A 57,671-nucleotide genomic window follows, 5' to 3' on the forward strand; every position below is an offset into this window, starting at 1 on the left:
AACATTAGATTAGCAACCTACTTAAGAACCAAAACTGCCTTCTTTACGGGATTCTAGAAGAATTTCGATTAAAGACCACACAATAACCAGCGTAAACAACCCGAACGCCAATAAAAAAGTCGAAAAATACATCATTCTTTTCAATCCTTATTAAACAGAAGCGAAGTTCAACCCTCTGTTCAGAAACTTATATCTTCGACAAAAGTCTAATAGTTATTTTTTGATCTGAATAGTCATTTTAACTCATTATTAAGACTTAATTTATATTAAGTAATATTTTTAAAATATTTATTAAGGTCTGTTTATATATAAAAACAATTAATACATGCATTTTTAAAACTATATTCATCTGTATTTATTTGTTCATTTTCAACACATATCCTCTTGACTATAAATACGAACAAGCAGAAATTAGCTGACTTTCGAATTGTCTAATTTCCTCCTATGTTAAAAAAATTACTTGGTGAATCCGCATTTAAACTTGCGGGATGGACCTATCATGTTGAACCCGATGTACTTGAGAATAAACAGGTCATTGTAGGCTTTGAACATACTTCGATGATGGATGCAGTTCTTTCCCTTGCCCTCTTTCAGATTTATGATATGAAAATTCATACCTTGATTAAAAGAGAATTATTTAAGGGTCCGATGAAACCGTTATTAGAAGCCATTGGCGGTATTGCAGTCGATCGTAAATCCAATAAGGATATCGTGTCTGTTATGGTTGAACATTTTCAGCAAAATGAAAAATTCAATCTGGTGATTGCACCTGAAGCCACGCGTGCCAAAACTGGTGAAACAAGAAGACCGATACGTACAGGTTTCTGGCATATTGCCAAAGCAGCTGGTGTTCCTATCGTTTTAATGTATGCCAATTCAAATACCAAGCAAGGTGGCATTTTAGGAAAAATATACCCGACTGAAATCAACCATGACTTAGCTTTACTTAAACAACTCTATAAAGATAAGGTAGGTCTGGATATTGTTATTCCAGAACCTAAAAAAATTACTGAAGATAAGATCTAAGTGACATTTGTTTAAAAAACTCAAAACCTAGCCCTTTCTAAGAAAAAAGGGCTTATGGTAGAATTTGACACATTCGATTAGGCATAAAGCCAATCTACAAGGAGCATATTTCGCATGGCGGGTCATTCCAAGTGGGCCAATATCAAGCATCGCAAAGCAAAACAAGATGCGAGCCGTGGTAAAGTTTTTACCAAATACATTCGTGAATTAACCACAGCTGCAAAACTCGGCGGTCCCGATGTGGGAAGTAACCCTCGTCTACGTGCTGTTGTCGAAAAGGCATTGTCTGTAAATATGACACGTGATGTGATCAACCGTGCTGTTCAACGTGGTGCGGGTGGCGAAGATAACGATGACTTAAAAGAAGTCACTTACGAAGGGTATGGTGTGGGTGGTGTAGCTGTTCTAGTCGAGACAATGACAGACAATTTAAACCGTACTGTACCTGACGTTCGTCATTGCTTCTCTAAAACCAATGGTAACTTAGGTACAGCAGGTTCAGTGGCTTATCTATTTACCAAACGTGGTGAAATTACTTTTGAAGACGTTTCTTTAGAAGATAAAATCATGGACGTGGCTTTAGAAGCTGGTGCTGAAGATATTGAAGTTGATGAAGATCAAATCTTAGTTATTACGACCCCTGAAAGCTTTGGTGACGTACAGGATGCTTTATCTGAGGCAGGTTTAAAATCTGACAACGCTGAAGTTGTGATGAGTCCATCAACTAAAGCTGAAATTACAGACGTCGATCAAGCCAAAATGATTTTGAAAATGATTGATATGTTTGAAGATCTTGATGATGTTCAAAACGTTTATACTAACGTAGAATTTTCAGATGAAGTATTAGAGCAACTTGAAGGCTAATATCTTTTCTAATCTAAAACGCACCGCATGGTGCGTTTTTTATAAGCTTAAAAAAAACAAATAATCATTGTTCCAATATAAAAATAAATTTTCGCCTCATACCCGATTGAGTAAGCCGCTACAGTTCAACACATTATATTCTTTAATCACAAAGCTCGAATGCAATGCCACCACATGCTCAATTTTACCAATACGTTTTAAAAGAATTTCACTGTAATTTTCCATATCTTTTGCGACCACTTCGACAATAAAATCGGCAGATTGACCTGTGACTAAAAAGGCATTAATTACTTCAGGAATATTTTCCAGTTCCTCTAAAAACTTAGCGAAAGTATCGGTGTCATGTTTATTTAAAGATACCTGTAGTAAAACATGCAGGCTAAAACCCAACTTGGCATAGTTAATATCACGCTTTAAATGCGTCATGATATTGGCTTCAATCAAATGCTTAATCCTTCGATGCACAGAGCTTACAGAAAGATTAATCCGTTCTGAAAGTTCATTTAAATTCGCATCTTCCTGATTCAAAATTTCCAGAATTTGTTTATCAAAACGATCCAGTTCCATTTTTATACTCTTTCTCAATATCCAATAAATACGTAAAATACTACCCTATACTTACTATACAATAATCACTTATTTTTCATAAATTTTTAATATTATGAAAATATTTTCCAAAGACCAAATTCATTCATAAAGAAAATTTTGATTCATGCTGAGTTAGATGACTATGGGTCATTTAATTATAAAAAAATGCCCCATGGTAATGTCTATTAAATCTTTATTTTTAAATGCTTTGAATTCAGGACTAACTTTAAGATAAAACTGATCAATTCGAGTATCGAAAACACGACCACCAGCTATCTTCTACAGCTGTATAAAAATAGATTGAAAGAGAAGCGTCCTAGTAAAAATAAAAATAGCGCATTTTTAAAAACATATATTACACAAGCAAGGGGTACAGCTTCTAAATTTCTAAGCCTCATAAAAACCAACCTGGGTCCTGTGTAACTGCGGAAACGCAAACAAAAACTTCACTAAGCGGCTTAATTAGTAACCATATCGACATTTCTGCCCTCACGAACTGACCTTGGCAGTCTAAGTGAATGCGACTTCAATGCTATAGACTTAAGCTGAGTATTAAGTAATTTCAATAATGACAACAAGCTAAATTTTGGCGGTATAGAAGATATTTCATCTGCTTTAAAACAGTTTTGATTTCGGCAGCATCGTCGAAGGGATTCAAAGTATTACAAATTCAATTCGCAAAATTTTGGGTAGCAGCACACGACCGAGTTAGGATGCATCATCTTTACCAACATTAACACCCAATTTAGAACTCGGTCAGCCGATTGCATTTGGTTAAGTGGGATTTGGTAAGTCACTGAGTAAGCATAAAAATACACACTATAGAGTGTATATTCCTCTGAATTACGTTTTAAATACCACGCCAGTCTACGCGAGCATTGCGTTCGGTTTGATAAATCCGCAGTACATATTGCCCGATCGGCAATTCAGTTAAAGTCTCTTTATATTTTTTAAATTCTTCAGACAAATCTTCACCATGCTCTTTTTCCCAAGGCGTACCCGGGATTTCCAAAAGTGGTGCAAGCATTGAACAGACAGCAATATCAGCCAAACCTAAACGCTCACCGACAAAATAACGTCCATGATTTTCAATTAAGCGCTGATTCAGAAGTTCAACCAAATCATCCATGCGCTGTTTAGACTCTGCCACTTTATCTGAATTAAGCTGATAACCTTTAGACAACAATGCTTTGATAATTGGTTTTGAATATTTTTCAAATTGGCGTAAATAGCCTTTTTCACCAATCAGAATATCGAGAGATTCCTCGCTTTCAGTCAAAGTATGCGCCAAGCCCCAGCGACGCACATGCATCCCCAACTCTGTGGCTTGATGATTAATTTCTAAAGCTAGCTCACGCTGTTGCAAATCAGCACGTAGCAAAGAATGTTCTGGATAGACTTCATCTAAATACAGTGCAATTTCAGTCGAATCCGCAATCCAGCGGTCTTGGTCACGTAAAATGGGTAAACGGTTTTGCCCTGTTTTTAATTGTGCAAATGCACGATGCACACCTGGGATCAGATTATGGGCAATATAATCTAATTCTTTATGATCGAGCAACCAGCGAGCTTTCTCACAAAAATGAGATAAAGGAAACTGGTATAAAATTCGCATAAAATCTCCACAGTTGTTTTTTTAGCTCTGGCTATAAAAAACCAGCGCCCTTGGTCGGATACTTTAGACATCCTATCTTAGAAATACAATGTACTTTTTATTCAAAAATAGCCGTTTAATCTTTAACGCTAGCCCCTTTATTTTTATACATTTTTTTGTCTTGATTATCTTTAAAGCAGATAAACCACTAAAAAAACTTTAAATAAAAAACTTAATAAATTTAATTTATGAAGATTTTTAAATACTTAACATATTCGAATTCATTCAAAAACTATCATTTTTTATCCTAAAGATCATTTTTCATAAGCTTTGCTAAAGCAATTACTTAATTTTAAAGCTACTTACTTGTAGCGTTTTGATATCGATTTAAGGTGTCATTATGTCTCGTTTAATTTCAGAAAATATTCATGTAATTGAAAACGATCTTGAAGCCATTCATGCTGCTTATCATGTCGCAGATTTTGCATTGGAAGGTCGCAATGACCGTGATCAACAACGCTTCTTGCCTTTTGCTGAAATTGATTTATTCAGTCAGAAAGGCTTAGGTGGCATTCGAATACCAAAACAATTTGGTGGTGCATTCGTTTCCAATAAAACCTTGGCACATGTATTTCGTATTCTCAATAAAGCGGATTCCAGTGTGGGACAAATTCCGCAAAACCAGATTGCCTTATTGAATATGATCCAGATTATGGGGACAGAGCAGCAAAAACAGTTTATTTATCAAGAAATTTTACAAGGCAAACGCTTGGCCAATGGCGGCCCGGAACGTCATACCAAAGACAGTAAAACCTTAAATACGCTGTTAACCCTTGAAGATGGTCATTACTTTGTAGACGGTGAAAAGTTTTATTCGACCGGTAGTAGTTTTGCCCACTGGTTGGCGATTAAAGCCATTCATCCAGAAGGTCATGTGGTTTTAACCATTGTGAATCGTGATGCTGCCGGTGTTGAAGTTGTTGATAACTGGAATGGCTTTGGTCAGCGTACCACTTCAAGTGGCACGGTCAAACTCGACCATGTTGAAGTCGATCCCTTACTGATTTTTGATGAACGTAAATTATCAGCGCAACCATCTTATCGGGGTGCTTATTCTCAGCTGATGCAAGTTGCAATTGATGTCGGTATTGCAGAAGCTGCGTTTGCGGACACCTTAACGGCAGTACAAAAAGCACGTCCGATTGTCGATGCACAAGTTGAAAAAGCCAGTTTTGAACATTACACCTTGCAAGAAGTCGGTAAATCGAACGTATTACTGGATGCTGCCATCTTGTTACTGGATGAAGCGGCTGAGTATTTAGATGAACTGGATCAACTCGATTCCGTAACGGATGAACAAGCAGCAAAAGCCTCTATTTTAGTCGCTGAAGCAAAAATCTATGCCAATGATGCTGCACTGCACATTTCTGAAAAATTACTGGAACTTGGTGGCAGCCGTTCTAGTCTGAGTCAGCACAACCTCGATCAACATTGGCGCAATGCCCGTGTGCATACCTTACATGATCCCGTGCGATGGAAATTGCATGCGCTTGGGAATTATTACCTCAATCATCAACTCCCTGCCCGTCACGCCTGGATTTAAGGAATAATAAACATGACTTCATATCAAGAACTTAACCAGTCTCAATCACAACAGTTGGCGCATGCACATATTATTCAGTCTGATGCTGAAGCACTGGAAATTGCACGTGCTTTAGCAGAACAGTTTAAACAGAATGCTGTACAACGTGATGCTGAGCGAATTCTGCCTTTTGAACAAATTGAGGCGTACAGCCAATCCGGCTTATGGGCGATTACCGTACCCAAGCAATATGGTGGTGCAGAGGTTTCAAGCTATACCGTGGCTCAAGTCATCGCCTTAATGAGTGGTGTCGATGGTTCAATTGGTCAGATTCCGCAAAATCATTTTTATGGACTGGAAATTTTACGCAATACCGGCACAGAACAACAAAAACAAAAACTCTATGCCGAAGTGTTAAAAGGTGCCCGTTTTGGCAATGCCTTGGCCGAATTTAAAACCAAAACTGCTGCACAAAAGCAAACTGCCATTAGCCGTACTGAACACGGTTTTTTGGTCAATGGTGAAAAGTTTTATTGCACTGGCAGTTTATTTGCTCATCGCATTCCCACATTGGTGAAAGACGAACAGGGCCGTGAATTTCTGGCTTTTATTCCGCGTCAAAGTCAAGACCTAGAATTAGTAGATGATTGGTCGGGTTTTGGACAACGTACCACCGGCAGCGGCACCGTTAAATTTAGTAATGTTTTTGTAGAAGCGGAAGATGTTATTCCATTTGATACTGCCTATTTAAAGCCGACCATTTCCGGCCCGTTTGCCCAATTGATGCATGCTTCTATTGAAACCGGAATTGCCCGTGCAGCATTTGAAGAAACCCTGATTCGTGTGCGTCAAGCGCGCCCATGGATTGATTCAGGTGTAGACAAAGCCACTGATGATCCGCTCACCCTGTTTGAACTGGGTCGTATTGTTGCCGATGTGCGTGCCTCTGAAGTGTTACTGAAACAGGCAGCACGTTCTATTGACGCTGCCAAGCCACAACCGACCGTTGAAAATATTGCTAAAGCTTCAATCGATGTCGCAAAGGTGCGTGCACACAGTACTGAAACTGCATTGAAAGCATCGTCAAAATTGATTGAACTGGCAGGCAGTCGTGGCAGCCAGCGTGAAGATGGGCTGGACCGTTTTTGGCGCAATGCCCGTGTACATACCCTGCATGATGCCTCTCGATGGAAATACTATTTCATAGCCAATCATGTGTTAAACGGTGTATTACCGCCACGTCGGGGGACATTGTAATGACAACAACCTCAACGCCAAATACAGCAAAAAAAATTCTGCTCAATGCCTTTGACATGAACTGTGTCGGGCATATCAACCACGGTTTATGGACCCATCCACGTGATGAGTCACATCGTTTTAATGAACTCAGTTACTGGACGGATTTGGCTCAAACCCTAGAACAGGGTCTGTTTGATGGCTTATTCATTGCTGACATTACCGGGGTTTATGATGTCTATCAAAATGACATTGATTTGACTTTAAAAGAATCAATTCAGCTGCCGAGCCATGATCCCTCTACCCTGGTCTCAGCTATGGCTGCCGTGACACAAAATCTAGGTTTTGGTATTACGGTGAATTTAAGCTATGAATCACCCTATCAATTTGCCCGCCGTTTTGCGAGTTTAGATCACCTGACCCATGGCCGTATCGGCTGGAATATTGTCACCGGTTACTTAGACAGCGCACAACGCCTGATTGGTGAAAAAGGCTTGAAAGACCATGATCTGCGCTATGCGCAAGCCGAAGAGTTTTTACAGCTTTGCTATAAATTCTGGGAAGGTTCCTGGGAAAACGATGCCATCTTAAAAGATAAACAGAATCGTATTTTTACCGATCCCGCTAAAGTTCATCCAGTTCAGCATCAAGGTCAGTTTTACCAAAGTCAGGGTGTGTTTCAGGTTTCACCATCGATTCAACGTACCCCTGTTTTATTTCAGGCGGGCGCGTCTCCTCATGGTTTAGCTTTTGCGACTCAGCATGCAGAAGGCATGTTCATTGGGGGCGATCAACCGGAAAAAATCAAAAAACAGGTCGATCAAATTCGTCAGCAAGCCACCGATCAAGGACGTGATCCTGAAGCAATTAAAATTTTTGTCGGCATTACCGTGGTGACTGCTGAAACTGATCAATTGGCTCAGCAAAAACTGGATGAATATATTGCTTATGCCAGTCCTGAAGCGGGTCTTGCCCATTTTTCTAGTTCAGTCGGTATTGATTTATCTAAATTTGCCGATGACGAAGCCATTCCCTATCAAAAGACCAACAGCATTGCTTCAGTGAACAATAAGTTTAAAGAACAGAAAATCACTAAAAATGATTTAAAAGCGCAGCATGTACTTGGTGGACGTTATCCCTTAATTGTCGGCAGCGGTACGACTGTCGCTGAAAAGTTGATTCAACTGCTGGATGCAACAGGAATCGATGGTTTTAACCTGACCCGTACCGTTGCCCCTGAATCGCACTATGATTTTGTCCGACTGGTGATTCCTGAATTACAACAGCGTGACCGTTATAAAACCGCATATGAACACGGCAGTTTAAGACACAAACTCTTTAATCAAGGCGACCGACTGTCTGCCTCACATCCTGTTCAGCAATTTCGATGTCAAAGCTCCGCCTCAACTTCGAACTCTAACTTAAAGCAAAAACAATCCGCATAAATTTTGAGGTGCAACATGGCACAAACAGCGAAAACCAAATTCACCATTATTGGGGTGATTATTGCCGCCGTAATTATTGGACTGGCAGTCTGGAATCAACAAAAAAAATCTGTTCCTGATGAACTAGTGATTGGGATCAGTCCCTCCTTTGCCAAACCGTTACAGGTCGCAGCTGATGAGGCCAAACAACAAGGCGTAAATGTGAAACTGGTAGAATTCTCTGACTGGAACACACCGAATATCACCCTGAATCATGGCGATATTGATGCCAATTTCTTTCAGCATCAGCCTTTTCTGGATAACGCGAAAAAGAAAACCGACTTTAAGATCAAGGCATTCGCTAAAGGAGCTGCAACGCATGTGGGTTTGTATTCAAAGAAAATCAAAAGCTTTGATGAATTAAAAGACAATGCCAAAGTGGTCGTTCCCAATGATCCAGTGAATCAGGGCCGTGCATTATTACTTTTACAACAGGCAAGACTGATTACCCTTAAAGATCCTGAAAACTATTTATCTAGCCTGAAAGACATTGCGGCCAACCCTAAAAAATTACAGTTTGTAGAAGTGGAAGGCCCACAAACCGCACGTGCCATTGATGATGTCGATCTGGCTTTTGGCTACCCGCATTACTTACGTCTGGCGAAAACGGCTGATCCGGAACAAGCCTTGTTATTTGACTCTAACACTGACACACGCTATGCCATCCTGTTTGCCGTGCGTGATGACTATGAAGATAAAAATGACAAGCTGAAAAAGTTTGTTGATATCTATCAGAACTCTGCAAAAGTGAAACAAGCTTTAGATACCGATTTTGGTGCCAAACTCTGGTTCCCGGGCTGGAAATAAGATCATGTCAAATACAGTTAAAAACAATACCAAACTTTGGGTCATCGCAGCAGTAGTGATTGCACTTGTGGTCGGGTTGACAGGCTATCGCTGGATCAATAGCGATAAAAACAGCAGCACCCTTAAAATAGGTATTAGCCCACCCTATGCTGAACTTTTAAGAAGTGTGGCTGACGATGTTAAAGCCCAAGGTATTAATGTCGAACTGATCGAGTTTTCAGACTGGCAAGCACCCAATGTTGCGGTTCAGAACGGCGATATTGATGCCAACTTCTTTCAGCAGAGTGTGTTTCTGGCCAATGCCGTACGTGAAACGGGTTATAACCTGTATGCCTTTGGCAAAGGTTCTGGCAGTCATGTCGGTTTATATTCCAAAAAATATCGTTCGCTTAATCAAATTCCAGATCAAGCCAAAGTAGTGGTGCCGAATGATCCTGTGAACTTATCCCGTGGCTTGACGCTATTGGCTCGTGCAGGTTTGCTTACTGTAAAAGATATCAACAATGAATTGACTACATTGCAGGACATCACCAGCAACCCGAAACAGCTCAAGTTAATTGAAGTTGAAGGTCCACAAACAGCGCATGCGTATAACGAAGCTGACCTGATTATGGGCTTCCCGCATTATTTAAAAATGGCCAAAGTCGCTGACCCAAATTCAGCCCTAATTGTCGACCCAGTGGATAAAAAATACGCCATTTTATTTGTGACGCGTAAAGACTACCCGGATCAAGACCAAAAACTGGCGACTTTTGTCCAAGCCTTTCAAAACTCTGCCAAAGTTCGCGAAATTTTGAATGAAGATTTTGGCCAAGGCATGTGGTTTGAAGGCTGGAAATAAGGAGAATAACCATGGTGAGTTTCGGTTCACAAATCGATTTTTCCGTGCCGCATATTCAAATCCGGCACTTGAATAAATTTTATGATGTACAGGACAAACAGGTACATGCCTTAAAGAATATTAATCTAGATATTCCACAAGGCAAGATTCTGGGCATTATTGGTAAAAGTGGTGCAGGCAAATCCTCGCTGCTTCGTACCCTAAATGGATTGGAACAGGCCAATGAAGGCAATATTCATATTCATCAACAGGAAATAGCCACCTTAAGTCATCAGGATTTAATTCAGTTGCGCCAAAAAATTGGCATGATTTTCCAGCATTTCAATTTAATGTCGGCAAAAACCGTTTGGGAAAATGTCGCCCTGCCTTTGAAAATTTCCAACTTTAATAAGGCGGACATTCAACAGCGCGTCAATGAAGTGCTGGAACTGGTCGGGCTGAGCGATAAGGCGCAACATTATCCGTCACAGCTTTCGGGTGGGCAAAAACAGCGTGTCGGGATTGCCCGTGCTTTGGTTAGTCATCCTGAAATTTTACTCTGCGATGAAGCGACTTCTGCACTCGATCCTGAAAGTACCTCGGTTGTGCTTTCCCTGCTCAAAGAAATCAATCAGAAACTGGGAATTACCATTGTGTTGATTACCCATGAAATGCAGGTGATCCGTGAAATCTGCGATCAGGTGGTGGTAATTGAGAAAGGCGAAATTGTAGAGTCTGGGCAAGTCTGGTCTGTGTTTTCTAATCCAGAACAGCCGATTACCCAAGAGCTACTCAATCTGGAACAACTGAATTTGCCATTTACCGTTTATCCAGAAAAGGACAATGCGGCTTCACATACCATTTTAAAACTGAAATATGCCAGTGAAGCTAGACATTCTCCTGATCTTGCACAAATTTTAAATCGCTTTGGGCATTCGGTACATCTCTATCAAAGTCATATTGATACCATACAAAATCATTTAGTCGGTACGTTAATCGTTGGTATAGCTGATCTAGATATTGATCTCCAGCAACTCACGCAACAATTAAAAAACCAGATTGCGCATCTAGAGGTATTGGGCTATGCACGACCAACTCATTGATCTGTTGATTACTGGCACCATCGATACTTTAGTGATGGTCGGGGTTTCAGCATTTTTTGCCTTGCTGATTGGTCTGCCGATGGCCGTGATTTTGGTCAATACTTCGGAATACGGTATTTATCCTTCGAAAAGCATTAATCAGTCTTTGGGATGGATCGTAAATATTACCCGCTCCATTCCCTTCCTGATTTTAATGGTCGCACTGATTCCATTGACTCGACTTATCGTTGGCACCAGTTATGGGGTATGGGCAGCCGTTGTTCCCTTGACCTTAGCTGCAACACCTTTCTTTGCACGTATTGCGGAAGTCAGTTTGCGTGAAGTCGATCAGGGCTTGATCGAGGCTGCACAAGCCATGGGCTGTAACCGCAAACAGATTGTCTGGCATGTACTGCTTCCAGAAGCGCTACCCGGTATTGTGGCAGGATTTACCGTCACTTTAGTTACCATGATCAACTCATCCGCAATTGCTGGTGCTATTGGCGCAGGCGGTTTGGGAGATATTGCTTACCGTTATGGTTATCAGCGTTTTGATATGCAAATCATGCTTGCCGTTATTGTTGTACTGATTGTTTTAGTCATGCTCATTCAAACAACGGGCGACACCCTTGCCAACCAACTGGACAAACGTAAAATTTAAAGGATATACATTTCAGTTGTTTTCAATAAACATGAAAGCCATGACCTGACTTTGTGGTGGCTTTCATGTAAAATCAGCCACAATTTTTAAAGTATACTTTGTGAGTCATTACATGGGTTTTAATTGCGGTATTGTCGGCTTGCCGAACGTTGGTAAATCTACACTTTTCAATGCATTGACTAAAGCTGCGATTGCTGCAGAAAACTTCCCGTTCTGTACCATTGAACCAAACACCGGTATTGTTCCTGTACCTGATCCACGTTTAGACAAATTGACCGCCATTGTAAAACCACAACGCGTGATTCCAACTTCTATGGAATTCGTTGATATTGCAGGTTTGGTTGCAGGTGCCTCTAAAGGTGAAGGCTTGGGTAACCAGTTCCTTGCCAACATCCGTGAAACCGATGCAATTGCACACGTGGTTCGTTGTTTTGAAGATGAAAACGTGATTCATGTAAATGGTAAAATTGATCCGCTAGATGACATCGCAACCATCAACACAGAACTTGCACTGGCTGACCTTGAAGCCGTTGCCAAAGCCATCACCCGTTTAACAAAATCTGCAAAAAGTGGCGACAAAGAAGCGATTGCTGTTAAAGCAATTTTGGAGAAAATCCAACCATTACTGGATGAAGGCAAACCGGCTCGTGCAGCTGATCTTGATGATGATGAACGTAAATTGGTGCGTGGTTTTGGTTTAATGACTTTAAAACCAACCATGTACATTGCCAACGTGGCTGAAGATGGTTTTGAAAACAATCCACATCTGGATGCAGTTAAAAAATTAGCGGCTGAAGAAAATGCGATTGTGGTTCCACTTTGCAACCAGATTGAAGCAGAAATTTCTTTGCTTGAAGATGAAGACCGTGCTGAATTCCTTGAAGCAATGGGTATGGAAGAACCAGGTCTTAACGTGGTAATCCGTGCAGGCTATTCACTGCTTGGCTTACAAACATACTTCACTGCAGGTGTACAAGAAGTTCGTGCATGGACAGTTAAGGTTGGCGCGACTGCACCTCAAGCGGCCGGTGTGATTCACACTGACTTTGAAAAAGGCTTTATTCGCGCTGAATGTGTTGCTTATGATGATTTCATTCAATACAACGGCGAAGCTGGCGCAAAAGAAGCTGGTAAATGGCGTCTAGAAGGTAAAACTTACATCGTTCAAGACGGTGATGTTTTACACTTCCGTTTTAACGTCTAATCCGACAGCAAAAAAGCCAGCGCTACGCTGGCTTTTTTATTTTCTTAGATTGTTAAAATTGACTTAAGATAAACCTTTAAGTCCCTACAACATGCAGCTTTAATCCGAGCATTGAAATATCCCTTCTTTTTCCGGCTAAATAGGGAGATTGTTTAAAGTTCAGGAAGCCTCGAAACATTGTTTATAAAAGAAGTGCTAACCCGCCCGTACTTTTCCATTTTGACTAATTCAACTTTGAGAGTTAATTAGATACCTTATAATTTTGCATTAGATCCAGTTTTTAATATGAATGGTTTTAATGCCTAATAACTTAGGCTATTTAATATAAGCGCAATCCACTATTTTATTCTGATTTAATCAGATCCCGCATAAGCTTAATGCTAGCTTAAAACTAAAAATATGCCGACAATTTCATCCTAAAATCTTGCTGTTTAGCAACCATGTTACAACTCAATCCCTAATCAAATTTGCCTAATTTATCTACAGGCACTAATGCCTTTATTTCAGAATAATGAAAATGAAAAAACTCAGCACAATCTTTACAGCAGCTATCCTCACTATGCTTAGTGCAACTGCATTTGCTTGCCCTAAAGGCACCACCATGACGGGAGGTACAGGTCCAAATCATAAAGGCGGTAAATGTGTTTCAACTGCCCATGCTCCAAAACATACAGCAAATCATGAGAAAAAAGCAGAGCATCAAATGATGAACTCAGATCACAACATGATGAAAACGGATAAAAAAGCTGCAACTTCCGCCTCTAAAACTACTGCACCTCAAGCCCCTATGCATGAAAATATGCACGAAAACAAAACCCCTGAAAAACAGGCATCCAAATATTAAAACGGCCTGCCTCATAACGGTACATAAAAAAGCCGGTTCAATAAACCGGCTTTTTTATGTTTAAGCTATGCATGTTAAGTGATATTCACAGTCTTGACATCCATTTCAGCGCGTAATAGACGTGCATGATCAAGCATACGCTGCTCCAATTCCTTACGAAAACCGAGCATAAATACCAGTTCTGCCAAAACAAATAAGGGCCCAATCGCTAAACCAATAATATCATCGGTAAAAGCAGGCTTTTTCTTCTCATAAAAATGTCCCACAAACTGAAATACCCAACCTACCACAAAAATACCAATACTTAAGCTTAACCAAACTACGAGTTCTAGATGGGCAATTTTCAAAGCCAAGGGATAGGCAGCGATCAGAATGATCAACATAATTAAAGCAAAAATTCGGTCGAGGCTAAAATAGTAAATACTGGTGACTACTATCAGCACTAATGCCAAGGTGATTTCCATTCCTGACAGCATCCCCCCTGCTCTTGCAGTTAAGCAGAGAATCGCAAACACAATTAAAGGAATACCCACAAAATGCGTCAAAATATTTTTGTGATCTAGGTGATACGCTGCATACTGGCTTAACAGCTGTTCTAATTTGGTCATGTTATTCTTCCTTGCTACACTCATCCTTTCACTATATAAAAAAACCCAAGACAAAGTTGTCGGCTAAATGACAACTGACTTCAAAAAAGGAATTGAAGTGCTAGAACCCATTTATATTGATCATTTAGAACATAATGCATGGTTTTCACAATTACCTTCAATGTTCAAGGAATTTATTGTCAGTCATGCTGTTCAACAGCATTTTGCTAAGGAACAGGCCATCTTTCGTTCAGGAAATTCATTCAATGGCATCTATGCTGTTTTAGAAGGCGCGGTTCGCTTAGGCTATATCGATATTGAAGGTAAAGAATCTGTAGCGGCGATTGTGGAACCAATTATGTGGTTTGGCGAAATATCACTGGTCGATGCCCAGCCCCGCTCCCACAATGCCATTACGACTCAAAAGAGCCTGATCTTACACATTCCCAGTGCAGCGATAAAAAATTTACTGCAACAATATCCTCTGTTCTGGTATCACATTGCACAGTTGACCAGTCAAAAGTTACGCTTTGCTTTTTTAGAGCTGATTGCAATTCAGACGCAAAGCCTCACGCAACGTTTAGCGCAGCGCTTACTCTTTATATTAAATGGCTATGGCAATCATTTGATGATTGAAACAAATACCATTCATTTATCTCAAGAACAATTGGCGCAAATGCTGACCTGTTCCCGACAAACCGTAAACCAGGAACTGCAAGACTTAGAGAAGCAGAGTATTTTGCGGCTTTCTTTTCGGAAAATCGAAATTTTTGATCTGGGTAAATTGCATCGAATCGCACATGCATCTTCAGACTTTTAAATAACAGAATATATATAAATAAGATCTGAATGATTGAGAGGCAGTACCGTTACAATATTTATCTTATTCAGGCATCATTAGGCCTAGATTAATATCGCACTTATTATTCTTATAGCAATCCATTACGAACGTAATTGGCAAACATTAACGTTATCAAAATCATTGCTACAAGGCGCAACTTCATTTTCACTTTCTGATGTAGATTGGATTGACTGTAATTGTTCTGCTGCAATTACCCCATTACTCACAGCACTCAAAACAACAGCCATACTTATTGATAAAAACACTTTATGAAACAATTTTTTTTACTCCTGATAATTTTAGAGTTAAATAAAATTAGAATTTAATCCAAACAAATATAAAATAACACCAATTATTATAAATAAATTATCACTTGGAGATAATTTTATATACTTATTGTATTTTCATTTTATTCTTTTATTCATTCTTTAAAACTATAAGTAGAAATAAAATTCAAAAAATGAACGAAAAAAAACGAGGCCTTTGCCTCGTTTTAACTATATTAAACCCCTTTCTTTTTCGGGTCAGTATTTCCAAGTTCAGGATTATCAATTGCATCCTTACACTGTTGCTTATCTCGTTCGTAATCTGTCTGCTTTTGTGCAACCGAACTGGATTGATCTATTGTTTCACGCGCCCATATTTCCAGACTGGTCAATGCTTTACGACATAGGGCATATTTGCCTTCAGTCACAGAATCGGTCATTTTGACATTAATACGCCAATCGGTGCTTAACTTGCGGGCCGGCTTACGAACCTGTTCTTCAAGTACGTCCAGTTGTTTTGCATATACCAAACCGTCAACCTGATTCATGAATTTCCAGGCTTCATTGGCATAGCTGGTCGCATCATTAGTGAGCTTGGGTGCAGCCTTAATTTCAACTTTCTGTTTCGGTTCTTCAGATGAGTTACCACAAGCCTGCAATGCAAAAATACTGCACAGTACAGAAATCATCACGATTGCACGTGATTTGAACGCAAACATATCCGCTGCCTATACAAACATTTCGGCACTATGCTAGTGAATTCGGGTAGAATACTCAATCAACATTTTCCCCTCATTGTCTAATTCTCCTTAGGTGTGTCGTGTCTGAGCACAAAATCCTTCCAGTACAAGCTGCTGGCTTTTGGCAAGGCGCTAAAGATAGTCAAGCCATTATTTTTACCTATCTTCCTGTTTCTTTTGCTTTCGGTGTTTCTGCAACACAATTTGGCTTTACTCCTTGGGAGGCCCTGTTTTTATCCTGCTCTATGTATGCTGGTGCCAGTCAGTTTTTAGTGGTGGCTTTACTGGGTAGTGGTACATCCATCTGGATGACAGCCCTCACCGTGATTGCTTTAGACATTCGTCATCTACTCTATGGTCCAGCCCTTCAAAACCTGATTCAAGATAAATTAAACCTAAAAAAGACAGCCTTTTGGGCGTGGGGTCTAACCGATGAAGTGTTTGCTTCCGGGATGATTAAACTATCGCAACGTCGTCAGGAATGGTCTGAGTCCTGGATGTTGGGGGTAAGCCTGTTCAGCTGGATATCATGGGCTTTGGGTTCGTTCTTAGGGGGCTTATTCGCGGACCAAGTCAGTCACTTACCGCAATTTTTGCAAGCCGCGCTGGATTTCCTGCTTCCTGCCCTGTTCTTGAGCTTCCTGCTGGCGGCATTTGAAAAGAAACATACTTTTATCGTCGCTGTTTGTTTAATTGTGTCCGCTATCGCCTGTTATTTCATTAATTTATCGGCTGCGATTTTCATTGGAATTTTATCCGGTATTTTAGCCGGTTTATTTAAGCACTATATTTTAAAACAGCATGATGATGAATTTGGAGAGCCTCATGAATCTTGAAATTATTCTGGTGGGGATCATTGTCGGAATTGCCAATTTTGCTTCACGTTTCGGTCCTTTTTATGTGCTTCAAAAACATCAGCAAAAATCACAAAAACGTGGCTCGGTCTGGATCAAAATTGCTTTAGGCAGTATTGGTATTGCCGCGATTAGTTCCATGTTAGTGGTCGCCACTCTTCCGCCGCTGATGGAAACACCAAATAAAAGCTTTGCCATGTTGATGGGTTTTTTAACCTTAGCCGGGCTGTATTTTAAGTTTAAGCAAATTGTTCCTGCGACTTTAACCGCAGCCGTGACCTATGGTTTGATTTATACCTACCTGCCTTTTTATTTCTAAAGCCTAGATATCTAAACTCCCTATCAAGATCCTTCTTTTATAAAGAGGAATTTAGGGAGATTTTTTAAATAACTTTATAAATAAAATTGTTAGACAATATCATTATTTTATATGAATCCAGGCTTATCACCCCCATCAGTTCTGCTATGCTAAAAGCCCATAAAATCAAGCATGGATGATTTACATGAGCGTGACTATTGGTACTCCCCTTCAAGCTTCTGCGTTTAAAGTTTTGCTATTAGGTTCAGGAGAGTTGGGTAAAGAAGTGGTGATTTCTCTGCAACGTCTCGGCGTGGAGGTTCACGCTGCTGACCGTTATGATCACGCACCTGCCATGCAAGTTGCACATTATGCTTATACTTTAAATATGGCAAATGCCGAACAACTCAAACAACTGATACAACAAGTTAAACCCAACCTCATTATTCCTGAAATTGAAGCCATTGCGACTGAAGTTTTAGTTGATATTGAACAACAAAATATTGCGACTGTTATTCCATCAGCAAAAGCCGTCAACCTCACCATGAACCGTGAAGGTATCCGCCGTTTGGCCGCCGAAGAACTGGGTTTACCAACTTCTGCCTATCGTTTTGCCGACTCGATTGAATCTTTCCGCGCGGCTTGTGATGATATTGGCTATCCGAATTTCGTCAAACCAGTGATGTCTTCTTCAGGTAAAGGACAATCGCGGGTTAAAAATTTTGATGAGGTTGATGCAGCTTGGGAATATGCCCAAACTGGCGGTCGTGTGAATCAAGGCAAAGTCATTGTGGAATCACAAATTGATTTCGACTTTGAAATTACCTTACTGACAGTTCGGGCTAAAAATGCAGAAACGGGTGAAATCGAAACTCAATACTGCGACCCGATCGGACATCGTCAAGATGCTGGCGATTATGTCGAAAGCTGGCAGCCTCAAGCTATGACTCCAGCAGCTTTAGAGGAATCTAAACGGATTGCACATAAAGTAACAGCAGCCTTGGGCGGTTGCGGTATTTTCGGAGTCGAACTGTTTGTCAAAGGCGATAAAGTATGGTTTAGTGAAGTATCACCACGTCCGCATGATACGGGGCTTGTGACACTTGCATCGCAATTCCAGAGCGAATTTGAACTGCACGCACGTGCCATTTTAGGCCTGCCTGTGAATACAACACGCCATAGCGTTGCAGCAAGTGCAGTTATTTATGCGGGTGTTGATGATCACAATCTGTCTTTTTCTGGCTTAAATCTTGCTTTATCTAATCCGGACACAGATTTACGGCTTTTTGGTAAACCCGAAGGTTTTAAACGTCGTCGCATGGGTGTGGCAACGGCACGTGCCGAAACAACCGATCAAGCACGTGAACTTGCATTGCATACGGCGACTCAAGTCATTGTTCAGCAAAACTAAACGTATCACCTTATTTATGGATCTCTGTTCATGATCAATACCTCTCCGCTGTTGAATTACGTTAAAAGTAACCATGACATTCAGGCGATCAATCAATGGCGCACCGATGTTGAAAATCAGCTTCAGGAAGGTTTTGAAAATGGACAGTCAATCCGAGAAATCATTTTGGCCCGATCAAATCTGATTGATGAGGCATTGGAATTCCTCTGGAGGCATGCTGAACTGGATCAGACTGATCTGGGACTATTTGCCGTTGGCGGTTATGGCCGTCGGGAAATGTTACCCTATTCCGATATCGACATCATGATTTTATCAGAAGATGAAATCACTCCAGATCAGGAAAAGTTGATTTCAACCTTTATCTCCTCCCTTTGGGATGTCGGTAATTTTAAACCGGGCATTAGTGTACGTACCATTTCCCACTGTGTGGAACAGGCTACCAGCGATTTAACTGTAGCCACTGCCCTGATTGAGTCACGCTTGATTATTGGCAATCAACATTTAGCCAAATGGCCGCGTCGTATTGTTTCGCAAACCTGGACAGATAAAACCTTTTTTGATGCCAAAATGGATGAGCAGGCACGACGTCATGCCCAGCACAACAATACTGAAAGTAATTTAGAACCAGATATTAAAAATGCACCGGGCGGTATTCGTGATATTAACCAAATTGGCTGGATTGCAAAACGCCATTTTCGGGTCAATCGCATTTATGATCTGGTACATTTAGGTTTTATTTCCGATTTTGAACTAGGGGTATTAGAAGAAGCGGAAAGTTTTTTGTGGGAAATCCGCCATCATTTACACCGCTTAACCAAGCGTGATGAAAACCGTCTGTTGTTCGATTACCAACGCGACATTGCAGCCCTGTTTGGCTACACCCGTGAAGAACATCAGCCACCCAACTATCCAATCGAACAATTCATGAAGCGTTATTATCGTAGCGCGCAGCAAGTCTCAACACTCAATGAAATGCTGCTGGCTTACTTTAATGAATCGGTGATTACGCCACGTTTGCCCAACTATGAACGCAAAATTGAAGAAATTAATGAAAACTTCAAACTGGTGGATGGCAAACTCGCGGTACAGCATCATAAAATTTTCTCAGAACGTCCAAGCGCAATTCTAGAAATTTTCTATTTATTGGCCAATCGCCCTGAAATTGAAGGCATTCGCGCACGTACCTTGCGTCTTCTGATCCTTGCTGCAAAACGTATTGATCAAAACTACAGAGATAATCCTCAACATCAAGCCTTGTTTATGGCGATTATTCGTTCACCGCATCGTCTTTATGACACTTTGGTTGCGATGAAGCGATATAGCGTTTTAGGCAATTATATTCCTGCATTTGGCCAAATTATGGGCCTGATGCAATATGACCTGTTTCATATTTATACCGTAGATGCGCACACCCTATTATTGCTGCGCAATTTAAACCGCTTTAAAGAGCCTGAATTTGCAAAAAATTTCCCTGTGGTCAGTTCAGTGTTCCAGCGTCTGGCACGTCGCGATATTGTTTATTTGGCTGCTCTATTCCATGACATTGCCAAAGGTCGTGGCGGTGATCACAGTGAATTGGGTGCAGAAGATGCAATCAAGTTCTGTCGCAAACATGGCTTTACTGAACGTGAATGCAATCTGGTGGCATGGCTGATTCAAAGCCATTTGCTCATGTCGATGACGGCGCAGAAAAAAGATATTTCCGATCCTGACGTGGTTCAAGCTTTCGCTGAAAAACTTGGTGATATGGAACATCTGGATTATCTGTATACCTTGACGGTGGCAGATATTAACGCGACCAATCCAAAACTTTGGAATACCTGGCGTGCTTCCTTAATGCGTCAGCTTTACACCCATGCCCGTGATGTAATTCGTACCGGTCTGGGGCGTCCTGTCGATTATCAAATGCTGATTGAGGACACCAAATTTGCAGCAAGTGAACTGCTGGTCAATGATTTCTCGCTATACGATGTAGAAACGGTTTGGCAGGAACTTGGCGATGAGTATTTCATTAAAGAATCAGCCGATGAAATTGCCTGGCATACCCGTGCCATCTTGCAACATGGCAACAATACTGAACCTTTGGTGTTAATGCGTGCCCATCGTCAATATGCCCAAGATGCGGTTCAGATCTTTATTTACACGCAAGATCAGCCCAATTTATTTGCCACTACAGTGGCTGTATTTGACCGGATGAATCTTGACGTTCAAGATGCACGAATTATTACGGCATCCACTGCATTTAGCCTGGACACCTATGTAGTGCTTGACCGTTTTGGTACCTTGCTGACCGATCCTGAACGTGAAGAAACCGTGATTGAGGCTTTAGTCAAAGCACTCAGTCAATCGGATAAATATCCAGGTTTAATGCAACGTCGCATTCCACGCCAGTTACGTCATTTTGATATTGAAAATACTGTTGATATCACCATGAATGCTGCGCTACAGCAAAACATGGTGGAAATAGCAACACTTGACCATCCGGGCTTGCTTGCCAAAATAGGCGGTTTATTTATGATGCAAGGTTTGGATATTCACTCTGCTAGAATTGCGACCTTGGGTGAACGCGCAGAAGATATTTTCTTTGTCACTAAAAAAGATGGCATTCCCATGTCCGATTCAGAAGCTCAAACTTTTGCTGCTCAATTAAAATTGGCACTGGATGAAGCCTCGAATCAAGTCTCTGGCCAACATTAACTTAAATTAAGCGGTATCGATTTCATGAACTCAAGTTTGTCACTGTTGCACCCCTATCCTTTTGAAAAGTTAAATAAACTTTTTCAGGATATAAAACCTGCAGATTTACCACTGATTCCATTATCGATTGGTGAACCGAAACATCCTGCGCCAGAGTTTGTAAAACAGGCAATTATTGACAACTTTAAGCATTTATCGACTTATCCAAACAGTAAAGGCCTACCAGAGCTGCGTCAAAGCATTGCCCACTGGCTTACTCGTCGTTTTAAGCTGAATAGCATGAGTGCTGAAAGTAATGTTCTTCCTGTATCTGGTACACGTGAAGCGATCTTCTCTTTTGTTCAAGCTTTGGTGAACCGTGAAGATGCACCTTATGTGGTTATGCCAAATCCTTTTTATCAAATTTATGAAGGTGCAACTTTACTTGCAGGGGCAAAACCGTACTTCATTAACTGTACTGAAGAAAACAATTACCTCGGTGATTTTGATGCCGTTCCTGCAGAAGTCTGGGAAAAAACAGTATTACTGTTTGTCTGCACACCGGGTAACCCAACCGGTGCGGTATTGTCTAAAGAACAGTTCAAGAAATTGATTGAACTTTCAGACAAATACGACTTTGTCATTGCGTCGGATGAATGTTATTCAGAACTCTGGTTTGATCAAGCACCAGTCGGCTTACTTGAAGTCTGTGCTGAAATTGGACGTGACGACTATAAAAACTGTGTCGTGTTTCACTCACTTTCTAAACGCTCAAACTTACCGGGTATGCGTTCAGGTTTTGTAGCGGGTGATGCAGCATTACTTAAACCGTATTTGCAATATCGTACTTATCACGGTGCAGCAATGCCGGTGCAACATCAACTGGCGTCTATTGCCGCTTGGGATGATGAAGCACATGTGGAAGAAAACCGTAAACTGTATCGTGCCAAATTTGAACTATTTCAAAATGAACTCGGTCAGTTATTGCCACTGAAAAAACCGGATGCAGGCTTTTATTACTGGTTAAAAGTCGACAATGATGAAGCTTTTGCAAAAATGTTAATGGAAAAAGCGCATATTAAAGTGCTTCCTGGACGTTATCTGTCTCGTGATACCGAACAAGGCAATCCGGGTGAAAACCATGTACGTCTAGCTTTGGTTGCAGATATTTCGCAGTGTGAACAAGCCATTCAGCGTTTAAAAGCGATTTTATAAACACTCTACTCATTTAAAAAATCTAAACAGCATTTTTTTAGATAAATTTAGGGCGATCAATTGATCGCCCTATTTTACTTTAGTCAGTAATTGCTTTTGACTACTTTGCCAAAGCAGCTTCAACTTCATTTTCTAATTCTTCAGGTTTCGTGGTCGGTGCAAAACGGTTTAACACCTTGCCATCTTTACCAATCAAGAACTTGGTAAAATTCCATTTAATCCCATTGCCTAGAATTCCTTTGCTGTTATTAGTCAAATAACGGAATAAAATGTGCGCTTCTGGGCCTTTCACATCCACCTTTGAAAACATGGGAAATGTTACCCCATAGTTTTTTTGGCAGTAAGCCCCGATTTGTTCATTAGAGCCAGGATCTTGACCGCCAAACTGGTTACAGGGGAATCCCAAAACCTCGAGACCTTGATCTTTGTATTTCTCATACAACTTTTCAAGACCTGCAAACTGGGGGGTAAAACCGCATTTACTTGCAGTATTTACAATCAATAAAACCTTACCTTCATAATCGGCAAATGATTTATTTTTTCCATCTAACAACTCAGCCTCAAACTGATAAATGTTGGTCATGGATATGTTTCCTCGTCATTTTTTTCTTGTGTTTTTAATTCTAATGAAGCTGAATTTACGCAATAGCGTAACCCTGTTGGCTGTGGACCATCTTCAAAAACATGCCCTAAATGTGCGTCACAATGATGACAAACAATTTCAGTTCTCACCATACCATGGGTCGTATCCTGATGTTCTTCAATTGCAGAATTATTTAAGGCTTTATAGAAGCTTGGCCAACCACAACCACTATCATATTTTGTCTCTGAGCTAAATAACGGCTCGCCACAACAACGACAGACATAAGTACCATCTTGTTTTGTGTTCCAGTATTTACCTGTAAATGCAGGCTCTGTTCCCTTTTGACGTGTAATACGGAACTCTTCAGGTGATAACTCTCTTTGCCATTCTCGGTCTGATTTATTGAGTTTTCCCATGGCTACGCACCTTCTTTCTTGCTATTTAAAATAAAATAATCCTATATTTACGTCATTCATATTTAAATTTCTAGTCTTTCGTTAACATTTTACAAAAGACCTATAATTTCTCTAAAAAAGCAAAAAGTAAGCAAATTTTAAAAATAGAGTGAGCAATTCATTTAAGAAATGCTTTTTTGTGAGCAAATTTAGTGTTACTCTTTATCATAAGCTTGCTCAGGATTAAAAAATGTCGCAAAAAAAGAGCGTTATTTTTAAAAATTTGCTTCCTTTGATTAGACAGTATCAACAGGCAGGATTTACGCACGAAAAAATTGTTGCTTTACTTCGAGATGAACACAATCTTGATTTAGTAACAACTGAGACATTTAAAAGTTATTTATATCGTTATGCAAAAGTGACCTCCACTCCTTCCGAGAACATTAAAATGCCGAACACTTTCCAAACCCCTCGCGAAATTAAGAAATCGTCTAAGCTCGAGCATGTATGCTACGACATTCGCGGACCTGTGTTACGAGCGGCCAACGAAATGGAAGAAGCCGGGCATAAGATTATTAAGCTCAATATCGGTAATCCTGCCCCTTTTGGCTTTGAAGCACCACAAGAAATTATTAACGATGTCGCTTTAAACCTTACGAATGCCGTAGGTTATACAGACTCGAAAGGGATTTTTCCTGCGCGTAAAGCAATTTGTCAGTATTACCAGCAAAAAGGCATTTTGAATATGAATGTCAATGATGTGTATCTCGGTAATGGGGTATCCGAACTGATTGTCATGGCAATGCAAGGATTACTGGATGATGGCGATGAAATGCTGGTTCCCATGCCGGATTATCCTTTGTGGACTGCTGCGGTAAACCTGTCAGGTGGTACGGCGATTCATTACAAATGCGATGAAGAGAACTACTGGTATCCTGACATTGCGGATATGGAAAGTAAAATCACCCCCAATACCCGTGGTATTGTGATTATCAATCCGAATAATCCAACAGGCGCAGTTTACCCACGTCATGTACTGGAACAAATTGTTGCACTTGCAAAAAAATATGACCTGATTTTATTTGCAGATGAAATTTACGACAAAATCGTTTATGACGGCATTGAACATGTGGCAGTGGCTGCACTTGCTGGTGATCAACTGTGTGTCTCGTTTAACGGTTTGTCTAAAGCCTATCGTATTGCAGGTTTCCGCTCAGGCTGGATGGCCATTACCGGTGATAAATCACGTGCAATGGACTACATTGAAGGTTTAGACATGTTGGCTTCAATGCGCCTATGTGCCAACCATCAAGCGCAATATGCCATTCAAACAGCACTTGGTGGCTATCAATCCATCAATGACTTGATTCGTCCAGGTGGTCGTTTATATGAACAACGCAATATCGCCTGGGAAATGCTGAATGCAATTCCCGGCGTATCTTGTGTCAAACCAGAAGGTGCAATGTACTGTTTCCCTAAACTGGATCCGGAGATTTATCCAATTCAGGATGATGAAAAATTCATGCTCGACTTTTTGCGTGCTGAAAAAGTGTTACTGGTTCAAGGGACCGGTTTCAACTGGCCGACTCCAGATCATTTCCGTGTAGTGTTCTTGCCGGCTGAAAATGAATTACGTGAAGCGATTACCCGTTTAGGTCGCTTCCTGGCAAAAATGCGTTAATTAAAAATGCTAAAAAACCGCGCTATATAGCGCGGTTTTTTATGTCTGCAATTCATTTTTGATCTTTCAGCGGATTACCATATCGTTTTAAATATTCAATCCCTAATTGCCGAGAACCCTGATTATTAATGTGGTTGGTGTCTTTATTTCGGTATAAAGGCACATTGTTGAGCATAATTTTACAGGTCTGCTGATTACACATCACCTTCGTCGGATCAATAATTTTCAAGTCAGGGTATTTCAGTTTTGCTTCTGCAACAATCCGATTAAATTTCATGAGCTGTGTTTCATAATTGCTTTTAGAAACAGTACATTGGGCCTCTGTGTTTAAAATTTCATTGCGTAGATTACAATCTGCCGGCACTCCATCTTGATCTAACCAAGGGACATCATTGAGCAATATGACCTGATCACTGGACTGATAGGCAATTTCCAGCGCTTTCATGAAACCGTTTTTGAATATTTCTTCATTTGAATGATGAATATCATCTTCAAGTTTTATCTCATGACCAAAATACGGTACATATGAACCCGCTAAAACAATGCTTGGATAATGTGTTTTTGCAAGATGAGCGGTAATGGCCTCATTTCTTAATTTAAATTCACTCAGCTCTTCCCATCGATTAAAATTAGAGTCAAAACGCTGCACACCAGGCAAATAGAAAGTTGAACTTTGAGTAACGTCATAACCGCGTAAATTGGCATCTTTAGCCCATACGTCCAGCATTGCGGTATAAGCATTGGCATGAGAATCACCGATCAATAAAAAATCGATACTAGCTTTCGCTTTGCCCAAAACACAATCATCCTGCTCAGGTAATATTTTCGGATCTTCAATATCCATACATTTATTTCGGATCACATGGGCAAATGAATTGAGTGCTTGTTGCTTGATATAAATAGATTCAGGGAATCGTTCTGGAAAACCTTTATTGATATTGATGGTCTTTGCAACAGCAATAAAACTGAGGGCGGGTACCAGAAAACCGATGATTATCACTTTGTAATTGGCCATCATCACAAAACGTTTGCTTGGTTTTTCAATCAGTTGATAAGTTAAAAATGCCAACAGGATAGACAATAGTACAATCACAGCCTGATTTTCTGTATTTAATGGCCGCATATAAATGCCAAACAATACAATAATAGGCCAGTGCCATAAATACAGAGGATAGGAAATCCTTCCAATCCAAGTACTCAGAGGATTGTTGAGTAACAGGTTAGTTGAAGGTGAACATTGCCCCAAATAGATAATGAAAGCTGTTGCCAAACATGGGATAAGCGCCATTGCTCCCGGAAATGGAGTCTTTTCATTAAAATACGCTGCTGCCGCAAACAATACGATTAAACTGCCCCAAACCAGACTTTGCACTATTTTTTTTGGCAGCTTAAGCTGTGGCAAAAAGCCAATCAATGCACCAATGAGCAACTCAAAGGCACGTACTGGCATACTGAAATAGGCCTTCTCTGCATTTTGCGTCAATTTATGCTGGGCATAAAACAATAAGGCCACGATTAATGTCGTGACTATAGCCCAGCTATATTTACGTGATACCTTTCCAACAAACAGCAATAATAATAAAGGCCAGAAAATATAGAACTGCTCTTCTACCCCAAGCGACCACAAATGCAATAAAGGAATACTTTCAGCACTCTGGCTAAAGTAATCTCCTACTTCATTGCGCATATAGATATTCGCCATCAGCAAAGTTGCGTACATGACACTATCAAAATATTGAGTCAGATCACCTGGTAACATCACCAGCCAAGCAATGATGCTAACCACGCTGAGCACCGTAAAATAAGCAGGTGCTAGACGTACCACGCGCTTCTTGTAAAAGCGTGCGATAGAAAACCGTTTGGACTGAATTTCATGGGTTAAAATGAGGGTAATTAAATAACCTGAAATCACAAAAAAGACATCGACACCAATATATCCTCCAGAAAAGAAAGATAATCCGATATGGTTAAAAATCACCAATAAAACGGCGATAGCCCTTAAGCCATCTATATCAGCGCGATATGAGAAATTCATAATTCTAAAAAGTATAATAAAGTAGCGGCATTGTATGCCTTTATTGAAAAAATTCAATTTTCAAAATAAAGGGCTATCTGCCGCCCAACTCTATAAGAGTTGTCTTAAATATTGCTTAATGGGTCAAACATCGATATTTGTGCAGCGTTTGTAAGGTCTGATCCTATTCATTGTTTAGTACTCATGTTATTTATTATATTGAATTAATACCCAAGAGCTACGAGCACACGGATGTCCCCAAACAATATCAGGCTTAGTCTTTTTTTATGCCTCAGCATGTGTTTAGGAATTGGTATTTTACGTTTTTCCTATACCGCACTTTTACCCAGCACACGTGAAGCATTTGACTGGTCAAGCAGTTTTGCCAGTCTTTTAGGGAGTGCCAATTTACTCGGCTATCTGATGGGCGCTTTTGTAGCCATGCGACTGCCTCAAAACAAAAGCATGACCCTTTACATTCAAATTGCCGCACTTGCGGGAATGTTCAGTTTAATGTGCTGTGCTTTTGCAAATTTCCCTCAAGCTTGGTATATCTTCTGGCGTGTGGTTTCGGGGATCAGCGGTGGCTTGTTAATGATCTTATCCCCTAGTGTGGTTGCACAATGCTGCGACATTCAGGATCGTTTTAAAATTAATTTTATTGGCTTTAGTGGAATTGGTCTCGGGGTTTTAATAGCTACGCTTTTCTTGCCTTATCTGGATCAAATTTCGATACAGACAGCCTGGCTTATTTTATGTGGGTTTGCACTGATTATTTGTGGTTGCTTAAGTCTGCTGCTGCAACAATTTAAGCATTATTTGTCTGCACAAACCGTTCAGAGTGTACCTAAGACTCCACTCAATGCACTCTTTTATAGCTTGATGATTGTGTATGCTTGCAGTGCATTTGCCTATATTCCGCATTCATTATTCTGGATTGACTATCTCAGCCATGAACTGGGGCTGACTCTGTTCTGGATTAATTTTAACTGGATTCTGTATGGCGTAGGCAGTGCTTTGGGGGCTTTTGCCGCTTACTCACTGGCAAGAAAATTTGGCAATTTTACCAGCCTGAAAATTCTGTATAGTCTATATATCCTGGCGATTTTTATTACCACATTAAACACCAGTCAGCTGCTGACTTTTGCTTCCTCCTTCTTTACAGGAATGCTCAATCCGGCCGTGGTGTTTTTGACCTCTTATACGATTTTACAACTCTATGGTCTGGCTTATAAAAAACTATGGAGTATAGCCACGCTGTGTTTTGCATCTGTGCAGCTGATTGGCGGATTAAGTTTTAGTGCCCTGCAACATTTCGGTGTAACTTATCATCAACAGTTTATATTGGCTACTGTGGTTCTATTATTGGGAACTTTACAATTGGCTTGGTATACCCGCTCGGATCAAGGTCAGAAGATGAAAGAAATCTGATTTATTCTGATACTTTTAAGAATCTGGAACCAGATAAGGATAAGGATTGATCACACCTTGCCCATTGAAATAAATACCATAATGTAAATGGGGCGGTGTATTTTTAGCATTACCGGTATTTCCTACATAACCAATCACTTGACCGGCTTCTACCCAGTCTCCTTCTTGAATCTGATCCGCATAATCGTCTAAATGCGCATAATAATGTCGACTTAAATTCGGCCCAGTAATCCAGACCACCTTACCCCCCAAATTATTAGTTCCGACTCGAGTGACAATCCCTTGTGTTGCACTCAGTACAAAAGTGCCTCGCTTGGCAAAAATATCAATGCCTTCATGCTTGCGTCCTTCGCTACGTGCTGCACCCCAAGTATCATTAATCTGACGAGCTTTAATATTTTCAACCGGCATTGCAAGTTGTTCAGGCAAGTCCATTTGTTGTAATTGCATATATAAAACTGGATAACGAATGCCCACTGCTTCGCCAGACGATGGTGGCTGACAACCTGAAAGCAGCATGAATGTCATCATTAAACATATGTAGGAACTCTTTTTGAATATTTTTCGATGCTGATGCATTAATTTCAAGAATTAAAGTGATTTAATCAATTTCATCTTAAGTTTTTAATTCTATTGAATGAAATATGATTTCTGTAAATATAAAAAACCCGCAACAAATGCAGGTTTTTCCCATACAAAGTTCAAGTCTGTGACTTATTCCATGTTGTTGATGACGGCTTGACCAAATTCAGAGCAACGTAATAAAGTCGCGTCAGGCATTAAACGCTCAAAGTCATAAGTCACAGTTTTAGCGGCAATGGCACCAGAAATCCCTTTAATGATCAAGTCAGCAGCTTCAGTCCACCCCATGTCACGCAGCATCATTTCCGCAGAAAGAATGATTGAACCCGGGTTTACTTTGTCCTGGCCAGCATATTTAGGTGCAGTACCGTGAGTCGCCTCATACATTTGAATTGCACCCCCGATGTTTGCACCAGGAGCAATCCCAATACCACCCACTTCCGCTGCAAGTGCATCAGAAATATAGTCACCGTTTAAGTTCAACGTGGCAATAACGGAGTAATCCGAGGGACGCATCAGGATTTGTTGCAAGAACGCATCGGCAATGACGTCTTTAATGATGATGTCTTTACCATTTTTAGGATTCTTGATTTTGACCCATGGACCACCGTCAAGAAGTTCACCACCAAAACGCTCAAGCGCGACTTCGTAACCCCATTCTTTAAATGCACCTTCGGTATACTTCATGATGTTGCCTTTGTGAACTAAAGTCACGCTAGGCTTGTCATTGTCGATTGCAAATTGAATGGCTTTACGAACCAGACGTTGAGTCCCTTCTTTAGAGACTGGCTTAATACCAATACCACAGTTATCTTCGAAACGGATTTTAGTCACGCCCATTTCTTCTTTCAGAAATTTAATGACTTTTTTGGCTTCTGGTGAATCCGCTTTCCATTCAATTCCCGCATAGATATCTTCAGAGTTTTCACGGAAGATCACCATGTCAGTCAGTTCAGGATGATGCACTGGAGAAGGAACACCTTCGAACCAGCGAACTGGACGTACACATACGTAAAGGTCTAATTCTTGACGTAAAGCGACATTGAGAGAACGAATACCACCACCCACAGGAGTGGTTAATGGGCCTTTAATCGAAATAACGAACTCGCGAAGCGCTTCAAACGTTTCTTCCGGCATGTAAGTCCCATAGATTTTATCTGCTTTTTCGCCGCAGTAAACTTCCATCCACTCGATCGAACGTTTGCCAGCGTAGGCTTTTTGAACTGCGGCATCTACTACAGCTTTCATCGCTGGTGTAATATCTACCCCAATTCCATCACCTTCAATGAAAGGAATGATCGGATTATTTGGAACATTCAGTGATAAATCTGCCTTTACGGTAATTTTGCTACCATCCACAGGAACTATGATTTTCTGATAACCCATTGTACAAGTTCTCCCTTTGTAGCAAATGACTTTAAAAATAATTGTCAGACAGCAATACTTTCAACTTTTCTTATCATATCGCATAAATACTTTAATCGAATTTTAGTGTTTTGGAGATTTAGACGGGAAATAACCCCATTTTTCGCTGAAATAAAACTCAACGCTCCGGTCTTGATGATTATCAAATTGGTCATTTTTTATGAAAGTCGTCATTCTTAATATTTCTGCATTCCTTATTCTTTAATGAATTATATTTATCTACTCTATATAAGTTAAAAACACCTAATCATAACTTTAATCTTTTTTAATCAATTTTTATTGAATATAAAAACCGGTATCTTTAAAGTAAAGTAAATTTTACTGATCCTGATATCGCCAGGTTCAGTTAAAATGACTAAATCATTTTTCTATTGAACCCCAGTCAGCATCATACTTATGCGATCTAAAATCCTTTAATATATTATCTATAGATACAAAAAGTTCATTGTTACCACCTGTACATGGTAAGCATATTATTTAATTTAGAGGTTAATAAAAAGTGTACCTAACTCTCTCAACTTAAATAGGCTTTTTAATTCACAATTTTATATTTTTTGTTTTTAAGTTATTGAAGTGAAAACAAGATATTACTGTTACCCTGTTGAATAAGTAGGTTTTATAAAACTGGTCTATTTCCAAATATCCTAGTTAAGTTATATTTTTTAGAAATTTATCTAAATTTCCAAAATTTAATAGGGTTAATAAAATTTTTATAACTGAGTTTTTACTCGTATCATTTCATTTCCACTGATATCATTTCAATAATCTCTTTATTTTATCAAATCTATCAAAATTAATATTTTCCTGCGTTAGACCAGGAAATCTTTAAGTAGCGATTGTTTAATAATTTCATCAAAATTAGGTTTTGACGAATTTTGCTTATTCGTCTTCACGGTTTTATAGCAATAGCTCGCTGCTATACCTGCACTTAATAGGGCCAGCATTTTCATTCTTCACCTCAAATTATTAAAATAAATATATGAATATTAAACTATCATTCAAATTTGTAGCTTTCCAAATCACTTTTGATTATTTTTTGTACTATATGTAAGTCATCATATACGAAATTAAAAAATCAGCTCTTGGATGCCTGAATGTCATTTATCGCAGAATGATTGATTTCAGAAGCCACCATAAACAGTTTGACCGAGGAATGAGGTTATCGCTTAAGGTTACAAACTTTAAAGGAGGTTTCATAAGTCGACATTGTTTACAACATTCGGACTAAATAGTTCATGCCTTGCTGAACTCTACAAAATTAAACATCCTATTCAACTTTTAGAAAAAAATAGGTCTTAGTATTCATAATAGGTCAAGAATAAAGTTGAAGAACACAAAACAGAATCTGATATGATAGCCCCCACATAGTGGGCTTTTCTTTACCGCCTTTTACCCCCACCTCCCAAAACGGGTAACTAAACGGGTAACTCGAAAACCACAACAAAATATATTTAATCTTTTTAGTAGGTTACTGTGAAAATAGTTATTCTTAATAAACCTTATGACGTTCTCTCCCAATTCCGTGCCGACGAGAAACATCAAACCATGGCTGATTTTACTCAAGATCCTGACCTGCGTATTGCTGGTCGTCTTGATTTAGATTCAGAAGGTTTAATGTTCTTGACGGATCATGGGGGTTTGAACCAGTTCATTACCAACCCTGCCAACAAAAAGTTTAAAACTTATGTAGTACAGGTCGATGGTGACATCACTGAAGAAGCCTTAGAGCAACTTCGTAAAGGCGTTGAGCTTAAAGATGGCATCACCCTGCCGGCTCAGGCAAAAAAAATTGACGAGCCTGATTGGTTATGGGAACGGACACCACCTGTACGTTTCCGTGCCAGTGTTCCAACTTCATGGGTAGAAATTCAAATTTGTGAAGGGCGCAATCGTCAAGTTCGTCGTATGACCTCTGCAGTTGGTTTTCCTACTTTACGTTTAATTCGCACTCAAATTGGTAGCATTAGCATTGTAAAACTTGGCTTGCAACCAGGTGAGCAAGTTGAGATCGAGCCTTTACTTTACCCAGACTTTAAAGATGTTCCTGCGGATAAACCGTATGAAGGTCGTTCTTTTGCGAAAAAGACCCCGACCAAAAAACAGCATTTTTCGGTTGCTAAAGATAAAGCTCGTGAAGAAAGAGGCGAAGCGCCATTTAAAGGCAAGAAAAAAGCTGGCGGTGGTACAACGCGTATTTGGCAAATGGACGATGCAGATAAACCTCGTCGTAAAACCAATGGTACGACACGCCCAAATACCAAAACCCCTCGTGGTCGTGGACGTAATGGTCGTTAAGATTTAGTTTAAACAAGTTCCTTTTTTGGGAAAGTTTGTATCGTAAGCTTACGAACAAAAAAAGCCGGTGCATATGCACCGGCTTTTTTTGTATCGCCGACAAAGTCGGCTTTGCATTACATTCATTAAGCTGTAACAGCTGCAAGCACTGTATTCAACGTCACACTTGGACGCATCACAGCATTTACTTTCGCTTGATCAACAGCGTAGTAACCGCCGATGTCTGCTGGTTTGCCTTGAACTTCAGCAAGTTCAGCAATAATCTTGTCTTCGTTTTCAGCCAATGCTTTTGCAAGCGGAGCAAACTTCGCTTTCAATTCAGCATTTTCGTCTTGCGCAGCAAGTTCTTCAGCCCAGTATTTCGCCAGGTAGAAGTGACTGCCACGGTTGTCGAGCTCGCCAGTACGACGTGAAGGTGATTTATCATTGTCGAGCAATTTGCCAGTCGCTTGGTCTAAAGTTTTAGCCAGTAACTTCGCAGCAGCATTGTCTTCTTTGATGCCCATCTCTTCTAGAGAAACAGCAAGTGCCATGAACTCACCGAGTGAATCCCAACGTAAATGGTTTTCTTCAACCAACTGTTGTACGTGTTTAGGAGCAGAACCGCCTGCACCCGTTTCGTACATACCACCACCCGCCATTAACGGCACGATAGAAAGCATTTTCGCAGACGTACCCAATTCCATGATCGGGAATAAGTCAGTCAGGTAGTCACGTAAGATGTTACCCGTTACAGAGATTGTATCTAGGCCACGAGCAACACGTTCAAGCGTATAACGCATTGCACGTACTTGTGACATGATTTGGATATCAAGACCAGTCGTGTCGTGATCTTTCAAGTATTTCTCAACTTTCTTGATCAATTCATTTTCGTGTGGACGGTACGGGTCAAGCCAGAAGATCGCAGGCATGCCAGAGTTACGCGCACGATTTACCGCAAGTTTCACCCAGTCACGAATCGGTGCGTCTTTCACCTGACACATACGCCAGATATCGCCTTCCTCAACGTTTTGAGTCATCAACACTTCACCAGTTTCAAGATCGGTGATGTTGGCAATACCCGCTTCAGGAATTTCGAAAGTTTTGTCGTGTGAACCGTATTCTTCCGCTTTTTGCGCCATCAAACCAACGTTAGGTACAGTACCCATTGTTTTTGGATCGAAGTTGCCATTCCACTTACAGAAATTGATCATTTCTTGGTAGATACGTGCGAAAGTCGATTCAGGCATTACAGCTTTACAGTCATAAGGTTTGCCGTCAGCGCCCCACATTTTACCGCCACCACGGATCATTGCAGGCATAGAAGCATCTACAATTACGTCGTTTGGTGAATGGAAGTTAGTGATGCCTTTTGCTGAATCAACCATTGCAAGTGCTGGACGGTGTTCTTGACACGCATGCAAGTCACGGATGATTTCTTCACGCTGAGATGCAGGTAAAGTTTCAAGTTTCTCGTAGAGACCCGCCATACCGTTATTGATGTTAATGCCTAGCTCGTCAAATAACTTGCCATGCTTCTCAAACGCTTCTTTATAGTAAATTTTCACACAGTGACCAAATACGATCGGGTGCGAAACTTTCATCATGGTTGCTTTAACGTGTAAAGAGAACAAAATGCCTGCTTCACGACAATCTTCAAGTTCTTTCTCGTAGAAGTCACAAAGTGCTTTTTTGCTCATAAACATTGAGTCAATAATTTCGCCATCTTTCAACGCAACTTTTGGCTTAAGAACGATGGTTTCACCGCTCTTGGTGATAAGTTCCATTTTTACGTTACGAGCGCGGTCAAGGGTCATTGACTTTTCGCCGTGATAGAAGTCGCCTTCGCTCATGTGTGAAACGTGGGTTTGTGACCACTGTTTCCACTCGCTCATTGAATGCGGGTGTTTTTTCACATAATTTTTTACAGCAGCAGGCGCACGACGGTCAGAGTTACCTTCACGTAATACAGGGTTTACAGCAGAGCCTAAGCATTTGCCATAACGAACCTTGATTGACTTTTCTTCTTCAGTCGTTGGATTTTCCGGATAATCAGGGATCGCGTAGCCTTTAGATTGAAGCTCTTTGATGCACGCTGTTAGCTGGCCAACAGAGGCACTGATATTCGGTAATTTAATAATGTTAGTGTCTGGATCTTGAGTAAGACGACCTAGCTCCGCGAGGGTATCGGGAACTTTCTGCTCTTCATTTAGGCAGTCTGCAAATTCTGCGAGCACACGAACCGCTACAGAGATGTCACTTTTGACAATCTCGACACCGGCCGGCTTAGTAAAGGTCTCAATGATCGGCAGTAGCGAATAAGTCGCCAACAATGGCGCCTCGTCAGTCAGTGTGTAAATGATTGTTGACTTTCCACCAGCCATATATAGCCCCTTGCGTTGGATTGAGTTTTTGAGGATCGAGCTTTTGACCCGACCCTGCGAACCGATTTGCTTAAATAAAACATCGAAAGTATCGGTGCTCATTGCACCTCAGCTAAACAACAATATCTTTTCATCTTGCTGTCTGGCTGAAAATTCGTATACATCGGTGTTGTTCACCAATCCTTATATTCTACTTGAAATTTCGTCTCTTTTCGAATATAGGTACTTGTAGTCGTTATCTACAGCTACATCTGCACACCTAACTGCATGAGTAATGAATCAAGGCTTGGATAATATATAATATATATTTATCAATAATTTAAATCAAAAAAACTCACAATATTGATTAAAATCCAAACTAATTGATTTACTGTTTTACAACCCAATTTATTAAAACATGTTGGGTATCATGCAAATAAATTATCTATTAAGGAATACGTTGCAGTTTTCTCCTGATCAGCCGAAAAAAATTGTCGCAATGAGGTATGCACTCCTCACTTAAGTTTTACTAAACTTTAAAGGCTTTCGAGCGGTAATTTTCAACAGGATATTGTGGGAGAGTCCAAGATATAAAGGTTGTACTTGAAGCTCAGCAAGGTGATAAATGGTTAAGTAAATGAAAGTGTGAACAATGATAAATAAAGTATTTTCCTAAAGTACCTGTAGTTTTTTGATTGATGCTAATTTAGAGCAATACCATATTCCGCTACTTTTAAGTCCTTATGGATATTCAATTTACTAGAGATAATTGATACATAAAAATATTAATCATTGATCTAAATAAACTTTTAATGCATTTTGTAGAAATCTAAAAAATAATTAGTCCCAAATGCTATCAAAATTATTTCAAAGTTTTTTGAGATTACTACTCTCGACTCATATTACTATTTTGTTAATCAGTGCTTTCTTAGGCATCAATATTTTATATTTTTGGTACGGTGGATGGTTACTTACCAGAACTGACAATTATGATCATCTTAATTTTTTAATCTCTATATTGAGTTCTGCAGCAACAATTTTTGCAGCAGTAACTGCAGCAATATTAGTTTTAAATTGGAAACATCAACATAACCTTTCTTTAACTTCCAAGTTGGTTACAGAAATTTGGGATCTTCACAGCCAATTTACCTCAGAAATATATAAACTGACATATCAATTTTCGATTTATACAAAGGAGTTTGAATATAAATCGGTATATTCTGAACTTATTCAGATTGCTGTTCCTTTACGCTCAAAGTCTCAACAACTACAAGTTTTATTAGAAAGGCAAATTGATAGTAAAAGCTGGGAACTACTTCAAAATCATATAAACTATCTTGAAGGGTTTTATCCCTGGTCGGCTATAGATTTTTTTGAATACAGAGATAATCGAGCAGAATTTATGGAAGAATTTAAATATACTAATTCATCTATATTAAATATTTGTAGAAAATATATTTCTATTGAATAAGCAAAACCGATGCCTAAGTATCGGTTTTACATGACTTTAATAAAACTAGCAAATTAAGCTTTAAGCCACTTCTCTGCTTTCGCCTGATCTTCAACTTTCAAGTCAACTGTGGTCAAATCAATTGCACCACCTTCGACTTCAAACTGAATAAATTCATCACGGCGGAATGCATACACAGCGAAAGTGCCTTCTTGTTTCGAATATTTCTCAACAAGTTTTTCAGACGCTTTTAAACCATCAATCGCAACAATCACATCATTAGCAGAAAGACCGGCTTTAGCCGCTGCACTATCACGGCGAATCTGTTGAATCACCACACCTTCAGGTTTGTCTGCAACTTTGAGTCCGAATGGCAAAGCTTTTTCATTTTTCAATTCAAAGCTTAGACCAAATTCGGGCAGCAACTGATCCAGTGGCAATTCGTCTGTGGTATTGATCAAATGATTAATTTGCTCAAGCCAGCTATGACCCGTCAACTCATGACACAAATCAAAGATGGTACGCTCATTTACTTGAAGGCCCTTCTGCGCATTTTCATACAGCTTACGCATGAGTGCATCAAGGCTTGAACCTTTCAGTCGAAGGCCTAAATCCAGACACAGTGCAACCAGACAACCTTTGTTGTAATAGCTGGTGCCTGCATTATTCGAGTTTTCATCCTGACGGTAGAATTTTACCCATGCATCAAAACTAGATTCTGCCACGGTTTGAATCGCATGACCTGGATTTTGCAAGTAACGATCTATCTGTGCTTTTAATAAAGCAATATACGATTCCTGATTGATGACACCACTGCGCAGCAAAATCAGATCATCATAATAAGAAGTAAAGCCTTCAAAGATCCAAAGCAGTGAGGTATAGCCCTCTCTATTCAAATCGTAATTAACAAAATTTTCTGGGCGAATAAATTTCACCAGCCAAGAATGGAAATATTCATGACTACATAAACCCAAGAAACGTTGATAATCTTTTGAAGGCTCAACAGGCTCATCCATTTTTGGCAGGTCATCACGTGGTGTAATCAGGCTAGTGCTATTCGGGTGTTCTAAACCGCCATAGCTATTGCCTGTTGCCATCGTCATAAAGGTATAATTTTCAAATGGCGCCGAACCAAACATTGAAATTTCCGTGCTACAGATTTTTTCAATATCTTGCTGCATACGTTCGGCATTCATGCTGTGTTTGCCTGAAACCACGAACTCATGCGGAATACCATTGGCTTCAAAGCTGAAACGGGTTTGCTCTGCCAGTTCAAATGGCGAGTCAATCAGCTGCGCATAGTTTTTGGCTTTTAAGGTATGACGGCCTTTAACCAAGCTCTTATTTTCCAATCCTGTAGCCAATTGGAAGTGTTTCAGTTCTTCCGGAAGGAATACTTCAACTTCAATGGCTTTATCTTCCTGACCTTCCAGTCCCAAGCATGCACAAGCCGGATTCACATATAAACGTGTTTGATCGACATATGCACCACGTACAGACAGATCATAGGCATATACATCATATTCAACTGTAATCAGTTCATGATCGGTATTAAATAAACGCCATTTATTCTTTTCGAATTTCTGGATTTGCAGAATTCGGCCATCTTCATCGTAGGCTTTAACTGACTCAAGATGCTTGGAAAACTCGCGAATCAGATAACTTCCCGGAATCCAGGTTGGGAGTGATAATACTTGAGTAGGATCTGCTAAAAAACGAAGAGTCACGTGAATTAAATGCTGACGATAATCGTCAAATTCGATTTGATAATGCAACATAATGGGCAATACAAAATAAAAAACTGAACTTAGGGCTAGCTTAGCATTTTTTTGTAAAACAATGCTGAACTGTCGCAATTGTCTACAATTCTGACTAGCCATTATTAAGAAAAAAGCATAGCATGCCCAAGGTTTTTTGCATTTTTAAAGTCAATGGATTGGCAACTAAAGGAACATCATTGAAAGCTGTTATCTACCTTCTCGCATCACTCAGTTTGTTGTGCTCCACAATAGTCAATGCCGCATTACTGAACCTCGTTCCGGAAAGCGTCGAAGCACCCGCGTGGACCATTCTTGATACCCAATCTGGACAAGTGATTGCTGAGCACAATAGCCATGAGCAACGTGCGCCAGCCTCCATGACCAAAATGATGGTTGCTTATATTGCGCTCAAAGAAATTGAAGCAGGTCATTTAAAAAAGGATGAAATCATCACTGCAACACCAGTAGTCAAAATGGTGCAGTGGGATGAATCACAAATGTACCTGAAAGAAGGTGAACAGATTTCCGTTGATCAATTGCTGGCAGGTTTGATCGTAATGTCAGCCAATGATGCGGCCGTAACTTTAGCTGAACGCATTTCAGGCACAGTACCTGCTTTCATTGAGCGTATGAATCTTGAAGCCAAAGCCTTGGGAATGAACGATACGCATTTTGCTAATGCGCCCGGTATAACCATGCCGGATCATTTTTCCTCAGCATACGATATGGCACTATTGGGTCAGGCACTTACAGCAGAGACACCTGAATACTTGCATTATTCAGTGATGCCGAGTTTCAGTTATAACCAGCGTTTTCATCGTGCAACCAACTTGGCACTCAAATTTGACCCAAGTGTTGATGGTTTAAAAACAGGTTTTACCAAAGCCGCAGGTTATAACCTGGCACTTACTGCACACCGTCCTACTGGTAATCCTGAATTGCCTGAACGTCGTCTGGTTGTGGTGGTTATGGGTACAAAAAATGCTTTAAAACGTGCTGAAATTGCCCATACCCTGCTGAACATGGCTTATACCTATACGCGTAATGAAGTGGCGATTAAAGACAAGCAGCTGATTGCTGAATTACCGGTGATTAAGTCCACTTTAAAAATGTTTAAACTGGAAACCAGCAAACCGCAAATTATTACCACGTCTTTATATGACCAGCCTTATGCGATTGATCTGCAAACCTATGACACCGTGAATCAGCGCATTATGTTGAATACAGGTAATGGAACAATTCAGGCAATCGACCCATTACAAGAAACCAAAACTCACTTAAATGTCGAAATTAAAGAAAAACTCCTGACCGCTCCAATAGCTAAAGTGATGGAATTGGCAACCGTACAGGTTTACCAAAACAACCAGTTGATTCGCACCATTGCCATTGAAAATGATGTACAAATTGAAGAAGCCAATTTCTTCCAGAAAATTGCCATTTGGTTTAAACAGCTTTTCACTTTCTTCTCTAGTGATGAAGTGGAAGTTAAAACGTATCCTCTAGGCTAATTGCGTGACATTTCTTTAAATTATGTAAGCTGTATAACAATCTAAACAAAAGCAATGAATTGAAGATGGCATATTGATGCCGTCTTCTTTTTTTTGTCTTGAAAATAATAAATAGGTTAAATATGAGCAATCTACATAAAATTATCATTGTGGGTGGTGGTGCCGGCGGTTTAGAACTGGCCACCCAACTGGGCAATACTTTAGGTAAAAGTAATAAAGCCAAAATCACCTTGGTAGATCAGAAACTGACCCATATCTGGAAACCGCTATTACATGAAATTGCGGCAGGCACTCTCAATCCACACGCTGAAGAAACCAATTATTTCGCCCATTCTGCCAAACATTATTATGAGTTTGTCTTAGGGAGCTTTATCGAGATCGATCAGAAAAGCAAACAAATCGTTCTTGAAACATCGCAGCGATCCAAACTTGATCGAACTCAAAAAAATATTCGTCTGGATTACGATACCCTCATTATTGCCGTGGGTTCGACTTCGAATGACTTTAATACCGAAGGTGTGAAACAGCACTGTCATTTTCTGGATAGCCGCAAACAGGCAGATGTATTTCAGCAAGATTTATTGCATTTATATTTAGAAGCACAGAACCATGAAATCAGCCGTACCTTAAATATTGCCATTATTGGTGCAGGCGCAACCGGTATCGAACTTGCAGCCGAACTGTATCAAGCCAAGCAGACTTTCTTTAAATATGGGCTAAATAAAATTCATCCGAAAAATGTCAATATTACTGTCATAGAAGCGGCCGACCGGATATTACCTGCGCTTTCTGAAACCATCGCACAGCATACCAGTCATCAATTAGAGCAATTCGGTATTACGGTTTTAACCCAGCATCGGGTATCCAAAGTAGATAACGAGAAAGTCTACTTTGCCGATGGAAACTCTATAGACGCGGACCTGAAAGTCTGGGCGGCAGGGATTAAAGCCCCTGCTGTTCTGGAAAAATTAGAAGACTTTGAAAAAGACAATATTCACCGGCTAAAAGTGTATGCAACGCTGCAAACTTTATCTGACCCGAATGTTTTTGCTTTTGGTGACTGCGCTCATTGCCAACCGGCTGCAGATGAACCTGTACTTGGCCCACGTGCTCAAGTAGCCAGTCAACAGGCTAGTTTCTTGGTCAGAGCCATGAAAGCTCGTATTCAAGGCAAACCACAGCCGATGTTTAAATTTTCCGACAAAGGCTCACTGGTGTCATTAAGTCATAATAAAGCAGTAGGAGAATTACTCGGGCAAGTCAATGTGCAAGGTTTTCTGGCGAAATCAATGTATGTTTCTTTATATCGACTGCATCAAGCCGCGATTCATGGTTATACCCATGCGGGAATTTTGACTGCCAAAGATTTTGTCACAAGAAAAACAGGTCCAAAGATAAAATTGCATTGAAATTTAAAAAACCGCCCCTATTATTAACAAAATGCCATTAAAAATGTAGAAAATGCAGATTTTTGATAATTATGGATCTACAAAATCTGCTTTTCACTTTATGATGTCCCCTTTAAAAATTGAATGGATCAATAACATGACTGCTATTGCAAATGACCTCGTGGTTTCTTTCCACTACACGTTGACTAACGCAGAAGGCGAAACTCTCGACCAATCACAAGGTGAACCACTTGCATATTTGCACGGTGCAGGTAACATCATCCCAGGTTTAGAAAATGCTTTAGAAGGCAAAACTGTTGGTGATAAATTTACTGTAAACGTTCCTGCTGCTGAAGGTTATGGCGAATATAACCCAGAAATGGTTCAAGAAGTTCCTGCTCAAATGTTCCAAGGCGTGGACAACATCCAGCCAGGTATGCAATTCCAAGCTCAAACCGATGATGGCGTGCAAATCGTGACTGTTAAAGCAGTTGAAGGCGACACAATCGTTGTGGATGCTAACTTCCCGCTTGCTGGTCAAGACTTAACTTTCGAAGTTGAAATTGTTGAAATTCGTGAAGCTTCTGCTGAAGAATTAGAACACGGTCATGTACACGGCGCGGGTGGTCACCACCACTAAGATCGGTACAGATCAAAAAAGGCAAAGTTTTACTTTGCCTTTTTTTATTGGCTTAATTTTTTTATAACCCGTTCAATTATTTTAGAAAATTTCAGTGTGTTGAGTAAGTTTAGTAATATTTCTATAACTAGCTCATTTGTTTTAAACGCTGCATATCAATAATACGAGTTTGGCTATAACTCCACTCTACAATGCGTTGTTGGATAAAATATTGCAGTTGCTTATTTAAGGTTGGTCGGAACACCTGCCATCACGGCAACTTTGACTTTTTATAGACCGCATAAAAATCACAAATTAGCGTTTTTTGCTGTAAAAATAGTACCCAATTAAACACCGCATACCTTTTCACCTAATCACTGACTTTAAACTTACCGTCACTAAGCAGCTAACCGATCTGCATATACCCACACAATAACATCTACCTATCACCCAATTTTTGTTGAGAAAATAAAATCTATTGTTGCGTTAAATGGAAGCTTTTGGATAATCCTCAATAATGCTGATGTCGGTATGCCAAGTGTCTGCTTTGCCACCACGTGAATCCAGCTCAAGCTTATGGACTGTTCCATTTTTTACCGGCACTGTTGAATGGTTCAAAGGCGCCTACTAATGCAGTAAAGCCTTCTTCCTGTTCATCATCGGTTAAATGCTGATGATTTTTAAAGAAATAGCTTAGCACTTGAAAGATAATTTGATTCCTTCAATTTCTGTACCAATGCGACAGGTAATCGGTTTCACTTGAATAGGTTGATATTAGTAATTTGGACATAGGAATTTATTTGAGTTTGACTCATGGCTATTCCTTATATTTCAATTATTATTGCCAGCTTTTGTTGAAATATAGTCTGCCCTTAATATGCCCTAAACACTGCCAAAGCTTTGACAGTGATCAACACAATACGTGCTGAAGTGTTGAAGTTTTCTGATTTAGACAGTGATCTTTTAGCAGCCACTTCAGTAAAATAAGCAAAAAAATTTGAGCTTAAAGTTACCCATTAAAAAAGCCCCTAAATATGGGGCTATTTATTCAAAACGATTATAGATAATCGCCTTCACGTTCTGGCTGATACAACACTTTTTCAATCTTCACTTTCATTAAATGACCATCTGGCTGTGGCCATTCAATTTCCTGTCCTTCTGCCAGTCCCAAAATTGCTGCGCCTACCGGTGCAAGTATATTGACTTGGCCTTTTTCACCGCGAAAATCATGTGGATAAACCAGGGTAATATCCGTAGATTCACTAGCGGGTGCAATGATAATACGCACACGCGCATTCATAGTGACTACATTTTGAGGGACATCTTGGGGAGCCACTACATCAGCACGGGCAATTTCGTCTTCAAGATGCTGCATCGTTGGACTCAGTTTAGATTGATGCTCAAGCATGGTTTCTAAACGCTGAAGATCCTGTTGTGAAATAATAATTGTTGGTCTAGCCATTTACCTGTTCCTTTGAAAGAAAGATGTCATTACAGCAATAGCAAAATGAGTTATATCTTTTATGGAGTATTATTCTGTTATAGCAGAAATATAATATTTGAAGAATATGACCTTTAATCATATATAAAAAAAGCCCCCTTGAGGGGGGCTTTCTCAAGTCTTTAACTTATTTTGCGTAAACAGGGAATTTAGCACATACAGCAGCAACTTTTTCTTTAACCGCAGCAATTACCGCTTCGTCGCCTTTGGCATCTAGAATGTCAGCAATCCAACCTGCTAGGTCACGTACTTCAGCTTCACCGAAACCACGTGTTGTTACAGCTGGAGTACCAATACGGATACCAGAAGTTACGAACGGAGAACGTGGGTCATTTGGTACAGCATTTTTGTTCACAGTAATGTGAGCAGCACCTAACCAAGCATCCGCTTCTTTACCAGTCACGTCTTGTTTGATCAATGACAGTAAGAATAAGTGGTTTTCAGTACCGCCAGATACTACATCATAACCACGTGCGATCAATACTTCAGCCATTGCTTTAGCATTTACCACAACTTGTTTTTGATATTCTTTGTATTCAGGAGTCATTGCTTCTTTAAAGCAGATTGCTTTAGCTGCAATAGCATGAACCAATGGACCACCTTGGTTACCTGGGAATACTGCAGATTGAAGTTTTTTCTCAATTTCTTCATTTGCTTTCGCAAGGATTAAACCTGAACGTGGGCCACGAAGTGTTTTATGTGTTGTAGTCGTAGTAACGTCAGCAATTTGTACTGGGCTTGGGTAGACACCCGCAGCAACCAGACCAGCAACGTGAGCCATGTCTACAAACAGGTAAGCACCCACTTTATCCGCGATTTCACGGAAACGTTGCCAGTCAACAATTTGGCTATATGCAGAGAAACCAGCTACGATCATGCGTGGCTTGTGCTCTACAGCTAAACGTTCAACTTCTTCGTAATCGATCTCGCCAGTTTCAACATTTAAGCCGTACTGAATCGCGTTATATGTTTTACCAGAGAAGCTAACTTTTGCACCGTGAGTCAAGTGACCACCGTGAGCCAAGCTCATACCCAAAACTGTGTCGCCTGGATTAAGAAGCGCTAGGTAAACAGCAGAGTTTGCTTGTGAGCCGGCATGTGGCTGAACGTTAGCATAGTCAGCACCAAAGAGTTCTTTAGCACGGTCAATCGCCAATTGTTCGATGATGTCTACATATTCGCAACCGCCATAATAGCGTTTACCAGGGTAGCCTTCCGCATATTTGTTAGTGAGTTTTGAGCCTTGAGCTTCCATAACTGCTGGAGAGCAATAGTTTTCAGAAGCGATTAGCTCGATGTGCGCTTCTTGGCGCTCACCTTCAGCATCAATTGCTTTAGCTAATTCTGGGTCGAATTCAGAAATCGAGATATTGGCAAACATTAGCGAGGTCCTATAAATTAGGGCTTTTAAGCCGTGCTAAGATTGGCGCGTATTGTAGCATGAAGTTTATAAATATCGAGAATGAACTTTGTTCAGTTTTAAATAAAAATAGCTCATGTTTAATTAAAAACATGAGCTATTTATGTCAATGCAAGTTATTGAATTGGCATTAGAGATTTTACATCTGCAATAATATTAGGAATATTTAAAACATAGACTGTTCCATGATCCCACTTCGTTGCACCTGATTCATCTGTCAAATAACGAATACTGGTGTTTTGTTTTATAGCTGAAGAATAAAGAATATCGGTCACTTGTTTAGGAACAGTAGTATCCAGCGATCCCTGATAAATAATGACTGGTGTTGAAACTTTAACCTGAAGTGGCTGCGAGCCTTTTTCTAAGAAAGTTTTAACCACTGGAATACTCATAAAATCCGTTTGAGTGCGTGGGTAATTATCTACTGAACCATTTATAGTTGCGTAATCCTTCATTCCTTTACCAAATTTCTGTCCCAACACATCATAGCAATCAACTTCAGCATTCTTCGCAATATTATCTGTTGGAGATTTAAAAATCTGACTGTATTGCAAACTAGGATTTGGATTACGCAGCCCTGCTGTAATTAATGCAGTAAATGTATCTAAAGATGCCAAAGCTGTAATTTTTTTATTCAGGTCAGTTTCTTTTCCCGCTGCACTTTCCCCACCTGCCAAAACAAGAGGAAGATTGGAAGCTGGAGCGAGAGCCACAGTTCCTTTATATACCAAATTAGAGGCGCGTGAAGCATATTGAGCTGCCCCTAATGCTGCATGTCCGCCTTGTGAGTGTCCTACCGCCATCCATTGATTAGATACTTTTACCCCCAAATAATTACGTGCAGCAACCACTGCGTCAGTAATAGAATAAGCCTCGCTTTTTAAATTCAAGAAAGGATGAAGCTCATTACCACTTGGCTCGCCCAAGCCTTCATAATCAGGGGCCACCACCACATAACCTGCACTTAAAAGTTGAGCAATCATTACTTCAATATTTGAATTCAGTTTACTTCGACTCGGTGCACATTGATCTGCCACGCCAGTTGTACCATGTGCCCAAACCACAATTGGCCAACCTTTTGCAGGTGCAGGTGTTTTCGGTGTAATTACCAATGAAGTCGCTTGAACTTCCTTGCCGTTAACCCCCAACATTTTATAAGTCATCACCACACTTTCACCAGCAGCAATACTACTCGCTGTATATGGGACAGGTGTGCTCACAACTGGATTTTGAATATTATTGACCGGAATTCCATTATCCGGACCATTGAAGACTGAATCCCCATCTCCACTTCCACATGCAGTTAAAAATATGACCGAACTACTCATTAACACTGTTAGCAATGTTTTTTTCATGTGCATTTCCTTATACATTTTTTGTTGTGATGATTTAAGTATCATGAAGATAAGAATTATTACCTTTATTCTTAATTTTAAACAATGTAATTTCAGATTAAATAAACACAATAAAATTGAATAATTTTTTATCCAATCTAAGTCATTGATTTTTACTACCTTCCATCCACCAAATTTACAAATATACAACAATTTAGGTTTGGTAAAATACAAACTTATTCATCTTATTTTTATTAAATTCTATTTATTTAAATTGAACAACTATTAAAAAAATAAAATTTATTAAATAAGTTAGTATCGTTATTTCTCTCGATTCATTACGAACAAATTTTTCTTAAGCTTTATTTAAAACCATGATCAAAATAAGAGCATTTGAACCCCTAAAACCAATAAATCAAGCTAACATCAAAGTGAATTTTTACAGTTACTCAAACAACTCTTTATCAATCCTGACATCGCTATCAAGCAACAAGGTTTTACTCTTTTAGATCGTGCCTCTATGCCATGTGCATATTTGAATACCGTGATGACACTCAAGCTATTAAATTGATGAATCATGAAGTGGAGTGCCTTTGTATCTATATAAAGGTCTAATTTCGGTTGAAGAATTAAAACAAGACTATTTAAACATCATCTCTAGAAAGAAATAAGAAAGAATAACTCAAAGTCGCTGTTTTCGGTTTGTGTCTGCACATTTGAAAGTGTTAAATTTATTTAAACTTTCGCTACAGTTATGGATCAGGTCATGCAAGCAATTATTCTCGATACAGAAACCCATACACTAAATGGACAGCCGATTGAGATTGCCTATGCACCTGTTCAAATCGATGAAGGCAAACTGACTCTCGATAAAACACAAATTTTTGATCAACTGTATAGCGTAGATGAACCCATTTCTTATGCAGCAATGGCAGTACATCATATTTTGGAATCGGAATTAGTCGATCAACCTCACTATAAGACTTTCAAGCTTCCTAGCGATACCATTTATATTATTGGCCATAACATTGATTACGATATTCGCGCTCTGGAAAAATGTGGCGTAGATTCCAAACATATTAAAGCCATTTGTACGCTTGCACTTGCACGCTTAGTTTGGCCAGATGCAGAAGCACATAATATTTCTGCGCTCATTTATATGATTACCAAAGGCAGCGCAAAAGCCCGCGAAATGATTAAAAAAGCACATCGTGCCGATATGGATATTATTTTGACCGCAAATATTTTGATGCATGAAATTCATCATCTAAAAATTCAAAGTCTTGAAGAACTTTATAAAGTATCTGAAGATGCCCGTATTCCACGTAGTATTAATTTTGGCAAACATCGTGGAACTGCTATCACCGATTTACCTGCGGATTATATGCAGTGGCTGCTTCGTCAAGAAGACCTAGACCCTTACTTACGTAAGGCAATCGAAAACGCAAAAATCGTTACCTTATAATCTTTTGATTTGTAATATTTTTTACATATTATTGTCATTATTGCCGACTACAATCTGCCTTAATTTATTTTGGAGAGTAAATTAAGGTATGTCTCAATATCACAAAACCGACTTAGGCATTGCAAGTTTAAAACAGCGTTCAATGGATTTGAATGCTCGCCAACGTAGACTATTACTTTTAATTGGCACCGAAGATTTTAATCTCCTTAACGAGCAATTTAAAAATCGGATTGCGCCATTAGAATTGCTCGAACAATTGCTAGATATGGGATTAATTACTTGTTCTCTCCCAGAGCAAGCTCAAACGCCGCCTTCTTCAGCTACACTTGTGAGTGAAATTGAAACCCATCTCATCACTCAAACCTCAACACTTGCAGAGAAGTTTGCCGAACCTATTACTACGTCTAACACTTCTTCTATTTCATCCAGTAATGACAATTCTCAAGCAATAGAAACGCCGAATGAAATCATAGAAGTTATTATGGATGCTCTGGATTTTGAAGAAGTTAAACAATTAATGGCTCATCTACTCCAGCAAAACTGCGGCTTAATGGCAAAACAACTAATTAATCGCATCTTACAAACCCAAGATTTACGCAGTTTAAAACTGTGTCAAATGCAATGGTTTACAGCGTTACAAGAAAGCCGTATTGCTCCAGCAGAATTGAAGCAAAATTTACAGCAAATCAACTACTCTCTACAAAAGCTGAATGCTGTATAAAAATTAAGAGTATTTTCCTGTTTCATAATTCATTTCACGTCTTAGCTAGACCTGTGTTATGAAATTTTATTCTTATAAAACAATTAGATTTACTCTCCCATAAGTATGGGCATGTCTTCACAAGCAGAAAAGTTTCTTTTTATTACGACTTTTGCTCAATAGTCTCGATTCTCTAAAAACGCCATATAGTAGGTATTTTAAGGGAATTGATTATGTCGTCTCTAGGTTATTTGGAATTTGATGCAGCTGACAATCCCAGGTATTTAAAAAAAGTAGGCAATTGGGTGCTGACATTTTTAAATTCCAGAGATGAATTGATCAATATCCAACTTGCAATGACCAGTGTTCTTCCCCGCCAAGTGGGTGAAAACCTTCAGCCCCTTCGAATTATTATTGAGCAAACAGAAATTGAGAGTCGCTGGTTGATCCAGCAGATTGAATGTTATGACAGTACACAAGCTAAGGATGAAAAGTTTAGCTGTAATGATGAAATTGGAATTAAAGTCATTCAAAGCATTATTCAAGAATTTAAAAAATATGATGTAGATATTGATTTGTTATAAGTTTTAGCCCTTGGCTCACTTCGGTGAGCTTTTTTTATTTATTTCCTCAAGAAAGAATTACCTTTAGGTAAATATAAAGCAGATAAAATGGGGCTAATTTAAAAACCCACCCTGTTAATGAGTTCTTTGTATATCATGCTTTGATTTGAATTCACCCAATCATTCACCATATTTGCGTCACTCGATAATCCGATAAATACTATCCGAATTACGACTTTCAAAGAGCAGCTCAATACTGGGACGTATAATTTCCCCCTCTATAATAATATGTTCAATTCTTTGAAATATTGAAAGCTTATTCAACTCAGTATTTTCAGGAAGATCCCGAAGTAATGCCTGCACTTCATGTATCTTACTAAACTGGTCTTTTACCTTTAGCTCAATCATTTGCGTCATCAAATTTCTCTACTTATTTTATTTAACAGATCTTTTATAACATACCTTCTGCTATTAACATTCGTTAGAAATGTTAGATTTTTTGGCAATGTAATTTTTTATAAATAGATATTTGGAATTTATTTTAATTAATACAAACATATTAATTAAACCTGTATTGCTGATGAGTTCATAGAGCAGTGTAGAGAGCTTTTCAAATCCAAGAAAATCAAAATAAAAAAAGCCCACATTTCTGCGGGCTTTTATGTTGGAAGGCTAGTGCTGATTTCTTGTTTCAACCTAAGGTTGTAAACTCAACGAGCTGTCATTGATCCGTCCAACCTCTTTGTAGCGTCTTTAACGACCTACTGTAGAGTTAATATATTCCTGTAAGTTTTATCTAACAAGACACGATTACATTTACAGGACAATTGTGCAAAAAAAATACTATTGATGATTATAAAATTTAGTAAATTATTAGCTAGCTTCCAACAAAGATCATTACTCATTTAAATCGAGTAAAATGCCTTAGGGTTTTTAATGAGTCTGACTCACTATTATTTCAATTAATTTTAAGTGACTTATATCGATCTCTTGGCAATAAAAAATTAAGTTTATTTATTAAAAATTATTTTTCTAGTTGTGGTTTCAATTTTATTTTCTGGCTGTGTTTATCCCATTCAAAATCGGTTATCCAATTTTCTATTATAAAAAGAAGAATACCGTATCGACATTCACTGCATCATTCAAATAGGGTATGGACTTCCTATACACTCGCGGTGGTCCTGGTGATCATTCTGACTACCATTACTGATAACAACGTCAATCTTTCCACAATACAGGATCATTGGAGTAAATGACGGCGGTCAAGCAGCTATCCTTGATGACACTATTTATATTGAACCCAATATCTGTGTAATTGACAATATGCCTATTATTGGAAACCATACCACCCTTGGCGCAGGCAATATGGTGATAAAAGATATTCCTGAAAATGCAACTGCAGTCGGTAACTATGCCAGAGTTATTAATTATAACCATGCTGGCAAATCAGTGAGCAGCCATTTGCCTGTAAAATTCTGAGCAATAAAAAAGAAGGCTTTTGCCCTCTTGTTCAATCTTTACATGATGGTGGCTTTTTCTGTTTGAGCCTGATCAATCGTATCTTCATAAGGTTTGATGGCTTTGGCCACACGTGAATCGCATGCAGCTTCAGCATCCTGAAGCTTTCCGCTTAAGTGGTTTGTATAAACTAACTGTCCAAGACAGATAAAAGAAAGGACCTCAATTGCGATCCAGTATTTGAATTTCCAAACTATTGTCCATATCATCTGAGGGATACCTCTTTTTCTTTTGCGCAACAATCAACTAAGCCTTACAAAATTTTACCACCACCTTTATTCCAAACAGTGAATTGCTCTGCAGCACCTTGATAATCGCCCGCATTCAATTTTTTAAGCAGTGTTGATTTTTCAAAAGTAGCTGTGCCAATGTTGTATGTGAGCGATACAAGTGAATCAAACTGGTTTTGTGTAAGTGGCACTTTAACTAAATCATTAACTGTTTTTTCAAAGCGTTTTAGATCATGCGCTTTAAATTGTTTAGCTTGCTGCAGTGTACAGGTATCGCCTTACCGCTAAGTTCAGACATCAAACCTGAGTCAATAATGAAGTTTGGTTTCTTTGTATATCCACCCATAAAAACCTCTGAATCCCCAAAAAAAGCTTTGATAAACCTTAAAAATTTGTTGAACTTACTGCTATGTTCATTTTCTTTTCGCTGTTGAATTTGAATTAAAAAGCCTGATCTCAGAAATTAGACTTTTTCTCGTTGTATAGCTGACAAATACTTTGCACACTTATTTCATGGCTTTACGCAAAGACTGGATTTTGTGTTCAATCTCTTCCAGGATGCGATCCGTCTCATCCATTTCTGAAGGTGTCATCACACCATCTTCCAAAGCAGATAAAACCTGCTTATTTGCTGAACCGTTCCCGACATTTATTCCTAATAGCGATTCAAGAACACCCAGTTGATGATTTTTGCCTTCCGCCTGATCTACTGGAACCAGCATGAAATCCAATTTATGCGCCCACACTTTTAAAGAAATGGGGTTTTGGGTGTAACTCAACATTGCTTCAAATGCTTTTAGACTCGGCAAACGGTTTTCCATATTTGGATTGGCATAATTCAAAATCGTGTTATGAGATACGCCTATCACATCAGCAATTTCTTTCGGAGTAATAACGTTAGATTGATACACCATCTTGTGTAAAGCAATTTTAGTTTCTTTCGATATATTCATGTGAATCCTTGAATTTTTTCACGTTTCCTTGAAACGATAATCTGGTGATAATTGGTTTAAGCGGTTAAGGTTTCCAAATTTGCCTTTACTCTGGATCTGAAGGATTGCTTGAGTTGATGCTAGAATTTCATAAGAGCGCCATTTACTAATTGCTCCACGTGTTTTTTTAAAACTCGCGCTAGATTCGCATCACTCTCTGCTCCGTAATGGTCCTTAACCTCATCTACGGTCATATCGTTCACCTTAATAAATCAAAAGTTTCTCCAAGTAAACAATAAGTTTCTTTTTGGGTCGATAATCTTGTTTACTATTGGAAACAAAAGTTATGGGTATTTATGCAATGAGCAGCGTTTCTGAACGTATCTTGATGAGAATGAAGGAACTTAACCTTCAGCAAGTTGATTTGATTGGAGCTACTGGCCTTAGCAAAGGCACGGTCTCTAAATGGATCTCGGGTATGAATACGCCGAGCGGTAAGAATATTACCTCTCTTGCAAGAGCCTTAAAAACATCACCTGAATGGATTTTAGATGGAGTATCAGCTTCCGAAAAAAGCAATGCAGATATAGCTAAGATGGAAGTTGGCATATATCAGGATGGAGACCCGATTCCAGATGGGTATATTGCTATTGATTATTATGATGATGTATTTGTTAGTGCAGGAAATGGTTACTTGAATCTAGAAAAACCAAGTGATAATAAAATGTTATTTCCTGTTGACCTGATTAAAGAGTGTAATGTCGAATCCTCTACAACCAAAGTAATTCACGTTCGTGGCGAAAGCATGTTTCCTAAATTGAAGGATGGACAAGCCATATCAATTGATATGTCTGCCAGAACTATTTATGACGGTGAAATTTATGCTTTTCAGGTTGGAGATGACACCAAAATTAAATATCTATTCAATTGGAATGAGCAAGGCAAAGGTGGGTTTAAGGCTGTCTCAGCAAATTCTGATAAAAATCAATTCCCCGATGAGTACTACTCTCCCCATCGCATTGAATCGGAAGGTCTATCTATATTGGGTCAATATTGGTGGAAACAGGTTGTAAAGCGAATTCGACGCTAATAAAAACTGATACCCATACACTTAAACCGAAACGGCTTTGATCGACTGCTGGCTAGTTGGAAAAGTTGTTGGCTTGTATAGAAAATTTTAATAAACAAAAAGCCGCTATATTCGGCCTATTCACGTAATGAGAATGATTAATGAGTAAAGAATATAATTCCCTTGAGATAAGTAAATACAGCGAGCTAAGCAGTGATGAGCAAAATGCTATTCATAAAATGCTTATCTCTTATGTACGTACAAATGATTTCTACAATATTGTCCTACTCCATGATAGTGATCCTTACGACTTGGTCAAACTTGTAAGTATTAGCTTCGAGAATCAAGATGCTGCAATCTGGGTTCACTTTGAGACTATTACTGCTGAGAGACTGACCATGCCTCTCGATTTTATTTCAAGAATAGAATTATGTAATGAGAAAGAACTTTCAAATGCTACGAACCTGAGGCGATTTGAGTTTTTTTAGGTTGTCTCTGGATGTTTGAAAAGCGAGTCACCGGTGAGTTGGGGTGCTGACTTTTAAAATAATAAAAGCCGCAATCCTAGCCAAAACTTTTAGCGCGGATGGAGGAAAATGTTCATCTACTTAGCAAAGAGATCTTATCCAAATCTAATATTAAAATTTATGCTTTTCATTCTGAAGATGGAGGTGCATCAAGAATATTTGAAATATTAAAGGTAGGTCAGTATTCCGTTTTTTAAATCAACCCATCACTGTGATGGGTTTTCTTTTCTCAACTTTCCCTTATAATTCATTCACCCATAACTAGAAAAATCAATTATGAAAACTAAAATATTTATAACTACTCTTTTCCTTATCTCTCTTACTGGCTGTGAAAAATCCAAGCCGACAACATCCGAGCCATCGAGTGATACCACTATCACAGCTCAATTTGAGCAATCAAATGATAAAATCCATCAATTTATAGACCAACTCGACGATCCAGATACTCCGCAAGATGTTCGTATTCAGATTCTATATAAAGACTACTCTACTGAATACAAAACCAATTACCTGCCATCACTAATGAAGCTATCACCAGGTGAATACACGGAAGGTAAATTGATAAATGATTTAGACATAGCATTAGGTTATTACAAGAAAAAAGACAATATTCAATGTTAAAATTGAACTATATTTCTATAATCAATATTGATGAAGTACTGAATGCTCAAGACCGAATTTTTAGTGGGCTTTCTATATGTAACTATATTAATTCTAAAAGACTTAAAAGATAACTTCTCAAAAAACAGATCAATTAATAAATAGAAAATGAAAACTCGAAGAGGGAATAATTTTTCGATTATGACAAAAGAAAACTGCACTTAAAATTAAGCATAAAAGTGCACTTACTGTAAGCTGAAATGGTCTCATTTTCTTTATTATAAAGTTAAAAAAGTACCAGTAAAGCTACATCAAAATCTCAAAAAATCAATTGCTTATTTTTTATTTTATGTGATTAGTTTAGTATTTTTAAGTAAATAAAAAACATTTATTAAAAAATTAAACTAACATATATTACCAGTTTCTTATGGAATTCACTTCTCGGCAAACCTCTGTTTGATTGCGAAAATTGAGCGAATGAGGATATGGTAGATCCTTTTTAAGCAGGTCTTTGAAGGTATATGTTTTTTCTCTTCTATAGCCTCTATGCTTGAGGTTCGACCATTACGTTAATATCTGATTTATTACATCCCGCCATTCTCACTATCATAGATAGTACTATTTTCTTTTTATTGAATACCCCTTGACCACAAGAAACCTTACACTAATTTTTAATATAGGAACTTTTTCAATACTGTTTTTTAATGTTATTTTTACATTAATTATTCAACTTTTTTAGTAATATCATCGAAAGAAATTCATTACTATTTCATAATCCAAATCCCTTATCGATACGAGGTTTTTTTACCAAAAAATCACTCTTATTTCACCCCCCTTCTGATGGGTTTTCTTTTTTCTGTTAAAAATAAAGATATATTTCATATATACCTTTAGATTATACTGATTGAGTACTCAACTATCTAATTACATTATGATATTTAATCTTTTCTTACTTATAGTGAATATTCTCGCCATAGTGGGAATAGTTTTATTTTTTAATAAAAAATAAAAAACTTAAACACAGCTTAAAAGTGGGTTTTTTATTGATTTAAGTTTATAATTCAAGCTCTAATAACTAAAAAATATAGTCATGAAGAAGGCAGTACTTACTACCCTACTCTTAGTGTTGAATTTAACTGCTTGCGAAGAACACAAGTTAGACTCGATTGATTCGCCCTTACATTCTACTTCGTTTGATAGACCAGAAAGTCTTTTCAGCGTGTATATAGAAAAATTAGACTCTGAGTTTAACCACCCAAAGGTTCAATATCGTAATCTATGTAGCGGTTATTCTTATGATTATAAAACTAATTATTTACCCAATTTACTCAAGTTTGCTTCTAATAATTATGATGAGTTAGGCCTTATAGCTGACTTAAATATAGTTTTGGAAAATTACAAAAGCACAGGGATAACTCGCTGTTAACATCTTAAGAATTTTATAAAACCCACCATTGAGTGGGTTTTCTTTTGTCTCATCAAATAATGAACAGTCCCGCTTTTATTAGTGGAATATTCAGTAATTTCAGGTAGAGTAAATTCAACGTTTAAAGCTTTTTTAAAGACCACTTACCTTCATATTGTCTTATAAGACCGTAATTTAGATTTTGGAATACAGACACCTAACCTGAATGCATAAAAGATAGGCCTATAATGAATAATATTAACTTTAAGAATTTTGAAGAAGCAGGACAAGCTATTTTAAAATTCTTGTCTCAACGCTTTGGATTTAAGTTATGGATGATTACTCGTACAGAGGGTGATGATTGGATCGTACTACTAAGTGAAGATAATGGTTATAACATTAAGCCAGGACAAGTATTTCATTGGGCAGACTCATTTTGCTCACACATGGTACAAAATAACGCGCCTCGTATTGTTCCCTACTCGCCTGATATTCAAGTCTATACGGACGCACCAATAAATAAGCTTGTTACTATTAAAGCATATATTGGCCAGCCCCTTTTTAAAGAAGATGGATCCCTTTTCGGCACTCTCTGTGCAATTGATCCTGAACCTCAGTCTAAAATTCTTCTTGAAGATGCTCCATTATTCGAGCTAATAGCAAAAGTACTTAGTTATACTATTCAAGCTGAATTAAAAACAGCTGAATACATACGTAAAGCCGAACGTTTTGAAGTGGAAGCGTTATCCGACCCAATGACTGGGCTTTTTAACCGTCGTGCTTGGGATCAGTTAATTCATTTAGAAGAAGAACGCTGCAAACGCTATGGCCATCCTACTGCTGTAATAATGATAGATCTTAATGGCCTAAAGGTCACAAATGATACCTTAGGTCATGCTGCAGGAGATGAGCTAATCCGAAGGATGGCTTTAACTCTAAAAGACATTGTACGTAGTAATGATATTGTCGCTCGCTTAGGTGGTGACGAATTTGCTGTACTAAGTATAGAAACTAATTTGGAAAGTGCCGAGAAACTTGTTATTAGAATTCAGGATGCATTTTCACATGCCAATATTAGTGCCGCAATTGGGCTTGCAATGCGAAATCCGACATATGGGCTTTCTGCAGCGATAGAGGCAGCTGATATAAAAATGTATAAAAATAAAGCTTTAATTAAATCTAAATATATTAACTAATAGAAAGCTGCGAACCCGAGCGGCTATTGGATCGGCTGGAGAAAATAAGTGGATATGATTTGTGTTAGATCTAGCTCAATAAATGCTGTGGGATACAATCCAGATACCAATCATCTGTATATTAAGTTTAATAATAATCCCAAAACCTACACTTTTTATAATCTTCCCTTTCAGATCTACAATGAACTAAGGGCGGCGGCATCTAAAGGTCGTTATTATCATAGAAACATCGAGGGCCGCTACAAAGGTTGTTATTTAGCAATTTCGCTATTTTATCAATCTGCTGTATTTGTTGATTATGATCAATGCGCCAATATATTTCGTCTTCATTGGCATCTACACTATCGGTGGTAATGGTATCGTTGCAAGCGCTTAAGATCAGCTGAACACTAACCAAAATTTTTCGGATATTTGCTAATTCTGATTCAATTAGAACCATCTCAAAGATTCCAATCAACCCACCCCTGTGATGGGTTTTCTTTTGTTTATTAAAATATTAAGTTTCTATAAGGAATAATAGGTTTCTTTTAACAAACTTTATTCTTGATTAAAAAGTTTCTTTTTATAAACTAAATCTCATAAACAAAGAAAAGCACAACGTAGTTTGAGCTACTTGGAGCCAGACCCACGCCTTCGAGTGAGTGAAATAATTATGAGTACACATCCTTCCCACAGTCAAACACCAAGTTTTAGCACTAACAAAAGTCAAACGCCTGTGATTCTTCACTGCGAACCGACATACAAAGAAATACATCCTAAACCTTCAAGTATGTTCGCAAATATCAGCGCGTTTCTATTAATCGCAATTACGTTTTTGGCTTTGTCTTACATGTATCTGCCTAGTTTTAAAAAAGAAGTTCAATTTCAAGAAGAATAATCCATTGCTCGTCAAAATCAAAATGCCGGAGTGAATCGCTAATGGCTCCTCTTTTGCCTGCTGCATTTTTAATGAAAACCACGGTTCGGCTTATTACAAAGCACTGGCTTGATTTGAAAAGCCACTGCTAAAAGAAATACTCATTCAGTGCCATGGCAATCAAACCAAAGCTGCTGAAATT

General features: G+C 39.0%; 54 protein-coding genes and 2 pseudogenes (1 of these 56 running past the window's edge). 35 read left to right on the plus strand and 21 right to left on the minus strand.

The annotated features are described in order from the left end of the window. Positions 1 to 444 precede the first annotated feature (444 nt). Together E0H89_RS00005 and E0H89_RS00010 are read left to right on the plus strand one after the other, a co-directional pair. Complete coding sequence (locus E0H89_RS00005) at positions 445 to 1,026, plus strand: 1-acyl-sn-glycerol-3-phosphate acyltransferase (RefSeq protein ID WP_131213426.1); 582 nt, start codon at positions 445 to 447, stop codon at positions 1,024 to 1,026. 114 nt (positions 1,027 to 1,140) lie between these two features. Then, positions 1,141 to 1,890: a YebC/PmpR family DNA-binding transcriptional regulator gene (locus E0H89_RS00010; protein ID WP_131213427.1), complete on the plus strand. Its 750-nt coding sequence runs from the start codon at positions 1,141 to 1,143 to the stop codon at positions 1,888 to 1,890. 96 nt (positions 1,891 to 1,986) lie between these two features. On the opposite strand, the gene E0H89_RS00015 is transcribed toward E0H89_RS00010, so the two are convergent. Both E0H89_RS00015 and E0H89_RS00020 read right to left on the minus strand, forming a co-directional pair. Next, entirely contained in the window at positions 1,987 to 2,457 is a 471-nt protein-coding gene (locus E0H89_RS00015; protein WP_131213428.1) for an Lrp/AsnC family transcriptional regulator, read from the minus strand. An 871-nt stretch (positions 2,458 to 3,328) separates the two neighbouring features. Then, positions 3,329 to 4,093 carry a glutathione S-transferase family protein gene (locus E0H89_RS00020; RefSeq protein WP_131213429.1) on the minus strand — a complete coding sequence of 255 codons (765 nt, stop codon included), beginning with the start codon at positions 4,091 to 4,093 and terminating at the stop codon, positions 3,329 to 3,331. A gap of 379 nt (positions 4,094 to 4,472) precedes the next feature. On the opposite strand from E0H89_RS00020, the gene E0H89_RS00025 reads away from it, so the two are divergent. From E0H89_RS00025 to E0H89_RS00065, 9 genes are all read left to right on the plus strand, one after another. Next, positions 4,473 to 5,675 carry an SfnB family sulfur acquisition oxidoreductase gene (locus E0H89_RS00025; protein ID WP_131213432.1) on the plus strand — a complete coding sequence of 401 codons (1,203 nt, stop codon included), beginning with the start codon at positions 4,473 to 4,475 and terminating at the stop codon, positions 5,673 to 5,675. A gap of 12 nt (positions 5,676 to 5,687) precedes the next feature. Further along, positions 5,688 to 6,911, plus strand: coding sequence for an SfnB family sulfur acquisition oxidoreductase (locus E0H89_RS00030; RefSeq protein ID WP_131213434.1), 1,224 nt, complete (start codon positions 5,688 to 5,690; stop codon positions 6,909 to 6,911). Then, positions 6,911 to 8,335 carry an LLM class flavin-dependent oxidoreductase gene (locus E0H89_RS00035; protein ID WP_131213436.1) on the plus strand — a complete coding sequence of 475 codons (1,425 nt, stop codon included), beginning with the start codon at positions 6,911 to 6,913 and terminating at the stop codon, positions 8,333 to 8,335. The genes E0H89_RS00030 and E0H89_RS00035 overlap by 1 nt, the downstream gene beginning before the upstream one ends. A 15-nt stretch (positions 8,336 to 8,350) precedes the next feature. Beyond that, complete coding sequence (locus E0H89_RS00040) at positions 8,351 to 9,181, plus strand: MetQ/NlpA family ABC transporter substrate-binding protein (RefSeq protein ID WP_131213438.1); 831 nt, start codon at positions 8,351 to 8,353, stop codon at positions 9,179 to 9,181. 4 nt (positions 9,182 to 9,185) lie between these two features. Beyond that, entirely contained in the window at positions 9,186 to 10,022 is an 837-nt protein-coding gene (locus E0H89_RS00045) for a MetQ/NlpA family ABC transporter substrate-binding protein (RefSeq protein ID WP_131213440.1), read from the plus strand. A gap of 11 nt (positions 10,023 to 10,033) precedes the next feature. Beyond that, complete coding sequence (locus E0H89_RS00050; protein WP_131213443.1) at positions 10,034 to 11,104, plus strand: methionine ABC transporter ATP-binding protein; 1,071 nt, start codon at positions 10,034 to 10,036, stop codon at positions 11,102 to 11,104. Next, positions 11,085 to 11,744, plus strand: coding sequence for a methionine ABC transporter permease (locus E0H89_RS00055; protein ID WP_131213445.1), 660 nt, complete (start codon positions 11,085 to 11,087; stop codon positions 11,742 to 11,744). The genes E0H89_RS00050 and E0H89_RS00055 overlap by 20 nt, the downstream gene beginning before the upstream one ends. Positions 11,745 to 11,856: 112 nt before the next feature. Further along, positions 11,857 to 12,948: a redox-regulated ATPase YchF gene (ychF, locus tag E0H89_RS00060; RefSeq protein WP_131213447.1), complete on the plus strand. Its 1,092-nt coding sequence runs from the start codon at positions 11,857 to 11,859 to the stop codon at positions 12,946 to 12,948. Positions 12,949 to 13,465: 517 nt separating this feature from the next. Further along, positions 13,466 to 13,792, plus strand: coding sequence for a hypothetical protein (locus tag E0H89_RS00065; RefSeq protein ID WP_131213449.1), 327 nt, complete (start codon positions 13,466 to 13,468; stop codon positions 13,790 to 13,792). Between the two features lie 74 nt (positions 13,793 to 13,866). Here the strand turns inward: E0H89_RS00065 and E0H89_RS00070 are convergent, their stop codons facing one another. After that, complete coding sequence (locus E0H89_RS00070; protein ID WP_131213451.1) at positions 13,867 to 14,400, minus strand: Mpo1 family 2-hydroxy fatty acid dioxygenase; 534 nt, start codon at positions 14,398 to 14,400, stop codon at positions 13,867 to 13,869. Between the two features lie 97 nt (positions 14,401 to 14,497). Between E0H89_RS00070 and E0H89_RS00075 the strand changes: the two genes are divergently transcribed. Next, entirely contained in the window at positions 14,498 to 15,199 is a 702-nt protein-coding gene (locus E0H89_RS00075; protein WP_502698398.1) for a Crp/Fnr family transcriptional regulator, read from the plus strand. 122 nt (positions 15,200 to 15,321) lie between these two features. Here the strand turns inward: E0H89_RS00075 and E0H89_RS16380 are convergent, their stop codons facing one another. Together E0H89_RS16380 and E0H89_RS00080 are read right to left on the minus strand one after the other, a co-directional pair. Further along, on the minus strand, positions 15,322 to 15,468 hold the full coding sequence (locus E0H89_RS16380) for a hypothetical protein (protein WP_165493986.1): 147 nt from the start codon (positions 15,466 to 15,468) through the stop codon (positions 15,322 to 15,324). Positions 15,469 to 15,722: 254 nt separating this feature from the next. Next, positions 15,723 to 16,205: a hypothetical protein gene (locus tag E0H89_RS00080; protein ID WP_131213455.1), complete on the minus strand. Its 483-nt coding sequence runs from the start codon at positions 16,203 to 16,205 to the stop codon at positions 15,723 to 15,725. 101 nt (positions 16,206 to 16,306) lie between these two features. On the opposite strand from E0H89_RS00080, the gene E0H89_RS00085 reads away from it, so the two are divergent. The 5 genes from E0H89_RS00085 to dapC all read left to right on the plus strand — a co-directional run bounded on the left by E0H89_RS00085 (position 16,307) and on the right by dapC (position 22,680). Further along, on the plus strand, positions 16,307 to 17,062 hold the full coding sequence (locus tag E0H89_RS00085; RefSeq protein ID WP_131213457.1) for an AzlC family ABC transporter permease: 756 nt from the start codon (positions 16,307 to 16,309) through the stop codon (positions 17,060 to 17,062). Continuing rightward, positions 17,052 to 17,399 carry an L-valine transporter subunit YgaH gene (ygaH, locus tag E0H89_RS00090; RefSeq protein ID WP_131213459.1) on the plus strand — a complete coding sequence of 116 codons (348 nt, stop codon included), beginning with the start codon at positions 17,052 to 17,054 and terminating at the stop codon, positions 17,397 to 17,399. Before E0H89_RS00085 ends, ygaH begins: the two co-directional genes overlap by 11 nt. A 175-nt stretch (positions 17,400 to 17,574) precedes the next feature. Beyond that, complete coding sequence (purT, locus tag E0H89_RS00095) at positions 17,575 to 18,789, plus strand: formate-dependent phosphoribosylglycinamide formyltransferase (RefSeq protein ID WP_171459105.1); 1,215 nt, start codon at positions 17,575 to 17,577, stop codon at positions 18,787 to 18,789. A gap of 30 nt (positions 18,790 to 18,819) precedes the next feature. Then, positions 18,820 to 21,486, plus strand: a complete 2,667-nt coding sequence (glnD, locus tag E0H89_RS00100) for a [protein-PII] uridylyltransferase (protein ID WP_131213464.1) — start codon at positions 18,820 to 18,822, stop codon at positions 21,484 to 21,486. Positions 21,487 to 21,510: 24 nt separating this feature from the next. Then, the gene (dapC, locus tag E0H89_RS00105) at positions 21,511 to 22,680 is read left to right on the plus strand and encodes a succinyldiaminopimelate transaminase (RefSeq protein ID WP_131213466.1); all 1,170 of its coding nucleotides are present in this window, start codon (positions 21,511 to 21,513) and stop codon (positions 22,678 to 22,680) included. A gap of 100 nt (positions 22,681 to 22,780) precedes the next feature. On the opposite strand, the gene E0H89_RS00110 is transcribed toward dapC, so the two are convergent. Both E0H89_RS00110 and msrB read right to left on the minus strand, forming a co-directional pair. Beyond that, entirely contained in the window at positions 22,781 to 23,263 is a 483-nt protein-coding gene (locus E0H89_RS00110) for a glutathione peroxidase (protein ID WP_131213468.1), read from the minus strand. Next, on the minus strand, positions 23,260 to 23,679 hold the full coding sequence (gene msrB, locus E0H89_RS00115; RefSeq protein ID WP_067724171.1) for a peptide-methionine (R)-S-oxide reductase MsrB: 420 nt from the start codon (positions 23,677 to 23,679) through the stop codon (positions 23,260 to 23,262). Before msrB ends, E0H89_RS00110 begins: the two co-directional genes overlap by 4 nt. A 229-nt stretch (positions 23,680 to 23,908) precedes the next feature. On the opposite strand from msrB, the gene E0H89_RS00120 reads away from it, so the two are divergent. Next, positions 23,909 to 25,339: a pyridoxal phosphate-dependent aminotransferase gene (locus E0H89_RS00120; RefSeq protein WP_131213470.1), complete on the plus strand. Its 1,431-nt coding sequence runs from the start codon at positions 23,909 to 23,911 to the stop codon at positions 25,337 to 25,339. 52 nt (positions 25,340 to 25,391) lie between these two features. Here the strand turns inward: E0H89_RS00120 and E0H89_RS00125 are convergent, their stop codons facing one another. Then, positions 25,392 to 27,374: an acyltransferase family protein gene (locus E0H89_RS00125; RefSeq protein WP_131213472.1), complete on the minus strand. Its 1,983-nt coding sequence runs from the start codon at positions 27,372 to 27,374 to the stop codon at positions 25,392 to 25,394. Positions 27,375 to 27,605: 231 nt separating this feature from the next. Between E0H89_RS00125 and E0H89_RS00130 the strand changes: the two genes are divergently transcribed. Then, positions 27,606 to 28,784, plus strand: a complete 1,179-nt coding sequence (locus E0H89_RS00130) for a YbfB/YjiJ family MFS transporter (protein ID WP_131213474.1) — start codon at positions 27,606 to 27,608, stop codon at positions 28,782 to 28,784. Positions 28,785 to 28,799: 15 nt separating this feature from the next. On the opposite strand, the gene E0H89_RS00135 is transcribed toward E0H89_RS00130, so the two are convergent. The 3 genes from E0H89_RS00135 to E0H89_RS16595 all read right to left on the minus strand — a co-directional run bounded on the left by E0H89_RS00135 (position 28,800) and on the right by E0H89_RS16595 (position 31,741). Then, a complete protein-coding gene (locus tag E0H89_RS00135; protein ID WP_250697795.1) occupies positions 28,800 to 29,315 on the minus strand; it encodes a M23 family metallopeptidase in 516 nt (171 codons plus the stop codon). Positions 29,316 to 29,498: 183 nt separating this feature from the next. Next, a complete protein-coding gene (gene icd, locus E0H89_RS00140) occupies positions 29,499 to 30,752 on the minus strand; it encodes an NADP-dependent isocitrate dehydrogenase (RefSeq protein ID WP_131213478.1) in 1,254 nt (417 codons plus the stop codon). A gap of 848 nt (positions 30,753 to 31,600) precedes the next feature. Next, positions 31,601 to 31,741 (minus strand): hypothetical protein, encoded by a 141-nt coding sequence (locus E0H89_RS16595; RefSeq protein ID WP_250697796.1) that lies wholly within the window; start codon positions 31,739 to 31,741, stop codon positions 31,601 to 31,603. Between the two features lie 523 nt (positions 31,742 to 32,264). Here E0H89_RS16595 and E0H89_RS00145 point away from each other — a divergent pair. After that, complete coding sequence (locus E0H89_RS00145) at positions 32,265 to 33,086, plus strand: rRNA large subunit pseudouridine synthase E (protein ID WP_131213480.1); 822 nt, start codon at positions 32,265 to 32,267, stop codon at positions 33,084 to 33,086. A gap of 125 nt (positions 33,087 to 33,211) precedes the next feature. Here E0H89_RS00145 and E0H89_RS00150 read toward each other — a convergent pair whose 3' ends face one another. Further along, entirely contained in the window at positions 33,212 to 35,449 is a 2,238-nt protein-coding gene (locus E0H89_RS00150) for an NADP-dependent isocitrate dehydrogenase (RefSeq protein WP_131213997.1), read from the minus strand. 644 nt (positions 35,450 to 36,093) lie between these two features. Between E0H89_RS00150 and E0H89_RS00155 the strand changes: the two are divergent. Together E0H89_RS00155 and E0H89_RS00160 are read left to right on the plus strand one after the other, a co-directional pair. Beyond that, positions 36,094 to 36,191: pseudogene (locus tag E0H89_RS00155) on the plus strand (hydroxyisourate hydrolase); the annotation flags it as partial. 255 nt (positions 36,192 to 36,446) lie between these two features. Beyond that, positions 36,447 to 36,899, plus strand: a complete 453-nt coding sequence (locus E0H89_RS00160; protein ID WP_250697797.1) for a hypothetical protein — start codon at positions 36,447 to 36,449, stop codon at positions 36,897 to 36,899. Between the two features lie 53 nt (positions 36,900 to 36,952). Here the strand turns inward: E0H89_RS00160 and E0H89_RS00165 are convergent, their stop codons facing one another. Next, positions 36,953 to 38,656 carry a M61 family metallopeptidase gene (locus E0H89_RS00165; RefSeq protein WP_131213484.1) on the minus strand — a complete coding sequence of 568 codons (1,704 nt, stop codon included), beginning with the start codon at positions 38,654 to 38,656 and terminating at the stop codon, positions 36,953 to 36,955. A gap of 179 nt (positions 38,657 to 38,835) precedes the next feature. On the opposite strand from E0H89_RS00165, the gene E0H89_RS00170 reads away from it, so the two are divergent. The 3 genes from E0H89_RS00170 (at position 38,836) to slyD (ending at position 42,174) form a co-directional block, all read left to right on the plus strand. After that, a complete protein-coding gene (locus tag E0H89_RS00170) occupies positions 38,836 to 40,146 on the plus strand; it encodes a D-alanyl-D-alanine carboxypeptidase PBP6B (RefSeq protein ID WP_250697798.1) in 1,311 nt (436 codons plus the stop codon). A gap of 122 nt (positions 40,147 to 40,268) precedes the next feature. Continuing rightward, positions 40,269 to 41,555 (plus strand): NAD(P)/FAD-dependent oxidoreductase, encoded by a 1,287-nt coding sequence (locus tag E0H89_RS00175; protein WP_131213488.1) that lies wholly within the window; start codon positions 40,269 to 40,271, stop codon positions 41,553 to 41,555. A gap of 136 nt (positions 41,556 to 41,691) precedes the next feature. Then, positions 41,692 to 42,174, plus strand: coding sequence for a peptidylprolyl isomerase (gene slyD, locus E0H89_RS00180; protein WP_131213491.1), 483 nt, complete (start codon positions 41,692 to 41,694; stop codon positions 42,172 to 42,174). A 465-nt stretch (positions 42,175 to 42,639) separates the two neighbouring features. On the opposite strand, the gene E0H89_RS16810 is transcribed toward slyD, so the two are convergent. The 4 genes from E0H89_RS16810 to E0H89_RS00195 all read right to left on the minus strand — a co-directional run bounded on the left by E0H89_RS16810 (position 42,640) and on the right by E0H89_RS00195 (position 46,429). Next, a complete protein-coding gene (locus E0H89_RS16810; protein ID WP_284066403.1) occupies positions 42,640 to 42,771 on the minus strand; it encodes a hypothetical protein in 132 nt (43 codons plus the stop codon). Positions 42,772 to 43,210: 439 nt separating this feature from the next. Next, positions 43,211 to 43,615, minus strand: a complete 405-nt coding sequence (rnk, locus tag E0H89_RS00185; protein ID WP_131213493.1) for a nucleoside diphosphate kinase regulator — start codon at positions 43,613 to 43,615, stop codon at positions 43,211 to 43,213. A 166-nt stretch (positions 43,616 to 43,781) separates the two neighbouring features. Next, positions 43,782 to 45,035 (minus strand): serine hydroxymethyltransferase, encoded by a 1,254-nt coding sequence (gene glyA / locus E0H89_RS00190; protein ID WP_131213495.1) that lies wholly within the window; start codon positions 45,033 to 45,035, stop codon positions 43,782 to 43,784. A 155-nt stretch (positions 45,036 to 45,190) separates the two neighbouring features. Next, entirely contained in the window at positions 45,191 to 46,429 is a 1,239-nt protein-coding gene (locus E0H89_RS00195; protein ID WP_131213497.1) for an alpha/beta fold hydrolase, read from the minus strand. 745 nt (positions 46,430 to 47,174) lie between these two features. On the opposite strand from E0H89_RS00195, the gene E0H89_RS00200 reads away from it, so the two are divergent. The 3 genes from E0H89_RS00200 to E0H89_RS00210 all read left to right on the plus strand — a co-directional run bounded on the left by E0H89_RS00200 (position 47,175) and on the right by E0H89_RS00210 (position 49,157). Further along, positions 47,175 to 47,873: an exonuclease domain-containing protein gene (locus E0H89_RS00200; protein WP_131213499.1), complete on the plus strand. Its 699-nt coding sequence runs from the start codon at positions 47,175 to 47,177 to the stop codon at positions 47,871 to 47,873. Between the two features lie 88 nt (positions 47,874 to 47,961). Then, positions 47,962 to 48,594 carry a hypothetical protein gene (locus E0H89_RS00205; protein WP_131213501.1) on the plus strand — a complete coding sequence of 211 codons (633 nt, stop codon included), beginning with the start codon at positions 47,962 to 47,964 and terminating at the stop codon, positions 48,592 to 48,594. A 212-nt stretch (positions 48,595 to 48,806) separates the two neighbouring features. Beyond that, positions 48,807 to 49,157 (plus strand): hypothetical protein, encoded by a 351-nt coding sequence (locus tag E0H89_RS00210; RefSeq protein ID WP_131213503.1) that lies wholly within the window; start codon positions 48,807 to 48,809, stop codon positions 49,155 to 49,157. 177 nt (positions 49,158 to 49,334) lie between these two features. On the opposite strand, the gene E0H89_RS00215 is transcribed toward E0H89_RS00210, so the two are convergent. After that, positions 49,335 to 49,553, minus strand: coding sequence for a hypothetical protein (locus tag E0H89_RS00215; protein ID WP_131213505.1), 219 nt, complete (start codon positions 49,551 to 49,553; stop codon positions 49,335 to 49,337). Positions 49,554 to 50,459: 906 nt separating this feature from the next. Here E0H89_RS00215 and E0H89_RS16600 point away from each other — a divergent pair. Next, positions 50,460 to 50,615 carry a hypothetical protein gene (locus E0H89_RS16600; RefSeq protein WP_284702731.1) on the plus strand — a complete coding sequence of 52 codons (156 nt, stop codon included), beginning with the start codon at positions 50,460 to 50,462 and terminating at the stop codon, positions 50,613 to 50,615. Between the two features lie 38 nt (positions 50,616 to 50,653). Here E0H89_RS16600 and E0H89_RS00225 read toward each other — a convergent pair whose 3' ends face one another. The 3 genes and pseudogenes from E0H89_RS00225 to E0H89_RS00235 all read right to left on the minus strand — a co-directional run bounded on the left by E0H89_RS00225 (position 50,654) and on the right by E0H89_RS00235 (position 51,837). Continuing rightward, on the minus strand, positions 50,654 to 50,863 hold the full coding sequence (locus tag E0H89_RS00225; protein ID WP_131213507.1) for a hypothetical protein: 210 nt from the start codon (positions 50,861 to 50,863) through the stop codon (positions 50,654 to 50,656). A 44-nt stretch (positions 50,864 to 50,907) separates the two neighbouring features. Continuing rightward, positions 50,908 to 51,162: pseudogene (locus E0H89_RS00230) on the minus strand (lysozyme); the annotation flags it as partial. A gap of 228 nt (positions 51,163 to 51,390) precedes the next feature. Beyond that, a complete protein-coding gene (locus E0H89_RS00235) occupies positions 51,391 to 51,837 on the minus strand; it encodes a phage regulatory CII family protein (RefSeq protein WP_165493987.1) in 447 nt (148 codons plus the stop codon). A 325-nt stretch (positions 51,838 to 52,162) separates the two neighbouring features. Here E0H89_RS00235 and E0H89_RS00245 point away from each other — a divergent pair, with 325 nt between their 5' ends. The 6 genes from E0H89_RS00245 to E0H89_RS16605 form a co-directional block, all read left to right on the plus strand. Next, a complete protein-coding gene (locus E0H89_RS00245; protein ID WP_250697799.1) occupies positions 52,163 to 52,906 on the plus strand; it encodes a S24 family peptidase in 744 nt (247 codons plus the stop codon). 140 nt (positions 52,907 to 53,046) lie between these two features. Continuing rightward, on the plus strand, positions 53,047 to 53,373 hold the full coding sequence (locus E0H89_RS00250; RefSeq protein ID WP_131213511.1) for a hypothetical protein: 327 nt from the start codon (positions 53,047 to 53,049) through the stop codon (positions 53,371 to 53,373). A gap of 315 nt (positions 53,374 to 53,688) precedes the next feature. Then, on the plus strand, positions 53,689 to 54,033 hold the full coding sequence (locus tag E0H89_RS00255) for a hypothetical protein (RefSeq protein ID WP_131213514.1): 345 nt from the start codon (positions 53,689 to 53,691) through the stop codon (positions 54,031 to 54,033). Positions 54,034 to 55,665: 1,632 nt separating this feature from the next. Further along, entirely contained in the window at positions 55,666 to 56,613 is a 948-nt protein-coding gene (locus tag E0H89_RS00260; protein ID WP_131213516.1) for a sensor domain-containing diguanylate cyclase, read from the plus strand. Between the two features lie 54 nt (positions 56,614 to 56,667). Continuing rightward, the gene (locus E0H89_RS16875; protein ID WP_350416973.1) at positions 56,668 to 56,967 is read left to right on the plus strand and encodes a KTSC domain-containing protein; all 300 of its coding nucleotides are present in this window, start codon (positions 56,668 to 56,670) and stop codon (positions 56,965 to 56,967) included. 647 nt (positions 56,968 to 57,614) lie between these two features. Further along, on the plus strand, positions 57,615 to 57,671 hold the 5' portion of the coding sequence (locus E0H89_RS16605; protein ID WP_284702732.1) for a helix-turn-helix domain-containing protein. Its footprint extends 69 nt past the window's final position; 57 of the gene's 126 nt are visible here — the first part of the coding sequence; the start codon lies at positions 57,615 to 57,617; its stop codon lies off the right edge, out of view.

It is taken from the genome of Acinetobacter sp. ANC 3781 (assembly GCF_004331285.1).
Taxonomy (GTDB): Bacteria; Pseudomonadota; Gammaproteobacteria; order Pseudomonadales; family Moraxellaceae; genus Acinetobacter.

What these genes read in the sequence shown, in the direction of transcription:
- E0H89_RS00005 (WP_131213426.1), top strand. Translation starts at nt 445, where the DNA reads ATGTTAAAAAAATTACTTGGTGAATCCGCATTTAAACTTGCGGGATGG.
- E0H89_RS00010 (WP_131213427.1), top strand. Translation starts at nt 1,141, where the DNA reads ATGGCGGGTCATTCCAAGTGGGCCAATATCAAGCATCGCAAAGCAAAA.
- E0H89_RS00015 (WP_131213428.1), bottom strand. Translation starts at nt 2,457, where the DNA reads ATGGAACTGGATCGTTTTGATAAACAAATTCTGGAAATTTTGAATCAG.
- E0H89_RS00020 (WP_131213429.1), bottom strand. Translation starts at nt 4,093, where the DNA reads ATGCGAATTTTATACCAGTTTCCTTTATCTCATTTTTGTGAGAAAGCT.
- E0H89_RS00025 (WP_131213432.1), top strand. Translation starts at nt 4,473, where the DNA reads ATGTCTCGTTTAATTTCAGAAAATATTCATGTAATTGAAAACGATCTT.
- E0H89_RS00030 (WP_131213434.1), top strand. Translation starts at nt 5,688, where the DNA reads ATGACTTCATATCAAGAACTTAACCAGTCTCAATCACAACAGTTGGCG.
- E0H89_RS00035 (WP_131213436.1), top strand. Translation starts at nt 6,911, where the DNA reads ATGACAACAACCTCAACGCCAAATACAGCAAAAAAAATTCTGCTCAAT.
- E0H89_RS00040 (WP_131213438.1), top strand. Translation starts at nt 8,351, where the DNA reads ATGGCACAAACAGCGAAAACCAAATTCACCATTATTGGGGTGATTATT.
- E0H89_RS00045 (WP_131213440.1), top strand. Translation starts at nt 9,186, where the DNA reads ATGTCAAATACAGTTAAAAACAATACCAAACTTTGGGTCATCGCAGCA.
- E0H89_RS00050 (WP_131213443.1), top strand. Translation starts at nt 10,034, where the DNA reads ATGGTGAGTTTCGGTTCACAAATCGATTTTTCCGTGCCGCATATTCAA.
- E0H89_RS00055 (WP_131213445.1), top strand. Translation starts at nt 11,085, where the DNA reads ATGCACGACCAACTCATTGATCTGTTGATTACTGGCACCATCGATACT.
- ychF (WP_131213447.1), top strand. Translation starts at nt 11,857, where the DNA reads ATGGGTTTTAATTGCGGTATTGTCGGCTTGCCGAACGTTGGTAAATCT.
- E0H89_RS00065 (WP_131213449.1), top strand. Translation starts at nt 13,466, where the DNA reads ATGAAAAAACTCAGCACAATCTTTACAGCAGCTATCCTCACTATGCTT.
- E0H89_RS00070 (WP_131213451.1), bottom strand. Translation starts at nt 14,400, where the DNA reads ATGACCAAATTAGAACAGCTGTTAAGCCAGTATGCAGCGTATCACCTA.
- E0H89_RS16380 (WP_165493986.1), bottom strand. Translation starts at nt 15,468, where the DNA reads ATGGCTGTTGTTTTGAGTGCTGTGAGTAATGGGGTAATTGCAGCAGAA.
- E0H89_RS00080 (WP_131213455.1), bottom strand. Translation starts at nt 16,205, where the DNA reads ATGTTTGCGTTCAAATCACGTGCAATCGTGATGATTTCTGTACTGTGC.
- ygaH (WP_131213459.1), top strand. Translation starts at nt 17,052, where the DNA reads ATGAATCTTGAAATTATTCTGGTGGGGATCATTGTCGGAATTGCCAAT.
- purT (WP_171459105.1), top strand. Translation starts at nt 17,575, where the DNA reads ATGATTTACATGAGCGTGACTATTGGTACTCCCCTTCAAGCTTCTGCG.
- glnD (WP_131213464.1), top strand. Translation starts at nt 18,820, where the DNA reads ATGATCAATACCTCTCCGCTGTTGAATTACGTTAAAAGTAACCATGAC.
- dapC (WP_131213466.1), top strand. Translation starts at nt 21,511, where the DNA reads ATGAACTCAAGTTTGTCACTGTTGCACCCCTATCCTTTTGAAAAGTTA.
- E0H89_RS00110 (WP_131213468.1), bottom strand. Translation starts at nt 23,263, where the DNA reads ATGACCAACATTTATCAGTTTGAGGCTGAGTTGTTAGATGGAAAAAAT.
- msrB (WP_067724171.1), bottom strand. Translation starts at nt 23,679, where the DNA reads ATGGGAAAACTCAATAAATCAGACCGAGAATGGCAAAGAGAGTTATCA.
- E0H89_RS00120 (WP_131213470.1), top strand. Translation starts at nt 23,909, where the DNA reads ATGTCGCAAAAAAAGAGCGTTATTTTTAAAAATTTGCTTCCTTTGATT.
- E0H89_RS00125 (WP_131213472.1), bottom strand. Translation starts at nt 27,374, where the DNA reads ATGAATTTCTCATATCGCGCTGATATAGATGGCTTAAGGGCTATCGCC.
- E0H89_RS00130 (WP_131213474.1), top strand. Translation starts at nt 27,606, where the DNA reads ATGTCCCCAAACAATATCAGGCTTAGTCTTTTTTTATGCCTCAGCATG.
- E0H89_RS00135 (WP_250697795.1), bottom strand. Translation starts at nt 29,315, where the DNA reads ATGATGACATTCATGCTGCTTTCAGGTTGTCAGCCACCATCGTCTGGC.
- icd (WP_131213478.1), bottom strand. Translation starts at nt 30,752, where the DNA reads ATGGGTTATCAGAAAATCATAGTTCCTGTGGATGGTAGCAAAATTACC.
- E0H89_RS16595 (WP_250697796.1), bottom strand. Translation starts at nt 31,741, where the DNA reads ATGAAAATGCTGGCCCTATTAAGTGCAGGTATAGCAGCGAGCTATTGC.
- E0H89_RS00150 (WP_131213997.1), bottom strand. Translation starts at nt 35,449, where the DNA reads ATGGCTGGTGGAAAGTCAACAATCATTTACACACTGACTGACGAGGCG.
- E0H89_RS00165 (WP_131213484.1), bottom strand. Translation starts at nt 38,656, where the DNA reads ATGTTGCATTATCAAATCGAATTTGACGATTATCGTCAGCATTTAATT.
- E0H89_RS00175 (WP_131213488.1), top strand. Translation starts at nt 40,269, where the DNA reads ATGAGCAATCTACATAAAATTATCATTGTGGGTGGTGGTGCCGGCGGT.
- slyD (WP_131213491.1), top strand. Translation starts at nt 41,692, where the DNA reads ATGACTGCTATTGCAAATGACCTCGTGGTTTCTTTCCACTACACGTTG.
- rnk (WP_131213493.1), bottom strand. Translation starts at nt 43,615, where the DNA reads ATGGCTAGACCAACAATTATTATTTCACAACAGGATCTTCAGCGTTTA.
- glyA (WP_131213495.1), bottom strand. Translation starts at nt 45,035, where the DNA reads ATGTTTGCCAATATCTCGATTTCTGAATTCGACCCAGAATTAGCTAAA.
- E0H89_RS00195 (WP_131213497.1), bottom strand. Translation starts at nt 46,429, where the DNA reads ATGAAAAAAACATTGCTAACAGTGTTAATGAGTAGTTCGGTCATATTT.
- E0H89_RS00200 (WP_131213499.1), top strand. Translation starts at nt 47,175, where the DNA reads ATGCAAGCAATTATTCTCGATACAGAAACCCATACACTAAATGGACAG.
- E0H89_RS00205 (WP_131213501.1), top strand. Translation starts at nt 47,962, where the DNA reads ATGTCTCAATATCACAAAACCGACTTAGGCATTGCAAGTTTAAAACAG.
- E0H89_RS00210 (WP_131213503.1), top strand. Translation starts at nt 48,807, where the DNA reads ATGTCGTCTCTAGGTTATTTGGAATTTGATGCAGCTGACAATCCCAGG.
- E0H89_RS00215 (WP_131213505.1), bottom strand. Translation starts at nt 49,553, where the DNA reads ATGACGCAAATGATTGAGCTAAAGGTAAAAGACCAGTTTAGTAAGATA.
- E0H89_RS16600 (WP_284702731.1), top strand. Translation starts at nt 50,460, where the DNA reads ATGCCTATTATTGGAAACCATACCACCCTTGGCGCAGGCAATATGGTG.
- E0H89_RS00225 (WP_131213507.1), bottom strand. Translation starts at nt 50,863, where the DNA reads ATGATATGGACAATAGTTTGGAAATTCAAATACTGGATCGCAATTGAG.
- E0H89_RS00235 (WP_165493987.1), bottom strand. Translation starts at nt 51,837, where the DNA reads ATGAATATATCGAAAGAAACTAAAATTGCTTTACACAAGATGGTGTAT.
- E0H89_RS00245 (WP_250697799.1), top strand. Translation starts at nt 52,163, where the DNA reads ATGGGTATTTATGCAATGAGCAGCGTTTCTGAACGTATCTTGATGAGA.
- E0H89_RS00250 (WP_131213511.1), top strand. Translation starts at nt 53,047, where the DNA reads ATGAGTAAAGAATATAATTCCCTTGAGATAAGTAAATACAGCGAGCTA.
- E0H89_RS00255 (WP_131213514.1), top strand. Translation starts at nt 53,689, where the DNA reads ATGAAAACTAAAATATTTATAACTACTCTTTTCCTTATCTCTCTTACT.
- E0H89_RS00260 (WP_131213516.1), top strand. Translation starts at nt 55,666, where the DNA reads ATGAATAATATTAACTTTAAGAATTTTGAAGAAGCAGGACAAGCTATT.
- E0H89_RS16875 (WP_350416973.1), top strand. Translation starts at nt 56,668, where the DNA reads ATGATTTGTGTTAGATCTAGCTCAATAAATGCTGTGGGATACAATCCA.